We start from the raw sequence: 57,671 nt of genomic DNA on the forward strand, positions 1-57,671 counted from the left end.
TTGTGGCGCCCCAGCTGTATATTGCCTGCGGAATCTCGGGGGCGATCCAGCATTTGGCGGGGATGAAGGACAGCAAGGTGATTGTGGCGATCAACAAAGACCCGGAGGCGCCGATTTTTAGCGTGGCCGACTATGGGTTGGAGGCAGATTTGTTCCAGGCTGTGCCGGAGCTGGTCAAAGCGTTGTAAGCCGTCACAACGGCCAAAAGGGGGCATGATGCCCCCTTTTGTGTTTCAGGTGCAGGAATAATAAGCACGGTGTGATCTTCATCCATCGTTTGTGGTGTTCTTGGCCCAAGCAGTCAAAAGGAGTTAAGCCATGATGGAATGGATGCCGTTTCGTAAACTGGTATGGGGCGCTGCTCTGTGCGCTGCCACTTGGGCGGGGCCAGCCTCTGCTTGGGTGATTGGGCAGGTGGCACCTTTCAGTGGTACCCAAGCCACACAAGCGCGTGCGTATGCCGAAGGAATGCGCCTGCATTTTGATGAACTCAACAAAGTCGGAGGCATTCAGGGTGAAACATTGACCTTGGTGACCGAAAACGACCGTGGTCAGCCAGAAGAAACCGTCAAGCTCACCCGCAAACTGTTGGCCTCCAATCCGGTGCTGTTGGCCGGTTATTTTGGCGACGGTAACTTACGTGCATTAGCCGACAGCCATTTACTGGAGCAGTCTGGGATCAGTCTGGTGGGTTATCGCGGGGTAGATCCCAGTATTTGGAAAATCCCCCAGTTTTTCAATGTTCGGGCCAGTACGGCCGACGAAATGGCCAAGATTGCCAGCCACTTGGCCACTGTGGGCATCACCAAGCTCGGCCTGTTTTATGAGGATGGGCCAGGCTCTGCGGCCATCGTGAATATGGTGGAGGCCTCTATCAAGACATCCGGTGCGAGTCTGGTAGTGCATGCCATGCTAGAGACGAAAGGGCAACGCACAGCCGATGCTGTCAATAGCATCACCAAGGCTAAACCGCAGGCTATCTTGGTGGTTGCCTCCAGCGTGGCTACGGCAGCGTTTATCGAACATTACCGCATGGCCGGTGGTACGGCGCAGATCTATGCCAACTCTGATGCCGATATCGAGCAGTTAATCAAGCGTCTCTCGGTAGAGCATATGAGTGGCATTTCTATCTCTCAGGTGGTGCCCACTCCCTACCGGGTTTCGGGGCGCTTGAATAAAGAATTTCGTGATCTTGTGGCGGCTCGGGGCGATAAGCTGCAAGAGCCGGTCAGCTACGCCATGATGGAAGGCTATATCAATGCCAAGGTGATTGCCGAAGCTCTGCGCCGCCTGCCCAAGGGGGCTTCGTCCGACAAGGTGGCCGCTGCTTTGCGCAGCATTCATTCTCTGGACTTGGGGGGATACTGGATCACCTTCAAGCCTGCTGCGAACCAAGGTTCGCGTTTTGTCGAATTGTCTATTGTGAATTCAGCGGGTCGGATCAGCCATTGATATGGTTGTTGCCAGCGCCCGTTTGTGGATATCCCTTTCTCGTTGCATAGGAAAAATTGAGCCATGAGTTACACCGCCCCCGTCAAAGATATGTTGTTCGCTATGGAGCATCTGGCCCAGCTTGAACAGATTGCCCTGATCCCCGGTTTTGAAGATGCTGGTCTGGACACTGCGCAGGCCGTGTTGGAGGAGTGCGCTAAGTTCAATGAAGGTGTCGTCGCTCCGCTGAATTGGGAAAGCGATAAAAACCCCTCCAGTTGGCAAGAGGGGGCCGTTACCACCTCGCCCGGCTTCAAGGAAGCCTATCGCCAATTCACTGAGGCGGGCTGGCAAGGCTTGCAGCATCCCACAGATTTTGGGGGCCAAGGTTTGCCCAAGGTGATTGGTGCCGCCTGTGCAGAAATGGCCCACAGTGCCAGCATGAGCTTTGCCCTGTGCCCCATGCTCACCGATGGTGCGATCGAAGCCCTGCTCACCGCTGGCTCCGATGCGCTCAAAGCCACCTACCTAGAAAAACTGGTCAGTGGCGAATGGACAGGCACCATGAACCTGACCGAGCCCCAAGCAGGCTCTGATCTGGCTGCCGTACGTACCCGTGCGCAAGCACAGGACGATGGCAGTTACAAGATTTTTGGCACCAAGATCTTTATCACCTATGGCGAACACGACATGGCCGAGAACATCGTCCATTTGGTGCTGGCACGGGTGCAAGGCGCACCCGAGGGCGTCAAAGGCATCAGTTTGTTTGTAGTGCCTAAGTTCTTGGTCAATGCCGATGGCTCTTTGGGCGCGCGCAATGATGTGGAATGCGTCAGCATTGAACATAAACTCGGTATCAAGGCCAGTCCCACAGCAGTATTGCAGTTTGGTGATCATGGTGGTGCTACCGGCTACCTAGTGGGCGAGGAAAACCGGGGCTTAGAGTACATGTTCATCATGATGAACTCGGCCCGCTACGCTGTGGGCGTGCAAGGCATTGCCGTTTCCGAGCGTGCCTACCAGAAGGCCGTACAGTACGCCCGCGACCGTGTGCAAAGTCGTCCTGTAGATGGCAGCATTAAGGCCAGTGCGCCCATTATTCAACACCCTGATGTGCGCCGTATGCTCATGACCATGCGTGCCACTACCGAGGGCTGCCGTGCTTTGGCCATTGTGGCTGCTGCTGCCTATGATGCGGCCCACCACCATCCAGACTTGGCTATTCGCCAACAAAACACCGCCATTTATGAGTTTTTGGTGCCTTTGGTCAAGGGCTACAGCACAGAGGCCAGCATCGAAGTAACTTCGTTGGGTGTGCAGGTGCATGGCGGCATGGGCTATATCGAAGAGACTGGGGCTGCCCAATATTTTCGTGATGCCCGCATCTTGACCATCTATGAGGGCACCACCGCTATCCAAGCCAATGATCTGGTAGGTCGCAAAACTGTGCGCGATGGGGGCCAGACGGCACAGACCATTGCCACCCAGATTGCACAGACCGAAGTGGATTTGCAAGACAATGGCTCACCCGCCGCCTTGGCCGTGGCACAGAGTTTGCAAGCAGCCCGCCAAGCATTTAGCGAGGTGGTGGATTTCATGCTTGCACATGCCAAAGCGCAACCCAATGCTGCGTATGCTGGCAGCGTACCTTATCTGTTGCTGGCCGGTAATTTGGTAGCTGGCTGGCAATTGGCCCGCAGCCTGTTGGTAGCGCAAGAATTGTTGGCCCAAGGTCAAGACGAGGCCTTCATGCGCACCAAGATCACTACGGCCCAGTTCTATGCCGAGCACATCTTGGTCAAGACGACCAGCCTGCGCGACAGCATTGTGCGTGGTGCAGCCAGTGTGACTGCACTGGAGCCAGACGCTTTCTAACAGTGCATGCTACTGGCCGTCAGGTCAGGCTGGAGGAGCGCATGGCGGGTGCGGCCTCCAGCATGCGCGCCACATAGCGTGCAATCAAATCCACTTCCAGATTGACCTGAGCGCCTGCATGCAGATGTTGCAATGCTGTATTTTGCACGGTGTGTGGAATCAGATTGATGCTGATTTCACAGCCATCGGGTTGGTCTGTAGTGCGGTTGACAGTCAAGCTGACGCCATTGACCACAATCGAGCCTTTGTACGCCAGAAAACGTGCCAGTTCGGCGGGTGCCAGCACCCGCAGCTCCCAGCTCTCACCCACCTGTGCAAAAAAGGTGACCATGCCCAACCCGTCTACGTGGCCTGAGACCAAATGCCCACCCAGTCGGTCATTAGCGCGCAAGGCTTTTTCTAGATTGATGGGGCCTTCGGCATCCAACCCCGTGGTCTTGTCCAGCGATTCTGCAGAAATATCAATGGTGAACAACTGCTGCGCCACGTTCAGGGTGGTCACAGTCATACAAGCTCCATTGAGTGCGATACTGTCACCCAGACCCACATCATCCAAATAACCCGCAGGGGTCTGAATGGTGAGGCGCTTGCCATGGGAGGGGGCTTCGCCCAGCGATTGCACGGCGGCGATACGCCCCATGCCAGTGATGATTCCTGTAAACATAACGCAGATTGTGGCTTAAAAATCTGCTCGCCCTGGTGGACGAGCCAGTATCCGTAAATCTGCTCCCAGACGCTCTACTGCACCAAACTCCAACGGCTGTCCCTGTGCCAGCATTTCCAGTGGCCCTAGGTCGGTCATGCCCCGCCCAGTGCCCAGCAGTAGCGGTGCTAGATACAGCAGTAGCTCATCGACCAATCCTGCCCGCAACAGTGCCCCGTTGAGTCGTTGACCAGCTTCTACATGGAGTTCATTGATGCCATGTTCTCCCAAGTGACGCAGCATCTTTGCCAAATCCACCTGACCACCAGGCCCAGGCAAGGCCACCACACTGGCACCACAGGCTTCCAGTGCTGCTTTGCGTTGCAAGAAGGCGGGATCTTCAGACAGGCTGCTATAGATCAAAACCCCTCGTGCTGTTGCAAACAGGCGTGATTCGGGTGGGGTTTGCAAACGGCTGTCCACCACCACGGCTTGCGGTTGGCGTGGTGTGCTCAGTTCGCGCACATCAAGGCGTGGGTTGTCGGCCAGCACTGTGCCACTGCCTGTCAGCACCGCACAGGCCCGCGCCCGCCAAGCGTGCCCATCTGCTCTGGCAATAGATGAAGTAATCCATTGGCTCGCACCATTGTGCAATGCGGTGGTGCCATCCAAAGAGGCGGCTACCTTCAGCCGAACCCAAGGCGTGCCGCGCACCATGCGACTGAAAAAACCGATATTCAATGCCCGCGACTCTTCGGCTCCTGGCCCTATCTCTACGTTCACGCCAGCAGCCCGCAACCGTGCGAAGCCTTTGCCACCCACCAAGGGGTTGGGGTCTTCCAGTGATGCCACGACCCGTCCAATACCCGCAGCAATCAAGGCATCACAACAAGGCCCGGTTCGACCGTGGTGGGCACAAGGTTCCAACGTCACATAAGCAGTGGCTCCGCGTACATCGTGGCCTGCCGCAGTGGCATCACGCAGTGCCATGATTTCGGCATGTGGGCCACCAGCCTGTTGTGTATGGCCTTGTCCTAGGATTTGGCCATCGGCAGTGGTAATCACACAGCCAACGCGGGGGTTGGGATTGGAGAGCATCAGGGCGGAGCGGGCCAGTGCCAAGCACCTCTCCATCGGTTGTAAAGATTCAGGCATAAAACAAAAAAGAGTCTATGGCCTAAGTATCTACCGTTCAGTCGGTCAAGTGCTGCGCTTGTCGCTTCCGTGGTTCCTTATGTGCAACAGAGCTGCTAACCTCGCCTCATGCTGCTGAAAAAACATTTACATGGGTTCACTCTGGTGGAGTCGCTCGTGGTGGTCTCTATTACGGCCATCTTGCTGGCGGTGGGGGTGCCCTCTATGCGCTCTATAGCCGAGCGCAATGCCATCTCCAGCCAAGTCAATAATTTTTTGGGTGTATTGATTTTTGCCCGTTCTGAAGCCATCAAACGGGGGGCCGAAGTGGTGGTTTGTCGCAGTGCCAATGCTGAAAGCTCCGCTACGCCTACTTGTGCTGCCAGTGGTACAGGTTGGGAGACTGGTTGGATTGTTTTTCTCGATCGCAATGGTGATGGACAAAACGCAGCATCACAAGGCGATGTGCTGTTGCGCGTACAAGGCCCAGTGAGTAACAGTGGTGGTGTTGAGCAGATTAGTTTTAGAAAACTTGTTTTTCGCTCTACAGGTTTGTTAAGTAGCGGGGCTTCAAGCTTTACTTTTAACTCCAAATCATTGGATTCTACCCAGCGCCGTAGGGTGTGTCTCAGTTTTACAGGGCGGGCAAGGGCTACTAATAATCCTACAGAAGTATGCCAATAACCATGATAAAAAATAATCATATTTCTGCCGTGGCAAACCTCAAGCAGCAGGGGGCTTCTCTGCTTGAGGTTTTAATCACTATCCTCATCATGTCTTTTGGTTTATTAGCACTTGGTGGGCTTACTACCGCTTCTTTGCAATACAACAAAATGGCACAATTCCAGACCATAGGTTTGCAACTAGCCTCAGAATACGCCGACCGTATGCGCAGTAATGTGACTGCGTTCAATGCCAATAGTTACAATATCACAGCCGCTTACACAGGAGCATCTGCCAGTGTTTCTGTCCCATCTTGTGCCAGTACCATTTGCACAACGGCTGAAATAGCGGCAATTGATATCGCCGAATGGACAAATGCTTTGCGCAGACGTCTGCCTGGTGGAGCCGCTTTCGTACAAAGAAATGGAAACATGGCCGTTGATATTTGGGTCATGTGGGTAGACCCCAGCCTGCTCTACACTTCTACCAGTGGCAATAGCGATGCAGCTGTTGCTGCTGCTGGTAGCAATTGCCCTGCTGCCGCTCTGACCAGTTTACCCACAGGTGTCACAGCTCCCCGTTGCATGTATTTTCGTGTAAGTTTATGACATACCAAACAATAATGCCTAAGCAGGGTGGCCGCACCTTGTTAGAGTTGATGATCAGTATCACCATCGGCCTGGCTGTATTGGCTGCGTTGATGACTGTTTATATTTCTACATCTTCTACCAGCAGGCAGTCTGCCAGCGTTGCTCGAATGAGCGAGGATGCTGCTATTCTCTTCAGTTTGTTAGGGGTTGATTTGCACACAGCAGGCTTTAGTCCCCCTCGTTTGCTGGTGTCTCCAGGGGGGGCCATTGTCAATGGTGTCAAAATGACGACACCAGATCGCAATTTTGTGGGGGCCGCCATACGCGGGTGTGATAAGGGGTTCACCGATGCAACTAAAAAAGGAGCATTTACCGATTTGGCTTGTGCAGATATCTCAGGGACGGGTGCTGCATCCTTTGCCATACGCTTTGAAAGTGATCCCGCCAATGGGCTGGTGAACACCAGTCCAGTCACTGTGTCTGGGGTGGTTTACCCATCCAACTGCTTGAATGAAGGTGTGAAGATAAAGCAAAGCTCTGCGATTGATCCAACAGATGCCGCACGCAATTATTTTCTGGTGGATTCACGTTATTTTGTGGGTGTCAGTGCGAGTAGTAGCACCACAGAAATGTCTTGTGCTGGAATCGTAGATGGTGTGGCAGGCACAGATTTTAACCCTCAGCCTTTAGTCCAATATGTAGAGAACATGATCATCAGCTATGGCGTAGCACAGGACGCTATCAGTACCGATGTGGTTCGTTACATGACAGCCAAGCAAATTGATGATGAGTTGACTGGTGACGTAGATGCCCGCTGGGCCAGAGTGGTTAGTGTAAAGATATGTTTGCTGATGATGGGTTCTGAACCAGATGCGAGTGCAGTCGGCTCTTATATAGATTGTGCAGGAAATACTGTCACCCCGACCGATGGTCGGGCACGGCGTGCGTTTTCTAGTGTGTTTGCCTTGCGCAATCGCAGTGGCTTAGCCACAGGAGGTGGCGCATGAATAACATAGTCGCCAAGCCTCAATGGCAGAAAAAAACAAAAAACCAACAAGGTATTGTGTTAGCTATATCTTTGATACTGTTGGTAATTTTATCAATGGTGGCAATTTATGCTATGCGCAGCAGCGTTTCTGGGGAGCAGGTGGCAAAAAACATCCGATCCAGTGAAATTGCTGCCCAATCGGCAGAATTTGCACTTCGATTTTGTGAAGATCGCGTTCGTTATGGTAATTTGACAGTCAACGGCGTGACTATCAAGGTGCATGAGCAAACCCTCAGTGAGCTGGATTGGAGCAGTGAGTTAGCTGCTGCTCGTAAAGAGTCTAAGCTTCCTATGGTTTGGAATACAAAAACCAATTGGGCTATTTCTAATCCCCCGTCCAGTAGCGATAATGTGTTTAGTATACCGATTGCGATGCTGGCAAATGAGAACATGCCACAAATTACTGAGCAAAAGAAGGCACCTCGTTGCATGGTCGAGTTGTATCGGTTGCGCCGTGCTGAGCCTGATGTCACCCTCAGTGATCCCTACCTGATTACGACAGTAGGCTTTAGCCCAGACTATGAGGAAGACTCTTCTGGGCGGGCTATTGCCGGTAGTCAATATTGGCTTCAATCCATTTTTCGTCCGTGAGGAATAAAATGAAAATCAATCATATTAAGTCAGCCTTGTTGTTGGTGGGTTTTTCCTTTTTTCCTGGCGTAGGTTTTTCTGTCATGATGCAAAAACCTATTCAAACGGGAGGAAGTGTGGTTCCACCCAACTTGATGTTCACCTTGGATGATTCAGGCTCCATGCGTTGGGAGTGTCTGCCTGATTCTTTGTGTTCTGGCAGCAAAGATGTTGGCACTATTCCAGCACAAAGTAGCAGAACCAATAGAGATGGTGTCGCCATCTATGATGATGTGGATGTCACAGCAGATGAAGTAGTTTATGAAAGAGTTTGTGTCCGTTGGCGTTATGGAGAGTGCCGGGACTGGGATGATCAACCAACAGGTGAGATAAGAACCACTGTTTTGCGGGCTGCATCCCCCAATTTATTTGCCAGAAAAATGCGCTCTGGTTGGAATCCGTTGTATTACGATCCTAATACAAGATACCGTCCTTGGCTCAAAGAAGATGGTGTGACAAGATACGCCAATTCAACGCCATCTGCGGCCCCTATTGCTCCAGGAAGTACGGAGACACAAAATTTAGAAGGTGTCAGAAAAATCGAAGAAGTTTGGTGTACCGGAACAGGTAGTAGTGCCTGTTATGGAAGTAGTGGTGTTTATCAAAACGTGAGAATTGCACAGTACTACATTAAAGACCCGAGTCAAGATGGTTCTCAAACGAGTCACTATACTAAATTTACCATTTCTTCTGATCAAACGTTTCCTACCAAAGGCGTCAATAGAACCGATTGTGCTGGAAGTACCTGTACTTACGCAGAAGAAATACAGAATTTTGCCAATTGGTTCACCTACTATCGATCACGGGCATTGGTTGCTATTGCAGGTACCGCAGAGGCATTTGCAGCAGTTCCTGTAAGCTATCGGGTGGGTTATGGACGTATTAATGATAGTACGACCACTTCTATTGATGGTGTAGATGCAAAAACTTTAGCCAAAGGTGTTCGGCCATTCTCTGGAGCTGATAAAACTGCATTTTATAATTGGTTGTTTGCACGGACGGAGCCCAGTGGTAATACGCCCCTTCGGCGAGCTATGGACGATGTAGGTCAGTATTTTTCTCGATCAGACAATAAAGGGCCGTGGGGTGCTGTGCCAGGCACGGAAGACACGACAGCCCATTCTGCTTGCCGTCGCTCTTTTCATATATTAATGACAGATGGTATGTGGAATAGTACGGGCGCTACTGTGGCGACAGGTAATGTAGATAATGCTGCTGGTGAAACGATTACTGGGCCTAATTCGCAATCTTACAGATACAGTCCAGCAAATCCATACTCTGATTCTAATAGTGATACCTTGGCAGATGTGGCCATGTATTACTGGAAAAAAGACTTGCGTTCGGATTTGGCTAATGCAGTGACTCCAGTTGCTAAGGCAGGGTATGAGAATCCTGCATTTTGGCAGCATATGGTCAATTACACCATTGCTTTTGGCCTTGAAGGTTCCTTGCAAAATCCTGAAGATCTTCCTGCCCTCAAGAGTGGAACCAAATCTTGGCCAGACCCAAGTTCCGGTGGTTCAGCAACAATTGATGACCTCTGGCATGCTGCTGTAAATAGTCGGGGCAGGTCATTGAGTGCTAGAAGCAGTGCAGAATATGCGAGCGCACTCACTTCTATTATTGATGAAATTGGTTTTGTTAATGGTAGTGAAGCTGGGGTTGCAGTATCGCAAAAAACCATCTCTACAGCCAGTAGTACAAAGAAATACGAGCCGACCTTCTCCTCTTCTGCTTGGAGTGGCGATGTTCGGGCTATCAATATTAATCAAAATGGAGCCGAAACCGGAGTGGCTTGGTCTGCCGCATCGGCCATGCCAACACCCACCAATAGAAATATATTTACCTATAATGCCAGTGCCACAACCAAGGGCGTAGCCTTTGAGTGGGTTAATTTGAGTGATAGTATGAAAACCAGCCTGTACGGTGCCACCACCGGTGGTGAGGGGCTCGTCAGCTATTTACGTGGCAACGCAGTAGGAGAGGGAACTACCTACCGTTCGCGTAGTAAATCTACAGGTGCTGGGGCACCTTTGGGCGATATTGTCAACTCTACTCCTGTGTTGGTAGGTAGTTTGCTGGATATGCAATACGAATTCTTGGGGAACGCTGCTAGCAGAAGTTACCGGCGGCATTTGGCTGCAAAAAAGCTACGTCAAGCACAGTTGTTTGTTGGGGCCAATGATGGCATGCTCCATGCTTTTGCAGATGACAATGGTCAGGAGACATTCGCTTTTGTTCCAGCTTCGTTGATGGGCAATTTGAAGCAACTCTCCTTGCCAGATTATAGTCATCGTTATTATGTGGATGGCCCCTTTGCAGAGGCTGATGTCTACGATACGACCAATAGTAAATGGCGCAACTTAATTGTGGGTGGTAGTGGTGCAGGGGCAAAAAATCTCTTTGCTATCAATGTTCCAGTACCCTTCTGGGCCAACGACTCTAGTACTCCTCCTGCAGCCCTCACCAAGTCTCAATCTGCACCAGGTGCTACAGATATATTGTGGGAAATTAACAGTAGCAGCACTGGATTTGGTGAGTTAGGTCATGTACTAAACCGGCCTGAGCATGGTTTCATGAAGGTGGCTGACAACGAGACAGCTTGGGTCGTTATTGTTGGGAATGGCTATGAAAGCACCAGTGGCACAGCACGGCTTTTCGTTATTAATGCGCTCACTGGTGCATTAATTCGAGAGATCAATACAGGAGTTGGATCTACTACTTCGCCCAATGGGCTGGGCGGTGTTCGTGTGGTTCGAGATGAAGATATGCGCATTGTTGCTGCCTATGCGGGTGATTTGCAAGGCAATATGTGGAAATTTGATTTCAGCTATGCCAATAAAGCAGATTGGCGAGTTGCTTTCAATGGCAACCCACTGTATCAAGCAGTCAATGCCAGTAGTCAGGTCGAGCCAATTACAGTGGCCCCCACTTTTGTGCGCCACCCATTGGGGGGTGTGATGGTATTGTTTGGTACTGGTCAGTTGCATGCAGACGGCGATGTGGGTAACACCCAAGTGCGTGGTATTTACGGTATTTGGGATAAGGTAAAAGTAGGTAATGTTTCTAGTGTGGCCACAGATCGTGTGACCAGTGCGACTACTATCGTTACCCAAACTTTGGGAACTGCCGCCCTGACGGGTACCACTGGTGGGGAATTCTGGCGATTGACCGTCACGCCGGTTGATTATGCAACTAAGCGTGGATGGCGAATTCCACTACAAATGCAATCTCGCCAGCGTGTCATTGATGACCCTGAGTTGATTTTGGGTAGAATGTTGGTGCAATCGGTTACTCCCACAGAGTCGGTGGATTCTTGCTTGGCTGCAAGTGCTTACCGCTATATGTTCAGCCTAGATCCGTTCATGAGTGGTACAGGTACTCAGCCAACTTTTGACACCAACGGTGATGGCTCCCTGACCGTATCAGACAATCCAAATGCATTGGCGGTAAAACTCGAAGGAGACGGGCCTGCGACAACTGTTCGTGTGCAAGGCAAGGACGATGGTTTGATTCTTGGTACGGGTGATAAGGTAAGAAAATTCAAAGGAGAGCCAAACACTGCACGTCGCTATTGGAATCGTATAGTTGTGGCTCCTCAATAATTAAAAGATCAGTTATGAAAAATAAAAAATCTCTATCCCAGTACCAAGGGTTTACATTGATTGAGTTGATGATTGTGGTGGTTATTGTGGCTATTCTTGCTGCTGTAGCCTACCCCAGTTATCAAAGCTCTCTTCAAAAATCACGACGTGCTGAAGCGCGCGCCCAATTGTTGGAAGTGGCGCAGTTCATGCAACGGTTTTATTCGCAGAATGATCGTTATGACCAAACCAACGCAGCCACTCCACAAGCAGTGGCTATTCCAAGCGTCATGGCGGTGGCCCCTAAAGGAGCTGCATCTGGAACCCAAAACTATAATATTGGATTTCAGGCCAATACTTTAACCCGCTCTGCTTATACTTTGGAGGCCGTGCCACGCAGTGGTGGCTTTATGGCGACTGACAAATGCGGAACCCTGAGAATCAATAGCGTAGGAGCGCGTAGTATTACAGGTACGGGCGCTACTGTTGAGGAGTGTTGGCGTTAAGGGGGCATCCCACTGTCATGTTGCTCATTCAAGTCATGACAGTTTTATTTTGTATAGCCGAGACAGGCACCTGCATTAGGTCTGCCTCGGCATTCGCGCCGTAAGCGTTGATCCCGTTCTCTACGACCTTCTTCGGCTGGATTGCGAATATGGCGTACATAAACATGCTGGCGTTGCAGTGAGGTGTTTTGATGCCGTGTCGTAACGTTGGTGACATCATTTGCACTGCGTCGTGTGGCACTAGCCTCTGTGGGCGTTCCTAAAAAAACGATACAAGCAGCCCACAGCAACATGCCCATCACTGAAGAGACATTGGTGGTGCGAATCCGTATGCCGAAAAGAGATATGCTGCCCAAGTCGAACTCCTAGTGTTAAGTGGTTGACTATGGACACACCATAGCAGTATTTGCTACAATCGCAAAGTTCTACGCGTTGTAGAACGCACGCCGGTGTCCCTTCCAGTGGCCGGCGCAAGTCAACCCGCAACAATTTTCTGCAATGAAATTGTTCGCAATCTAGGAAAATCCCAAATGATCGCATCTTCTATCAAGGCCGAAGTCGTCAAGGCCAATGCACGTTCTGCCAATGACACTGGTAGTCCTGAAGTGCAAGTAGCACTGTTGACGGCTCGTATCAACGAGCTGACTCCCCACTTCAAGACACATGCCAAAGACCACCACGGTCGTCGTGGTCTGTTGCGCATGGTGAGCCGTCGCCGCAAGCTGCTGGATTACCTCAAGGCCAAAGACAGTGATCGCTATGTGGCACTCATCGCCAAGTTGGGTTTGCGCAAGTAAGTTCACGCCCTTGTGATTCACTAAAACGCCTGGGTTAGCGTGCTAGCTCAGGCGTTTTTTACTTTGCTGGTGTGTTCGATCAGAGCGAAGCTGTGTCATTCCACTGAAGATCCGCGGGCGGATTCACTGGAATGGCATCGTGTTCTGGCTCAGCCGCTGGCACTTGCTGACCTTTCGGGGTCAGCTTTTCCTCAGGAGCAGAGATATGAGTATTTTCAATAAAGTGACCAAGACCTTCCAATGGGGTGACAAGACGGTTGTCATGGAAACGGGTGAGATCGCCCGTCAGGCATCTGGGGCTGTATTGGTCAACATTGATGACACTGTGGTGCTGGCTACCGTAGTGGCCTCCAAAACAGCCAAGCCCGGCCAAGATTTTTTCCCCCTGACAGTCGATTACATTGAAAAGACCTATGCTGCGGGCAAAATTCCTGGCAGCTTTTTTAAGCGTGAAGCCAAACCCAGTGAGCTAGAAACACTGACCAGCCGTTTGATTGATCGCCCAATTCGTCCATTGTTTCCAGAAGGCTTTTACAACGAAGTTCATCTGGTCATTCACACGTTGTCGCTCAATCCGGAAGTTGACGCTGACATCGCCGCCATGATTGCTTCCAGTGCTGCCTTGGCTGTCTCTGGTATTCCATTTGCTGGCCCGATTGGTGCTGCGCGCGTGGGTTATATCAATGGTGACTATGTGCTCAATCCTGGTCAGACAGCGCGTAAAAATAGCCAGATGGACTTGGTAGTCGCAGGTACCGAAGCTGCTGTACTGATGGTCGAGTCTGAAGCACAACAACTTCCAGAAGAGGTCATGTTGGGGGCTGTGGTGTTTGGTCATGAGCAAGGCAAGATTGCCATCAATGCCATCCATGAGCTGGTTCGCGATGCTGGCAAGCCAGTGTGGGATTGGAGTGCTCCACACAAAGACGATGCCTTGATCGCGAAAGTAACGCAATTCGCTGAAGAAAAACTTCGGGCGGCCTATCAAATTCGGAACAAGCAGGCGCGTACCCATGCTTGTCGTGAAGCCTATGCAGTGGTCATGGCCGATCTGACCGAAGCGGGTGTCGTGTTCGATAGCGTCAAGGTAGAAAACATCCTGTTTGATATCGAAGCGCGCATCGTTCGTAGCCAAATTCTGGCGGGCGAGCCCCGTATCGATGGTCGTGATACCCGTACGGTGCGTCCAATTGAGATTCGCAACAGCGTCTTACCCCGAACCCATGGCTCCAGCTTATTCACCCGTGGTGAAACACAAGCACTGGTAGTGACGACTTTGGGTACTGAACGTGATGCACAACGCATTGACGCGTTGGCCGGTGAGTTTGAAGATCGCTTCATGCTGCACTACAACATGCCTCCCTTTGCGACGGGTGAAGTGGGTCGTATGGGAAGCACGAAGCGCCGTGAAGTGGGCCATGGTCGCTTGGCTAAGCGTGCCTTGGCGGCTGTGTTGCCGAGCAAGGATGAGTTCCCCTACACCATGCGTGTGGTGTCTGAGATCACAGAGTCCAACGGATCTTCGTCCATGGCCTCAGTCTGCGGTGGTTGCCTCTCCCTTATGGATGCAGGCGTGCCCATGAAGGCCCATGTGGCTGGTATTGCGATGGGTCTGATCAAAGAAGAGAACCGCTTTGCTGTCTTGACCGATATTCTGGGTGATGAGGACCACTTGGGCGATATGGATTTCAAGGTGGCTGGTACTACGACAGGTATCACTGCCTTGCAAATGGATATCAAAATCCAAGGCATTACCAAAGAGATCATGCAGGTTGCCTTGGCGCAAGCCAAGGAGGCGCGTATCCACATATTGGGCAAGATGCAGGAAGCCGTGGGTGAGGCGCGGGCTGAAGTGTCGAGTTTCGCACCCAAGCTCTACACCATGAAGATCAATCCTGAGAAGATTCGGGATGTCATCGGTAAAGGTGGTTCGGTGATTCGCGCCTTGACTGAAGAGACTGGTTGTCAGATCAACATCGACGAAGATGGCACGATCACGATCGCAGCCACGGAGGCCGCCAAGGCCGATGAAGCCAAGCGGCGCATTGAGCAAATCACAGCCGAAGTTGAAATTGGCAAGGTCTATGAAGGGCCAGTGACCAAGATTCTAGACTTTGGTGCCTTGATCAATCTGTTGCCAGGAAAAGATGGCCTGTTGCATATCAGTCAGATCGCCCACGAGCGTGTCGAACGTGTCAGCGACTATCTGCAAGAAGGACAGGTCGTGAAGGTCAAGGTCATGGAAACGGATGAAAAAGGCCGTATCAAGCTGTCTATGAAGGTCTTGGCAGAACGTCCCGCCTATAACGAACGTCCAGAACGTGGTGAGCGCGCAGAACGCAACGAGCGTCGTGAAGCCCCACCGGCGGTAGTTCGTGAACAGGAACCTGCCCCTGCGACCCAGTCGGCAACACCAGATACACAGGTCTGATCCTGTCCGCATTGCGGACTTCTCCTTTGGCATTTTGTTTTCACGTGATAAACATGAACAAGAAACTGATCGCAGGCAACTGGAAGATGAATGGCAGCCTCACTGCCAACGATGTACTGGTGCGGGCTATCCTCACTGGGCTGGCACCAGAGGCCAGCGCGGTGTGTGACGTCGCAGTGGCGGTGCCCGCCCCTTATCTGGCGCAGTTGCAGTCTTTGGCTGTTGGTTCCTCTTTGGCGCTTGCAGCGCAGGATGTATCAACGCATGAGATGGGTGCTTATACGGGAGAAGTTTCCGCAGTGATGCTGCGTGATTTTGGTGTGCGTTATGCCTTGGTAGGGCATTCCGAACGTCGTCAATACCACGGCGAGACTGACCATGTCGTGGCGTTAAAAGCTCAGCGTGCCTTGGCCGCTGGCATCACTCCGATTGTCTGCGTAGGCGAAACCCTTGCCGAACGCGAAAATGGTCAGACGGAAGCGGTGGTCAAGCGTCAGTTGGCTGCAGTAATTCATCTCAATGGTCATTGCATCAGTGAGGTGGTTGTGGCGTATGAGCCGGTGTGGGCCATTGGTACTGGCAAAACTGCTACGCCCGAGCAGGCACAGCAGGTTCATGCTGTGTTACGTGCGCAATTGGCTGCAGCCAGCGACAAGGGCGCACGCATTCGGTTGCTGTATGGTGGCAGTATGAACGCCACCAATGCGGCCCAATTGTTGGCGCAACCTGACATTGATGGTGGATTGATTGGTGGCGCTTCGCTCAAGCCCACCGACTTTTTGCAAATTGTGGCTGCCGCTCAGTCTTGTTGACATGGTTGTAGATCATCAGTGATGAAATTAGGAGTTCATGGTAATGAATGTGTTGGTGAATGTGATTCTTGGTGTGCAGATCTTGGCCGCGTTGGGCATGATTGGCCTGATCTTGATACAGCACGGCAAGGGAGCTGACATGGGTGCTGCCTTTGGCAGTGGTGGGTCTGGCAGTTTGTTTGGCGCCAGCGGAAGTGCTAATTTCCTCTCACGTACCACTGCAGGCTTGGCGGCAGCTTTCTTTGTCTGCACACTGGCATTGGCTTATTTCGGCAATGTTCGTCCTGCCAGTTCGGGAAGTGTTTTGGAGGGTGCTGCTACAGCGATTCCAGGCGCTGCCAATGTGCCAACGCCCGCAGCAGTGCCAGTACCTCCCCCTGAAGGGGCTGCCCAGATTCCTGCAAAATAATTCCTCTCTGGTGCTTTTCAAGCCCAGAAGCAAATTTTTTCAGGTTAGAATTAGGGACTGTCTGAGGCAGCAAACAAAAAGTTCCTCAAGCCACCTCAGACAACACAAAAAAGCCGTCGTGGTGAAATTGGTAGACACGCTATCTTGAGGGGGTAGTGGCGAAAGCTGTGCGAGTTCGAGTCTCGCCGACGGCACCAAACAAAACAAACCTGCCGCCATGTGCTACTTTTGTAGCAATGGCATGCACGGTTCAAGCGGTGAGCGCATCCAGAAGATGAACCTCGATCAATATCTCCCCGTTCTTCTGTTCATCTTGGTAGGCGCAGCGGTTGGTATTATTCCGCTCGCCTTGGGTTACATACTTGGGCCCAACAGACCAGATCCCCAAAAAAATTCCCCTTACGAGTGTGGTTTCGAGGCGTTCGAAGATGCTCGCATGAAGTTTGATGTTCGCTACTATCTGGTGGCTATTCTCTTCATTCTCTTCGATCTTGAAATTGCCTTTTTGATTCCGTGGGCTGCATCGTTACACGATGTAGGTATGACCGGTTTTGTGGCTGTCCTGATCTTTTTGGCGGTTCTGGTGGTGGGGTTCGCCTATGAGTGGAAAAAAGGCGCCCTAGACTGGGAATAAGTCATTTGCACAAGGATAGATGCCATGATTGAAGGTGTAATGAAGGAAGGCTTTGTGACCACGAGTTTTGACTCAGTGGTCAATTGGGCTAAAACCGGATCGTTGTGGCCTATGACTTTTGGTCTGGCCTGCTGTGCTGTCGAGATGATGCATGCAGCAGCAGCTCGTTACGATATCGGTCGTTTTGGTGCTGAAGTGTTTCGCGCTAGTCCGCGCCAATCCGACTTAATGATCGTTGCAGGTACGCTCTGCAACAAGATGGCCCCTGCCTTGCGCAAGGTGTATGACCAAATGTCTGAACCGCGCTGGGTGCTCTCTATGGGCTCCTGTGCCAACGGTGGTGGTTATTATCACTACAGCTATTCTGTGGTGCGCGGATGTGATCGTATCGTGCCAGTGGATGTGTATGTGCCCGGTTGTCCTCCAACTGCAGAAGCGTTGATTTATGGAATCATTCAGCTTCAGCAGAAGATTCGCCGAACCAACACCATTGCACGTGCTTGAAAGGGTGTCATGACTGTTGTTGCTGTTACCCCTGAAAAAATCAAAGACGCTGTTGTCGCTGCTTTAGGTCAAAGAATTCGTCAGATAGAAGTTGCACTGGGTGAAGTCACCGTGGTGGTTGGTGCCGAGGTCTATCTTGAGTCTATGCGTTTGTTGCGTGAGGCTCCCGGATGTAAGTTTGAGCAGTTGATTGATTTGTGTGCTGTTGACTATTCGAGCTATCAAGACCGTGTTTGGGAAGGTCTGCGTTATGCAGTGGTTTCTCATCTTTTGTCCGTCAGCTTGAATCAGCGTTTGCGTGTCAAGGTTTTCTGTCCGGATGATGATTTGCCAGTGGTCGCCTCCTTGACTTCCATGTGGGAAGGTGCTGGCTGGTTTGAGCGCGAGGCGTTCGACTTGTTTGGGGTGTTGTTTGATGGTCATACCGACCTGCGCCGTATTCTGACGGACTATGGGTTTGTGGGTCATCCTTTCCGCAAGGACTTCCCTCTTTCTGGGCATGTTGAAATGCGCTATGACAATGAGCAGCGTCGGGTCATTTATGAGCCAGTCAGTGTTGAGCCGCGCGAAATCACTCCTCGCATCATTCGTGAAGATAAATATGGAGGCCTGCACTGAGGCGCTTTAAGCCTTCTCTGGTGAATCATGGCTGAAATTAAAAACTATTCCCTGAACTTTGGTCCCCAGCATCCTGCTGCACACGGTGTGCTGCGTTTGGTGTTGGAGCTTGATGGTGAAGTTGTGCAGCGCGCCGACCCCCACATTGGGTTGTTGCATCGTGGTACAGAAAAGCTTGCAGAGCACAAAACATTTATCCAATCGTTGCCTTACATGGATCGATTGGATTATGTTTCCATGATGTGTAATGAGCATGCTTACTGTTTGGCAATCGAAAAGTTGCTAGGCATTGAGGTGCCTTTGCGTGCGCAGTACATTCGTGTGATGTTTTCCGAGATCACACGGTTGCTCAATCATTTGATGTGGTTAGGTTCTCACGGCAACGATTGCGGCAGTTCCACCATTTTGATTTATACCTTCCGTGAGCGGGAGGATCTGTTTGACATGTATGAGGCCGTGTCTGGTGCTCGTATGCATGCGGCCTATTTCCGTCCTGGTGGTGTGTATCGCGATTTGCCTGATACGATGCCACAGTACAAAGCCAATAAAATTCAGAATGCTAAGGCTTTGGAGGAGCGCAATCGAAATCGTCATGGCTCTCTGTTGGACTTTATCGATGACTTCACGCAGCGGTTCCCAGCTTGTGTGGACGAATATGAGGTCTTGTTAACCGACAACCGTATCTGGAAGCAGCGTACAGTAGATATTGGTGTCGTTCAACCAGAGCGAGCTATCAATTTGGGCATGACTGGCCCAATGCTGCGAGGTTCTGGAGTTGCTTGGGACTTGCGCAAAAAGCAGCCTTATGATGCTTACGATCGTGTAGATTTTGACATTCCAGTAGGCGTGACAGGTGATTGCTACGACCGTTACTTGGTGCGTGTGCAAGAGATGCGACAGTCGAATCGTATCATCAAGCAGTGTGTTGACTGGTTGCGTGCCAATCCAGGGCCAGTGATTACTGATAATCATAAGGTTGCGCCACCCAGTCGTGAATCCATGAAGTCAAACATGGAGGAGCTGATTCACCATTTCAAGCTTTTTACTGAGGGATTCCATGTTCCCGAAGGGGAGGCTTATGCTGCAGTTGAGCATCCTAAGGGTGAGTTCGGTATTTATTTGATCAGTGATGGTGCAAACAAGCCATACCGATTAAAGATTCGTGCCCCCGGTTTTGTGCATCTGTCTACTTTAGATGAAATGTCACGGGGCCATATGCTGGCTGACGTTGTGGCCATCATTGGTACTATGGATATCGTGTTCGGAGAAATTGACCGATGATTTCTGATGCGACAAAAGCACGCTTTGCGCGTGAAGTGGCTAAGTATCCTGCCGAACAAAAGCAGTCGGCGGTAATGGCCTGTCTGTCCATCGTACAGCAGGAGCAAGGCTACGTCAGTGAAGCCAGTGAGGCTGTAATCGCTGAATATCTGGGTATGCCACAGATTGCGGTGCATGAAGTCACCACTTTCTACAACATGTACAACCAGCAGCCCGTTGGTAAGTACAAACTGGCCGTGTGTACCAACCTGCCCTGTCTGTTGCGTGATGGTGGTAAAGCTTTGGAGCACTTAGAGCACAAGCTGGGTATTTCCATGGGAGAAACCACCAAAGATGGTTTGTTCACACTGCAACAATGTGAGTGTTTAGGTGCTTGTGCAGATGCTCCTGTCATGTTGGTCAATGATCGCAATATGTGCAGTTTCATGGGTGATGACAAGCTAGATCAGCTGGTAGATAACCTGCGTGCCGTGGAGGGCAAGTGATGGCTACGGCTGCAAAAATATTGAGTCAATTTCAAGCAGCAGGCGTAGAAACCTGCTTTCATGATCGCCATATTGATCCACAAATTTATGCAGGGTTGAATGGCGCAAACTGGAGCATAAAAGACTACGAATCTCGTGGTGGCTATCAGGCACTGCGTAAGATTCTAGGCAAAGATGGTTCAGACGGATTAACGCAAGATCAGGTTATTGCAACCGTTAAAGAGTCTGGGTTGCGAGGTCGTGGTGGTGCAGGTTTTCCCACTGGCTTGAAGTGGAGCTTCATGCCACGCCAGTTTCCTGGGCAAAAGTACTTGGTTTGTAATTCCGACGAAGGTGAGCCAGGTACTTGCAAGGATCGTGATATTTTAATGTACAACCCTCATATTGTGATTGAGGGTATGATCATTGCTGCTTATGCAATGGGCATTAGTGCAGGTTACAACTATATTCACGGCGAAATTTTCCAAGTTTACGAGCGATTTGAGGCTGCGTTAGAAGAAGCCCGAGCTGCAGGTTATTTAGGTAGCAATATTCTGGATAGCTCTTTCAGTTTTCAACTTCATGCCCATCACGGTTTTGGAGCCTACATTTGTGGCGAAGAAACTGCTTTGATTGAATCGATTGAAGGAAAAAAAGGCCAGCCTCGCTTTAAGCCACCTTTTCCAGCCAGTTTTGGTCTTTATGGTAAACCAACCACCATTAATAATACCGAAACTTTTGCTGCGGTTCCGTGGATTATTCGCAACGGCGGTGCGGCCTATCTTGCATGCGGTAAACCCAATAATGGTGGAACCAAGATATTTTCCGTGAGTGGTGATGTGCAGCGCCCAGGAAACTATGAGGTTCCGATGGGAACGCCCTTTGCCACTTTGCTTGATTTGGCTGGTGGTATGCGTCCGGGCCGTCAATTGAAGGCGGTGATTCCAGGTGGGTCATCTTCTCCAGTCTTGCCTGCCTCCATTATCATGGAGTGCACTTTGGACTATGACTCGATCTCTAAGGCTGGTTCCATGCTTGGCTCTGGAGCGGTGATTGTCATGGACGATACCCGCTGCATGGTTGAATCTCTCAAGCGGTTGTCATATTTCTACATGCATGAATCGTGTGGTCAATGTACGCCTTGCCGTGAAGGAACGGGTTGGCTTTGGCGCCTGGTAGATCGAATTCATCGTGGAGATGGGCGTCCCCAAGATATGGAGGTACTGGATTCAGTAGCCAGCAGTATCATGGGGCGTACCATCTGTGCTCTGGGTGATGCAGCGGCAATGCCAGTACGTGCCATGATTAAGCATTTCCGCCCAGAGTTTGAGGCGTTGATCCAGAAGAAAAACCCCCAGGCTGTTGCTTCTGCCTGATCGCGAGAAAAGCATATGGTTGAAATTGAACTTGATGGTCAGAAGGTGGAAGTCGCCCCCGGTTGTATGGTGATGCATGCAGCCGAAAAAGTTGGCACTTATATTCCACATTTCTGCTACCACAAAAAGCTCTCCATTGCGGCCAATTGCCGGATGTGTTTGGTAGAGGTGGAAAAAGCACCTAAGCCAATGCCCGCCTGCGCTACTCCTGTAACACAGGGCATGGTGGTTCGTACGAATAGCGAGAAAGCAATCCAAGCACAGAAATCTGTGATGGAATTTTTGCTGATCAATCACCCCTTAGACTGCCCCATCTGTGACCAAGGTGGCGAGTGTCAATTGCAAGACTTGGCTGTGGGTTATGGCGGCACTTCTTCTCGGTATGAAGAAGAAAAGCGCGTTGTATTTCATAAAGATGTAGGGCCTCTCATTTCGATGGAAGAGATGAGTCGCTGCATTCACTGTACCCGTTGTGTTCGGTTCGGCCAGGAAGTGGCTGGAGTCATGGAACTGGGCATGATTCATCGGGGTGAGCATTCCGAAATTACGACTGTGACCGGTAACACAGTGGATTCGGAGTTGTCCGGAAATATGATTGATTTGTGCCCAGTGGGTGCATTGACTAGCAAGCCTTTCCGTTACAGTGCCCGCACTTGGGAGTTATCGCGCCGTAAATCTGTCAGTCCGCATGACTCAACAGGCGCTAATTTGGTGGTGCAGGTTAAAAATCACAAGGTGATGCGCGTTCTTCCCTTCGAAAATGAAGAGGTTAATGAATGCTGGATCGCTGACCGTGATCGATTCTCTTATGAGTCACTCAATAGTGATCAGCGTTTGACGTCACCTATGATCAAGCAAGGTGGTGCTTGGAAAGAGGTAGATTGGCAAACAGCATTAGAGTATGTTGCTAATGGTCTGAAAAATATCAAGGCCCAACATGGTGCCCAAGCAATTGGTGCCCTGGTGAGTCCGCACAGTACAGTTGAAGAGATCTATCTCACCAAAGAATTGGTGCGTGGTTTAGGTAGCAGTAACATTGATTACCGTCTGCGTTCTGCTGATTTCTCAGTTTCTACGGGTACTCGTTGGTTAGGGCGCTCGGTTGCGTCTCTCTCCACATTGCAATCCGTACTGGTGGTTGGTTCTAATTTACGCAAAGATCATCCGTTATTTGCCCAGCGTATCCGTCAGGCCGCACGCAAGGGCTGTGTTGTGACTGCGATTGATTCTGTAGTGCGTGACTGGGCACTGCCAGTGGCTCAGACTTTAATTGCTGCTCCACAGCAGTGGTTTCAAGCTCTTTCTGATGTGGCTGCTGCTGTGGCCCAACAGAAGGGTATTGAGGCTCCTAATGTTCAAGGTCAAGCCGGCGAAGTGGCTACGGCGATAGCGACAGCACTTTTGGCTGGTGAACACAAGGCAGTATTGTTAGGTAATGCAGCTGCACACCATGCTCAAGCGTCTTCTTTATTGGCATTGGCAGGTTGGATTGCTGACCAAACGGGCGCTACTGTTGGTTACTTGACTGAAGCTGCCAACACTGTTGGCGCCCAGTGGATGAAGGCAGTACCTGGTGAAAATGGCCTCAATGCTGCACAAATGTTGGAAGGTCGTCTTAAGGCCGCCTTGCTGTTGCACACAGAACCTGTTTTTGATAGCGCAGCAGGTGTAAAAGCCGCTACAGCATTAGCAGGTGTGGATATGGTCGTCACTCTCAGTCCCTTCAAGGCGAATATGGAGTTCAGTGACGTTTTGTTGCCGATTGCTCCTTTCAGCGAAACTTCAGGTACCTTTGTCAATGCCGAGGGTCGCGTACAAAGTTTCCATGCTGTCGTGCGTCCGTTGGGTGATACCCGTCCAGGTTGGAAAGTGCTCCGTGTATTGGCTAATCTTTTGGACGTAGCTGGTATCAATTTTCAAACCTCGCAAGAAGTATTGGAAAAGGCTACCCATGCTCCCCAAGGTGGTCGGATGGAGTTTGTGCCTGCTGCTGAATTGAGTAATCGCAGTAAAGTTCTTGCGGCGGTGGGTGCTCCCTCGACTACTGATCCGGTGGTTGCATCTATTTACCAGCTGGACGGTATGGTGCGGCGTTCACCCTCTTTGCAGCTAACGATGGATGCACGTCTGGCTTCTACAGGAGTGCAGGCATGATTGATGCAATTTACAACGGTGGTTTGGGGTTGTTGTCTCACACTTGGTGGACGGCGGCTGCTTGGCCTGTGCTTTGGATCTTACTGAAGATTGTGGTCATTCTGGCACCTTTGATGGGGGCGGTGGCATATTTGACCCTGTGGGAGCGTAAATTACTCGGCTTCATGCAAGTTCGCCTCGGCCCAAATCGTGTGGGCCCCATGGGGTTATTGCAACCGATTGCTGATGCGCTCAAACTGCTGACCAAAGAAATTATCCAGCCTTCGGCTTCTAGCAAAGGTTTGTTTATTTTGGGGCCAGTGATGGCCATCATGCCTGCCTTAGCGGCTTGGGTAGTGGTTCCCTTTGGCCCTGAAGTAGCACTCACCAATGTAAACGTTGGTATTTTGCTCATGATGGCTATTACTTCAATTGAAGTGTATGGCGTGATCATTGCGGGCTGGGCATCCAACTCTAAGTATGCCTTCTTGGGTGCCATGCGTGCTTCGGCGCAAATGGTGAGCTATGAAATCGCCATGGGGTTTTGTTTCCTAGTGGTCATCATGGTCTCTGGTAGTATGAATCTGACGGCTGTAGTGACAAGCCAAGCATCTGGTGTGGCAGCTTCTTATGGCCTGAATTTCCTATCTTGGAACTGGTTACCTCTTCTGCCTATTTTTATTGTTTACCTAATTTCTGGTGTGGCTGAAGTCAATCGCCATCCCTTTGACGTGGTAGAAGGCGAAGCAGAGATCGTTGCTGGTCACATGGTTGAATATTCTGGTATGGGTTTTGCCATCTTCTTCTTGGCAGAATATGCCAGCATGTGGTTGGTTTCCATCTTGGCTGTGCTGATGTTTTTGGGTGGTTGGTTGTCTCCAATTGCGGCACTGGACTTCATTCCTGGTTGGATCTGGCTTGGTTTAAAGACCTTTGTGGTTGTGTCGATGTTCATCTGGATTCGCGCTACCTTCCCACGCTTCCGCTATGACCAAATTATGCGTCTGGGCTGGAAGATTTTCATTCCTGTCACTTTGGTGTGGCTGGTGATTGTTGGCGGTTGGTTGCTCTCGCCTTGGAATATCTGGAAATGAACGGGGATACACGAATGTCTGCCGCTACTGCATCCTTTTCCTTCAAGGATTTTTTTAAAAGCTTTATGTTGGTGGAGTTGGTCAAGGGAATGTCCTTGACTGGCCGTTACACCTTCAAACGTAAGGTGACGGTGCAATTTCCAGAAGAAAAAACGCCTCTGTCACCACGCTTTCGTGGGTTGCATGCCTTGCGCCGTTATGACAATGGTGAAGAACGTTGCATTGCTTGCAAGTTGTGCGAAGCAGTTTGTCCGGCAACAGCTATCACGATTGAGTCTGATGTGCGTGCTGACGGGTCGCGTCGTACCACACGTTATGACATCGATCTGACCAAGTGCATTTTTTGCGGTTTCTGTGAGGAAAGTTGTCCAGTCGATTCGATCGTGGAAACCCAGATTCTTGAGTACCATGGTGAAAAGCGTGGTGATTTGTATTTCACCAAAGACATGCTTTTGGCTGTGGGTGATCGATATGAGGCTGAAATCGCTGCTGCCAAAGCAGCAGATGCCAAGTACCGCTAAGTCACATTAACATCCGCCAGACCTCTAAAAAGACTGATTCATGGACGCCAAGACTGGTTTCTTCTATCTGTTCTCGGTTGTGCTGCTTTATTCAGCCTTCCGGGTCATTACAGCCCGCAATCCGGTACATGCCGTTTTGCATTTGATTTTGGCTTTTTCTCAAGCTGCTGGTGTGTGGCTTTTATTGAAGGCTGAATTTTTGGCGATTGTGCTGATCCTAGTTTATCTAGGCGCTGTCATGGTGCTGTTTATGTTTGTCGTGATGATGCTTGACATTCGCGTCGATGCTTTACGACAAGGATTCTGGAAAAATTTTCCAGTGGCTGCGGGTATGGGGGCCTTGATTGCCCTAGAAATGGCTGCTGTGTTGATGGGAGGTTTTGGTAGCGTCGATGAACCCAAGGCTATGGTAGCTGCTGTGGATGCTGCGGGTAATGCGGTTCCATACTTCAATGCCAGAGAATTGGGACGGTTGATGTACACCCAGTATCTCTACCCAGTAGAAATCGCTGCTGTTATTCTCTTGTTGGCAATGGTGGCTGCAATCGCGTTGACGTTGCGTCGACGTAAAGACAGTAAGTTTGTTGATCCTGCAACACAGGTTCGTGTGCGTGCTGAGGATCGGGTACGTCTGGTTCAGTTGGCACCAACGCAGCAAGCAACTCCTGAATCAGTCATCGTCAGTGAGGAGAAAAAAGCATGATACTCACTTTGGGGCATTTCCTTTCTCTGGGGGCTATGCTGTTTGCCTTGGCGGTCGTTGGTATTTTCCTCAATCGGAAAAATCTCATCGTATTGTTGATGGCAATTGAGCTCATGCTCTTGGCAGTGAACATGAATTTTGTTGCCTTCTCTCACTATTTGGGGGACATGCACGGACAAGTGTTCGTTTTCTTCATCTTGACAGTCGCTGCAGCTGAGTCGGCCATCGGTCTGGCTATTTTGGTGTTACTGTTCCGCAATAAGTCTAATATTGATGCGGAAGCACTCGACACTCTTCGCGGTTGATATGCCGGATATGCAAGGTTCTCCACAATGAGTCAAACCCTTTCTGCTTCAACGCTGTTAGCCGTTCCGCTAGCCCCGCTGGTGGGTGCTGCGCTCGCCGGCATTTTTGGTACCACTTTTGGTGGTAACTGGATTGGTCGTCGTGCATCGCACATGCTGACTATTGCAGGTGTCTTTGTTGCTTTCGTATTGTCAGCAATGACCTTGCAAAGTGTCCTCGTTGATGGTGCTCGATTTAATGAGACCATTTATACGTGGATGGTTGTTGGTGGTCTCAAGATGGAAGTGGGCTTCCTGATTGATTCACTAACTGCAATGATGATGTGTGTAGTGACTTTCGTCTCTCTGATGGTACATATCTATACCATTGGATATATGGAAGAAGATGACGGTTATAACCGATTCTTTGCTTACATCTCTCTTTTTACATTCTCTATGCTCATGCTGGTCATGAGCAACAACCTGTTGCAGCTTTTCTTTGGATGGGAAGCAGTAGGGTTGGTATCTTATTTGCTGATTGGTTTTTGGTTTAATAAGCCTTCGGCAATCTTCGCCAACATGAAGGCGTTCTTAGTTAACCGGGTTGGTGACTTTGGTTTCATTTTGGGTATCGGTTTGATTGCAGCCTTTACTGGTACGCTGAATTACAGCGAAATCTTTAGCAAAGCTGCACACTTGGGCGCCCTGTCATTCCCCGGTACGGACTGGATGTTGGTGACAGTAGTTTGTATTTGCCTCTTTATCGGTGCAATGGGTAAATCGGCACAATTTCCCTTGCATGTCTGGTTGCCTGATTCGATGGAGGGTCCCACTCCAATCTCTGCACTGATCCATGCAGCGACAATGGTGACTGCTGGTATTTTTATGGTGGCACGTATGTCGCCATTGTTTGAGCTGAGTGACACGGCATTGAATTTCATCTTGGTCATTGGTTCGATTACAGCGTTGTTCATGGGTTTTCTGGGGATCATTCAGAACGATATTAAGCGGGTTGTGGCCTATTCAACGCTGTCTCAGTTGGGTTACATGACGGTAGCTTTGGGTGCATCTGCCTACTCAGTGGCTGTTTTTCATCTGATGACCCACGCTTTCTTTAAGGCACTGTTGTTCCTAGGCGCGGGTTCAGTCATCATGGGTATGCACCATAACCAAGATATCCGCTGGATGGGTGGGGTACGTAAGTACATGCCTATTACTTGGATTACCTCTTTGTTAGGTTCTCTGGCTTTGATTGGTACACCTTTGTTTTCTGGTTTTTATTCCAAAGACAGTATTATTGAAGCAGTGCACTTTAGTCATCTTCCTGCTGCTGGTTTTGCTCATTTTGCGGTTTTGGCTGGTGTGTTTGTCACAGCGTTTTATTCTTTCCGTATGTACTTCTTGGTATTCCATGGAAAAGAACGCTACGATCAGAACCCAGATGCCCACCATGACGATCACCATGACCATCATCATGGTGATGGCAAGCCACATGAATCTCCTTGGGTAGTGACGTTGCCGTTGGTGCTGCTCGCTATTCCTTCTGTGATCATCGGTTTTATGTCCATCCAGCCGATGTTGTTCGGCGACTTTTTCAAGGATGTGATTTTTGTCGATGCTGTGAAGCATCCCGCCATGGCTAAGTTAGCAGAAATCTTTCATGGTCCTGTAGCCATGGCTGTGCACGGCTTGCAAACAGCACCTTTCTGGTTAGCGTTGGCTGGTGTAGCACTTTCTTACTACATGTACATGGTTAACCCGGCCGTACCTACAGCAATTAAGAAGGCGTGTATGCCTATCTTTAACTTGCTGGAAAACAAGTATTATCTTGATTGGATCAATGAGAATATCTTGGCACGTGGTGCTCGTGCATTGGGTGTAGGCTTGTGGAAGGGTGGCGACCAGGTATTGATTGATGGTGTAGTTGTCAATGGTTCTTGGAAGCTGGTCGGATGGATTGCAGGGCTGGTTCGCCGGGTGCAGACAGGGTATGTCTACCACTATGCATTGGTCATGCTGTTGGGCATTTTTGCTCTCATGACTTGGTTTGTCTGGCTCAACAAGTAGGAGAAAAACAAAAATGGGTTTGTTGAGTCTTGCTATCTGGACGCCTATCGCGTTTGGTGCGTTGTTGCTGGCCTTTGGCCGTGAAGAGCAAGTGCGTGCTGTACGTTGGTTGGCTTTAATTGGCGCACTGATCAGTTTTCTGGTCACGTTGCCTCTCTACAGCGGTTTTCAGACGGGTACTGCTGCTATGCAGTTCGTCGAAAAAACACCATGGATTGAAACTTTCAACATTTTCTATCATCTTGGAGTTGATGGGATTTCGTTCTGGTTCGTTCCATTGACAGCATTCATTACTGTCATTGTGGTGATCGCTTCATGGGAATCTATTACTGAGCGTGTGAATCAGTACATGGGTGCCTTCCTGATCTTGTCAGGATTGATGATTGGTGTTTTTGCCGCGCTTGACGGCATGCTGTTCTATGTTTTCTTCGAAGCTACTTTGATTCCAATGTATTTGATCATTGGTATTTGGGGTGGGCCACGTAAGATCTATGCGGCATTCAAGTTTTTTCTGTATACGTTGTTGGGTTCTTTGCTCACTCTGATTGCACTGATTTATCTCTACCATCAGTCAGGCGGTAGCTTCGATATTGTGAGCTGGCACAAGTTGCCTTTGAGTGCCAGCGCACAAACGCTGTTGTTCTTTGCCTTCTTTGCTGCATTTGCTGTAAAAGTGCCGATGTGGCCAGTGCATACTTGGTTGCCAGATGTTCACGTGGAAGCGCCAACAGGTGGTTCTGCAGTGTTGGCTGCTATTATGTTGAAGCTTGGAGCCTACGGTTTTCTGCGTTTTTCAATGCCGATTGCCCCTGATGCATCCCGTGAATGGGCTTGGTTGATGATTGCATTGTCTTTGCTGGCAGTGTTGTACGTTGGCTTGGTGGCAATGGTGCAAAAAGACATGAAGAAGTTGGTCGCCTACTCTTCTGTCGCACACATGGGTTTTGTGACGTTGGGTTTCTTCTTGTTCAACGACTTAGGTGTATCGGGCGGCCTTGTGCAGATGATTTCTCACGGGTTTGTTTCGGGTGCCATGTTCTTGTCGATTGGTGTGCTGTATGACCGTATGCATTCACGTGAAATCGCTGATTACGGTGGTGTAGTCAATACCATGCCTAAGTTTGCAGCATTTGCACTGCTTTTCACGATGGCCAATTCTGGACTTCCAGGTACAGCAGGGTTCGTGGGTGAATGGATGGTAATTTTGGGTGCTGTGAAGTCCAATTTTTGGGTAGGTATGGGTGCGGCCACTGCGTTGATCTGGGGCGCTGCCTACAGTCTGTGGATGTTCAAGCGTGTCTACTTGGGACCAGTCGCCAATGACCATGTGAAAGCCCTCCAAGATATTGGTGGTCGTGAATTCTTTATCATGGCTGTTTTGGCTGTGGCAGTGTTGTATATGGGCCTATACCCTCGTCCTTTTACCGATGTGATGGATGCTTCTGTGGCTGAGCTACTCAAGCATGTGGCCTTGTCCAAGCTGAACTGAGCATACTGAACTGAGAGACCCGAGATGATTGACAACATCAGTTGGCTTGCGATTTACCCAGAGATACTGCTGCTGGTCATGACCTGCGTGATCGCTTTGGCCGATCTGGGTGTGAACAGCCCCCGCCGTACCGGAACCTACATTCTCACCATCCTTACTCTGGTGGTGTTGGCAGTGCTGCAAGGGGTATATGCTAGTAGCGGCAATACCTTCTATGGTTTTGGAAATATGGTGGTCAGCGACCCAATGGGGAACTGGCTTAAGTGTTTTGCTTCAGTCGCTATGATTGTCACCTTGATCTATGGTCGCCCTTATGCGGCTGATCGTGACATGTTGCGTGGAGGTGAATTCTTCACTTTGGGCTTGCTGTCATTGCTGGGCATGTTTGTCATGATCGGCGGTAATAATTTCTTGCTTATTTATTTGGGCTTGGAGTTGTTGACGTTGTCTGGTTATGCTTTGGTGGCTTTGCGTCGTGATCACACGACAGCAACTGAAGCTGCAATGAAATATTTTATTCTGGGGGCAATGGCCAGTGGTTTCTTGCTTTATGGCCTCTCCATGATCTATGGCGCTACAGGCTCCCTAGATATTGGTGAAGTTTTCAAGGCAGTCAACTCTGGCCAGATTCGCCATCAGGTGTTGGTCTTTGGTGTGGTGTTTGTGGTGGCTGGTTTGGCATTCAAGTTGGGTGCAGCACCATTCCACATGTGGGTTCCTGATGTGTATCAAGGTGCCCCTACAGCTATTACTTTGATGATTGGTGGTGCTCCAAAATTGGCGGCCTTTGCCATCGTCATGCGTTTGTTGGTAGATGGTTTGTTGCCCTTGGCAATTGATTGGCAACAAATGTTGGGCGTTCTGGCTATTGCCTCCCTGTTGGTGGGTAATTTGGCTGCGATTGCGCAGACTAACCTCAAGCGGATGTTGGCTTACTCGACTATTTCCCAAATGGGTTTTGTCTTGTTGGGCTTGATGTCTGGTGTGGTGAATGGAAATGTTGATGCTGCAACTATTCAGAGCGCCTATAGTTCTGCCATGTTCTATGTTGTTACCTATGTGTTGACAACGTTGGCAGCATTTGGGGTTATTTTGCTATTGGCCCGTGAAGGGTTCGAAAGTGAAGAAATTGCCGATATGGCTGGGTTAAATCAGCGTAGTCCTCTATATGCAGGCGTTTTGGCTATTTGCTTGTTCTCGATGGCAGGTATTCCTCCGTTGGTTGGCTTCTATGCTAAGTTGGCAGTGTTGCAATCTTTGATGGCTTCTGGTCAAGGGGTATACATTGCACTGGCAGTTTTTGCGGTAATGATGTCGCTGATTGGTGCGTTCTATTACCTGCGTGTGGTGAAGGTGATGTATTTCGATGCACCTTTGACGGCCACTCGCGTTTCGGCTCCTTTAGAAGTGCGCGTTGTTTTAACCATTAATGGTGCATTGGTACTGATTTTGGGGATTTTGCCCAGTGGTCTGATGTCGTTGTGTACTGATGCGATTGTGCGTTCTTTGGCTACTTAACGTGGTACGCGTCATACATCGGGGTGTGTTCTAAAGGTATTTATGACCCAAGCCAGTGCAGTTTGGTTGGTGGTGTTGGTCGCTTTTTTAGCAGCTAACTTGCCATTTTTTCACCAGCGTATTTTGTTGTTAGGGCCACTGCCCCAACAACAAAAGAGCTTGTGGTGGCGCCTGCTGGAGCTAGTCTGCTGGTATTTTCTGGTGGGACTGTTGGCCTTGGGCTTGGAGTGGCGTGCTGGTCAGGTGGTTTCACAAGGTTGGGAGTTTTACGCAATTACCGCGGCCTTGTTTCTGACACTGGCATTTCCAGGTTTTGTATTTCGCTATTTGATGCACCATCGTCAACCAGTGATCTCGCCTAGTTTAGAGTCTCTCTAATCTGCTGCTTATCACATCAAAAAAAGCCTGCCCGGACATCAATTCCGGGCAGGCTTTTGTCTTGTCAGGCTGTATAGCGCAGTGCTCAGGCCTGTGTTTTCTCGTAGTTGGCGATGCCGTCTGTGATTTCTTTGTGAGCGGCTTCTACACCTTCCCAACCCAGAACCTTGACCCACTTGCCTTCTTCCAAGTCTTTGTAGTGCTCGAAGAAGTGGCTAATGGCTTTGAGGCGCATAGGATTGACATCGCCAATGTCTTTCCACTGCGAGTACATGGCTAGCACTTTGTTGGTGGGTACAGCCAAAACTTTGCCATCCACGCCTGCCTCATCTTCCATTTTCAAGATACCGAGGGCACGGCAAGGTACCACAACACCAGGAAGCAGGGGGTAGGGGGTGATCACCAGCACGTCCACTGGATCACCATCACCGCTCAGCGTTTGGGGAACATAGCCATAGTTGGAGGGATAGTACATGGCCGTGGTCATGAAACGATCCACGAAAATGGCACCTGATTCCTTGTCCACTTCGTATTTGATCGGGTCAGAATCCATTGGGATTTCAATGACCACGTTGAAAGCTTCTGGAACGTTCTTGCCGGGAGTAACTTTGTTCAGGGACATGGTTGTCGATCAGGTTGTTGAGAGATGCCGGGTATCCACATATTGTGACAGGCCGTTGATTTTACTGGCTGAGCCCTTTCAGCCGCCTTGCACCATAGTGGTTTCAGTGTGGAGTCGGGGGGGCTGATGGGTGTGGAGCTGGTTTTTGGCACCAAAAAAGGAGCCGAAGCTCCTTGAATGGTTGGTGCAGTGGGGATGGGGTGTCTCCGCAGACTCAGAGTACGCCTTGACCAAGCATGGCATCGGCCACTTTGACAAAGCCTGCGATGTTGGCGCCGTCAATGTAGCTGACGCTTCCGTCAGCACGCTGACCGTATTGGAGACAGGCCGCATGAATGCCTTGCATGATACCCAGCAGGCGTGCATCCACTTCTTCGCGTGTCCAGTTGAGGCGCAGGGCATTCTGGCTCATCTCTAGGCCCGAGGTGGCCACACCCCCAGCGTTGGAGGCTTTGCCTGGCGCATACAGTACGCCTGCTGCTTCGAATGCTTTGGCTGCCTCGATAGTAGATGGCATATTGGCACCTTCAGCGACACAAATCACGCCGTTGGCGATCAGTGTTTTGGCATCGTTCTCATCCAGTTCATTCTGGGTGGCACAGGGCAGGGCCACATCGACCTTAATACCCCAAGGACGCACACCAGGCAGGAAGTCGGCACCTACTTGTTGAGCGTAATCGCTGACACGGCCATATTGCTTGTTCTTGATGTCCATGAGCAGGGCCAGTTTTTCGGGAGTGAAGCCTGTTTGATCCACCACCGTGCCACTGGAATCCGACACAGTGATGACCTTGGCACCCAGTTGCATGGCTTTTTCTACAGCGTATTGCGCCACATTGCCAGAGCCAGATACAGAGACGGTCAAGCCAGTAAAGGACTTGCCACGGGCCTTGAGCATTTCGTTGGCAAAGTAGACGGTGCCGTAGCCGGTGGCTTCGGGGCGAATCAGTGAGCCACCAAAACTTAGACCCTTGCCCGTGAACACACAGTCTGCACGGTTGCTGAGTTTTTTGTACATGCCAGCGATAAAACCAACTTCACGGCCACCTACCCCAATGTCACCTGCCGGTACATCGGTATCAGCTCCGACATGGCGGAACAGTTCGGAGGCAAATGATTGGCAGAAGCGCATGATTTCGCCTTGGCTTTTACCCTTGGGGTCGAAGTCAGAGCCGCCTTTACCGCCACCCATCGGCAGGGTGGTCAGTGCATTTTTAAAGGTTTGTTCAAAAGCCAAGAATTTGAGTACTGACAGATTGACCGAGGGGTGAAAGCGCAAGCCTCCCTTGTAGGGGCCAATTGCCATGTTGTGTTGGATGCGGTAACCCTTGTTGACTTGGACTTGGCCTTGATCATCCATCCAACTGACGCGGAACATGATCACACGTTCTGGTTCGACCAAACGCTCCAACAGGCCAAACTCGGCATATTTGGGGTTCTTTTCGATGAAGGGCCAGAGGCTTTCCATGACCTCGGTCACGGCTTGCAGGAATTCAGGCTGACCAGGATTGCGCTGGGCGATTTGTTCAAGGAATTGGCCTACGGACTGGTACTTCATGTCAAAAACTTTCTTGCAAAAAAGGGTGTTGCATCATTGGAGTGCAACATTATGTCAAAAAGTCATGTTGCCATACCCATATTGGTGCAACATTGGGCAGTTGATAGAAAAAATCCCCTTTTTGGTTATTTGCCGCGCAAAAATAGTGCGTTCAGTTCCCGTAGGGTGAGTTGGTGCCACGTGGGGCGCCCATGATTGCATTGGTCAGAACGTTCGGTGCTTTCCATCTGACGCAGCAGGGCATTCATTTCGTCCAAGCTGAGTATGCGGTTTGCTCGTACCGCACCATGACAGGCCATCGTGGCCAGAATATCGTTGCGCGCGCGCTCTATGGTGGTGCTGACCTCTTGGGAGGCCAATTCGGCCAGAACGCTGCGGGCCAGTTCGATGACATCGCCTTGTGCCAAAGGCGCTGGTACTGCTCTGACAGCCAGTGTTTTGGGGGAGAAAGGCGTGATCTCTAGGCCCAACAAGGCCAATGCCTTGGCTTGCTCTTCGGCTGTAGCCACTTCTTCAGGGGTCGCTGCAAAAGTGGCTGGAATCAGCAACGGTTGGCTGGCCATTTGGTGACCGTGAGCAGTTTGTGCTTTGAGGCGTTCATAAACAATACGCTCGTGAGCGGCATGCATGTCTACCAGCACCAAGCCTTGGGCGTTTTGGGCCAAGATGTAGATGCCATGTAGCTGTGCCAAAGCTTGGCCCAGAGGCCAGGATGTGATGGGGTGGGGCGCTGTGGGTGGGAGTGCAACAGTAAGAGCTTCTTCAGAAGAGGATGTGGCTTGTTGGTTGACAGCAGTAGTGGGGCTCCAGCCATCTGGGTTGCTGCGCTCTGCCACTTGATGGGTTGCTGCACTACCAGAGGGGGCTTCCCACAGCAGTTTTACATCGTGAACACGGTGGCCAGCCCGTTCTTCCAAGGCGATAGCGGCCTGCTTGCGTAGCGGTGCTGGGCTGCGTGTTGCCCCGTCAGGGGCAGGGCGGTGCGTGGTGGTGGGTGGGGCTAGAGCGGGAGCGGGTGTGGCCGCTGGCATCACTCCGGCACGCGGAAGGGCTAAGGCATTCTCTATGGCATGGCGTACGGCCTGATGCACTTCTCGACTGTCACGGAAGCGTACTTCAATCTTTGTGGGGTGTACATTCACATCCACACGGGCCGGATCTATATCGATATAGAGCACATAGACGGGTTGGCGTTGCCCGTGCAGCACGTCTTCGTAGGCGCTGCGCACAGCATGGGTGATGATCTTATCTCGTATAAAACGTCCGTTGACATAAACAAATTGTTGGTCGGGGCGTGTGCGGGCTGCCTCGGGTAGCCCTACCCGTCCTGTGACAGTGACCAGCCCTTGCGTATATTGCACAGCCGTTGACTGTGCCACCCAATCTTGCTTGAGCACATCGCCAAGGCGGCGAGCAAGTGCGTCTTTGCCTTCTTGACCTGGTACCAATGTGGCCCGCCATTGTTCTACAAGCTTGCCTTCATGCCAGATGGCAAAGCCTACATCGGGCCTGGCCAGTGCCTGACGGCGCACAGCTTCGATACAGTGGGCCAGTTCTGTGGCATCAGATTTGAGAAATTTACGCCGTGCGGGTGTTGAGTAGAACAGTTCTTTGACTTCTACGGTGGTGCCTTGGCTGCGTGCCACAGGGCGTACTTCACCACTGCGTGCATCGAGCAAAAAGGCACTGTCTTGCTCTGGGGGCCGTGAGAGCAAGGCGGTTTCTGACACGGCACAGATGGCGGCAAGGGCTTCACCCCGAAAGCCCATTGTGGCTACGGTTTCCAACTCGTGCAGACTGCTGATTTTGCTGGTGGCATGGCGCCGCAAGGCCAGTGCTAGTTCGGTGTGCGGTATGCCGCAACCGTTGTCTTCTACTGCAATCAGGCGCACGCCACCGGCTAATAGCCGTACTGTGATGTGTGTCGCTCCTGCATCGAGGGCATTGTCTAGCAGTTCGCGAACTACGGAGGCTGGACGTTCGACGACTTCGCCTGCTGCAATTTGGCTGATGAGTTCGTCAGGCAAGTCCCGAATGGGGCGGGACATAAGAGGGGAGGGGGCTGTAGGGGCATTCACCACAGGGATTGTAGGCAGGCATGGCGATAATTGCCGCCTGTTGCTGGAACACCCCATCATGGAAGCTATCTCTTTTCTGCTCGATTTTATTCTGCATGTGGACAAGCACATTGAAGCCTTTGTGCTGGCCTATGGTGTCTGGGTCTATGCCCTGCTGTTTCTGATCGTGTTTGTGGAGACAGGTGTTGTGGTGATGCCGTTCCTGCCGGGGGATTCGCTGCTGTTTATTGTGGGGGCGTTGTGTGGTGCGGGGTTGATCGAATTTGCTCCGGCCTGTGCGGTGCTGTTGGCTGCGGCTATTCTGGGTGATCAATGCAATTACACGATAGGTCGTTATTTCGGGCCGAAGGTGTTTCAGTGGGAAGATTCACGCTGGTTCAACCGCCGTGCCTTTGACCAAGCCCATGCGTTTTATGAGCGTTATGGTGGCATCACGATTGTGTTGGCCCGTTTCATACCTTTTATCCGTACCTTTGCTCCATTTGTGGCGGGGGTGGCTGCAATGGGGCGTAGCAAATTTACCGCCTTCAATGTCGTGGGGGCTTTGATTTGGGTGCTGGGCATTTGTACGGCCGGTTACTTTTTTGGCAATTTGCCTTGGGTGCAAGAAAATTTAGACAAGATCATCTGGGGGCTGATTCTGGTGCCAGGTGTGATCGCCCTTCTGGGGGCCTGGCGTGGAGCCCGCAACAGTGCTGTTGAGGGAGGTGCTTTGTGAATGTGGCGGGGGGGCAGCCATGTCTTGTGGTGTTGGGTACGGGGGGGACTATTGCAGGCACGGCCGTCTGCTCTAGTGACAATCTGGGGTATAGCGCAGCACAACGCAGTGTGCAGGTTTTGTTAGATGGCGTGGGCACTGTGCCGGTTGGTATAGACCTAGTGTCAGAGCAGGTGGCACAGGTAGATAGCAAGGACATGGATGCAGCTATTTGGCAGGCGCTGGCTGCTCGTTGCCAACACTATCTGCGTGACCCACAGGTGTGCGGCATGGTCATTACCCACGGCACAGATACGTTGGAAGAGACGGCATGGTTTTTACACAGTGTGTTGCCAGCGAGCAAACCGGTGGTGTTGACTTGTGCGATGCGTCCCGCTACGGCTTTGTTTGCTGATGGCCCACAGAATTTGCGCGATGCGGTGGTGGTGGCTACACAACCTGGTGCCCAAGGTGTGACAGTGGTTTGTGCCGGGCAGATTCATGCGGCCCAACGTGTGCAGAAGGTACACCCCTATCGCTTGAATGCCTTTGACTCAGGTGATGGTGGGGTGCTGGGCTGGGTAGAAGAGGGGCGGGTGCGCATGGCACAGCCGTGGGTGACTGTAGCCCTTGAAGCCGATGTGGAGAAAGCTGTGTTGCCTTCTGCCGCCTGTTGGCCTCGGGTTGAGATTGTCGTGAGCCATGCTGGAGCCAGTGCCGCCACTGTAGACGCTTTGGTGGCCAGTGGTGTACAGGGGCTGGTAGTGGCAGCCACAGGTAATGGCACCATTCATCAGGCCTTGATCCCAGCCTTGGAGCGGGCAGAAGCCATGGGGGTTGCTGTGTTGGTGAGTACCCGTTGTGTGCAGGGGGCGTTGGTTTCGACGCCAAACAGGCCTCCCCGTTGGCCTTGGGCACCGGGTTTAAGCCCGGTGAAGGCACGGATTACGTTGTTGCTGCAGTTGCTCCACCAATAGGCCCAGCAATTGCGCTGAAATACACATAAAAACGCCCCGTGGTTGACGGGGCGTTACAGGTGCTGGCGCAGCACCGGACAGCACGGACAGATGATCAGCTGGCCAATGCTGTAAAAGCGCGGGCAGTGATGTCTTCTACGGTGCCCGTGCCACTGATGGCGCGGTATTTGGGCGCTGCTTCTGGCTCTTGGGTAGCCCACTGGCTATAGTAGTCTACCAACGGACGGGTTTGGGCGCTGTAGACGTCTAAGCGTTTCTTGACGGTTTCTTCTTTGTCGTCATCGCGTTGTACCAGTGGCTCCCCGGTGACGTCATCTTGGCCTTCCACCTTGGGTGGGTTGAACTTGACGTGGTAAGTGCGGCCCGATGCGGGGTGCGAGCGGCGGCCACCCATGCGCTCAATGATGGCGTCAAAGGGCACGTCAATTTCGAGTACATAGTCGAGCTTGACGCCGGCAGCCTTCATGGCATCGGCTTGAGGAATGGTGCGTGGAAAGCCATCGAACAGGAAGCCGTTGGCACAGTCGGGCTGGGTGATACGCTCTTTGACCAAGTTGATGATCAAGTCGTCACTGACCAAGCCGCCAGCATCCATCACGGCCTTGGCTTGAATACCCAGTGGCGTACCTGCCTTGACAGCGGCACGCAACATGTCGCCAGTAGAGATTTGTGGAATGCCATATTTCTGGCAAATGAAAGTGGCTTGCGTGCCTTTTCCAGCGCCGGGTGCGCCGAGCAGAATCAGTCTCATGGAAAGTCCTCTGGATGTGGAAATGGATGGCCGCCGCTGACCGGAAATGTTCTGGGCGCAGCGTTCTTGTCAGCGGGCAAGGATAGCATGCACTGCCTGTGGTCGGGCTTACGCCAGCAAGGCCCGTACCCGCTCTAAGTCTTCGGGGGTGTCTACACCAGGGCCGGGAGCAGTGGCCGTGACATGGACTGCAATGCGGTGTCCATGCCAGAGGGTGCGCAATTGTTCTAGAGCCTCAAGGGCTTCGGTGGGGGCGGGTGCCAGTTGTGGAAACTGGCGCAGAAAGCCTGCCCGATAGCTGTAGAGGCCAATATGGCGCAGTGGTGCAAAGCCTGTCAGGGCGGCGATGTTGGTGTGGCTCTGGGCGGCCCGGCCATCCCACCACGCAGTGCCTGCCAGATCGCGGGCATGGGGAATGGGGGCACGGCTGAAGTACTGTGCCATATGGTGAGCATCTAACACCACCTTGACGATATTGGGGTTGGTGTAGTCGGCCAAGGTGCTAATGGGGTGGGCAGCGGTGCCCATGCTGGCGCTGGGGTGCTGGTGCAGTAGTGCTGCCACGGCAGCAATCAGCAGGGGATCTATTAATGGTTCATCGCCCTGCACATTGACCACCACATCATTTCCGGACAGCTCCAGTAGTGCGCAGGCCTCGGCCAAGCGGTCGCTGCCATTGGCATGATGGGGCTGCGTGAGGATAGATTCGATGCCGTGGTTGGCACAGGCTTGCTGGATGCGGACATCGTCGGTTGCCACCACGGTACGCAGAGCGCCACTTTGTGCTGCACGTTGGGCTACCCGCACGACCATCGGTAGGCCTGCAATATCTGCCAGTGGTTTATTGGGCAGGCGGCTGGAGGCCATCCGTGCCGGAATCAGCACGGTGAAGTCAGTAGTGCCGGACGTCATGCCAAAGATGCCCAGTGTTCTAGTTCGTCATCACTCAGGGGGCGCGACTCGTCTTCCAGCAAGACTGGAATGCCATCGCGTACCGGGTAAGCCAACCGGGCACTGCGCGAGATCAGTTCTTGGTATTCACGGTCGTAGATGAGCGGGCCTTTGGTGACGGGGCAAACCAGCAGTTCAAGCAGTTTCGGGTCCATGGTGGTGCAAGGCTCAATGGCAAGGGGAAGGGCGTGATGATAGTGTGCGGGCCAGATGGGCGTCGAGTGCCATAAAAAATTCGGGGGCTATCTCTACTTGTAATGGCACAGCCAGTGCCTCTGGGTGGTGGCGCCAGAGCTTGATGGCATCTTTTTCTGTACACAGCAGGGGTTGATTAGCCGGAGTGGGACATTGCCAACCCTCGAAGTTGAAATGGTCGGGCAGGGCCACAGTGCGGTTTAGCTGTAGCCCTTGGGTTGCCAGCATGGCAAAAAAATGTTCGGGTCGGGCAATGGCTGCTACTGCTACCAATGGTTGGTCTTGCAACGTGCACAAGGGCACTCGGGTGCCATCAACACGTATGGCCCAAGGAGCCAGTTGGCGTTTCAGGGCAAAGGTGGGGGCATTACTGACGGGAGGAGGCCCAGCATGTACCACCAAATCGACGGCACGGGGCCAAGGTTCGCGCAGGGGGCCAGCTGGGAGCAACCAAGCATTGCCGATTCCGTCTTCGTTGAAAACACAGATCTCGACATCACGCGCTAAAGCCCAGTGTTGTAGCCCGTCATCACAAACGATGATGTTGATCTCGGGGTGATGTGCTCGCAAATGGCGGGCAGCATCTATGCGTTGCGGGGCAACGGCCACTGGCACGTTGCAGGTTTGTGCCAACAGCAGAGGCTCGTCACCCACATCGTCTGGGTGGCTATCAGCTTGGACGCTACGACAGTCATGGCTATGACGGCCATAGCCGCGTGAGACTACACCAGGATGCCAGCCTTGGTTTTGCAGATGGCGGACAACGGCCATGACCACTGGCGTTTTGCCCGCACCCCCAGCAATCACATTACCCACCACAATGACGGGCACCCCCGGATGTTGTGTGGGTAGCCAACGCCAGTGGTAGAGGATTTGTCGCCCACGCGCCAGCAGCCCATAAAGCAGGGACAAGGGCCATAAGAGCCTGGCACCCCAGTGGCGATGGTGCCATAGGCGGCGCAATGCAGCTTCAGACATGATTGAAGGAAGCCTGCCTTTGGGTGTACGTCAGGGATTGGCCGCCCCTGTACTGGCTGACGATTGGGTGGCAAAGGTGATTTGCGTTAGCCCAGCACGGCGTGCTGCCTCCATCACGGTGATGACGGCTTGGTGAGGGGCTGTGGCATCGGCACTGATGACGATAATGCTGCCCGACTGCCCTTTGGCAGCATCGCGCAAGGCGCTAGCCATAGGGTCTACGCCTTTGCCAGTCACGGCCATTTTATTGACAGCATAGCGACCATCAGCGGCTACGGCGACGATGATTTCTTTGGGCCGATCACGCATTTGTTCGGTGTCAGCCACAGGCAGCGTTAGTTGCATCTCGGTGAACTTGCTGTAGGTGGTGGTCAGCATCAGGAAGATGAGAATCACCAGCAGTACGTCGATGAACGGGATCAGGTTGATCTCCGGTTCTTCTTTCTGGCGCGGGCGGAAGTTCATTTGCGCAATTGCATTAGGTGGCGCACAAACTGATCTGCCGACAACTCGAGCGTGAGCAGATAGGCATCCACACGGGCGCGAAAATAGCGCCAGAAAATCAGTGCAGGAATGGCCACGATCAACCCGAAGGCTGTGTTGTACAGAGCCACAGAGATACCATGTGCCAACCGGGCTGGGTTGCCGCTGCTGATGGTTTGTCCGAGTCCGCCTGCATCGACTTGTGAGCCGAAAATTTCGATCATGCCAATGACGGTGCCCAACAGACCCAGCAAGGGAGCTGCTGAGGCAATAGTGGCTAGCGCACTGAGGTATTTTTCTAATCGGTGAGCCACTGCACGGCCGGTGCCTTCCATGGTGGCGCGCAGATCGGTTTCAGTGCAACGAGGATTGGTGTTGATGGCTTGTAGCCCACTGGCCAGCACTTCGCCCAGTGCAGAGTTCTGTGCCAATTGGGCCACCACGTCTGGGCTAGGAACACCGCTGCTAGAGACCGTCATGGCTTCTTGGAGCAATTGTGGGGGGGTGATGCGCGCTGTGCGTAAGGTGACAAAACGCTCAATAATCAGCGCCAGCGCCAGAACGGAACAGGCAATCAAAGGCCAGATGGGCCAGCCTGCGGCTTGTATGATCGACAACAATGTTCTCTCTCCGCTCGGGTAAGGAAACGGCGATTATCTCCTAGCTTGCCTTCATTCTGGCGTGGCCCGTCTGCTGCACTGGGTCATCCACATTCTCTGTGGACAAGGTTGTGGAAAACCTTTACCTGCCACCTTGCTAGCCCGCATCACTGCGTGAAAGTGACAGGTTGATGAAAAAATAGGCAGTTCAATAAAGATCGCTGTCTGCCAGAGTAAAGGGGTAGTCGTTGTCAAAATCCAGTGGCGTGTAGCAGCGGTACACGGGTTGCACAGGCAGTGGCGGGGCCACGGGTGTAAAGCCAAGCAAGGGCAACCATGGGTGTGCGGGGCAGGCTTGTCCGATAAAGGTGTCTAGGTGGGAGATGCCACGGTCTCGTAGCCAGCGGGTTATTTGGAGCCAAGCATCACGCACAGCCTGGGGCGCTTGAGGGAGCACCAGATCCACGAGGATGGCCCGTCCTGGTTCGGTGGGGGTCAGAACCACAAAGCCTACAGGCGCAGCAGAGGTGATAGACCACAATGCAAAACGCCAATAAGGTTGTCCTTGGCGATCATCGAAACGCCAAGCCAAGAATTCACGATCACGTACCAGTGAGATGCGTAGACCCTGACGGTATTGTGCCCACAGAGTGTTCCAGGTCGGTTCGGCAAATTGTGTGGGTAGAACCTGGATGGCATAGCCATGTTCTTGTGGGGATGGAGTTGGTAGAGATTGGCGCCACCAATGGCCCTTGTGGTATGGGGTGCAAACATTCAGTAACGTGCTCAGGCGTGCCCGTCGATCGAGTCCTATCCCCATACACAGGAGTGCCTCTTGAGCACCAGCGGCATGAAACGCCTGTTCTGTGGAAACAAACAGCCCTTGTCGGCTAGCTCCGGAGTGGTGGCGCCATAACGGGTGACTGTAATTGTCGCGTGCTATCAGTAAGGGCTGCTCTTGCCCTTGTATCCAGCAACGATGCACCGTGGCGCCGAAAAAGGCAGCCACGGTGCCATCGGGTGCTTGACTGATCCAGCCCCGCCAGCCTGCCTGATGTGGTTGGTGCCACTGATAACGCCAAGCCCAGACTTGGGGGGGGCGGTGTGTCACAAAGCTGTGCATGAACCCCGCCTGTACCGCAGGCCAGTCGGACTCGGTCATGGCGCGCACTGTGCAACGGGCCAGCGGAGATTTAGTCATGGTTCATCGCAATGATGTGGGTTCCGGCATAGCGCATTTGGTAGTGCAGACGGTAGGTCTCTTGCAAGAAGTCTTTCCATTTATCCCGCAAAAGTTGGGATTCTTGCTGGAGTTGTGTGCGCTGGGCATCGGTGTTCATGACGCCACGGGTGCGTGATTCACGGTGAATGCAGGTGACATCGCTGGCCTGCACCACCCGCCAACCGAGTTGGCGGACATGCAGGTTGAAGTCCACATCGTTGAAAGATACGGCAAATCGTTCATCAAATCCGCCACAGGCATCAAAAACGGTGCGCCGGGTGAGTAGGCAGGCACCCGTGACCGCAGAGACATTGCGCGGAATATTCAGGCCTTTGCCATCGCGTTCATCCACGATATTGCGTGCGCCCCAGCCAACGTCGGTGGCGATGCCATCGTGTTGTAGGCCGCCGCCGTCTTGTGGGTCATATTCCAAACGGGCACCAACAATACCGATGCCTGTGTCTAGGGTTAGATAACGGGCCAGTTGGGTCAGGGTGGTGGGCGCTTTGAGTTCTACATCGTCGTTGAGGAACAGTAGCCAAGGCGTGATGGCATGGCGGGCTGCTGTGTTGTTGAGTGCAGCCCAGTTGAAGGGGCGGTTGTCGTACAGAACGCGCCATCCGGTTTGGTGCTGTGCTAACGCCACCAGTTGTGCGGTGGCGTGGTCATCTGCTGAAACGTTGTTGCATACCAGTAGCACTTGCAGCGAGGGGTAATCTTGCTGCTGTAGCGAAGTCAATAGTCGTGCCAAGTCCTCTGGGTTGTGGTGGGTCAGGATCACGACCGTGAGGGGTTCTAGTGGAGCTTCCCATTGGTGACGCAAGCCCGCACCTTGTTTGGCGGGCTGGCTGTGGACGTGTTGTAAGCCTTGGTTTTGTAGATGGAGCGAAACGCTGCGGCAGGCCGCTTCTAGCACATAGGGTTTGGCCGATACTGCATAGGCTACCGAGGTCTCAGTGGCCCGCCAGTCGTACAGTGGCAGGGCGATGTGTCTGACTTGCAACTGGGGCCGTGCTGCCAGACGCAACCACAAATCCCAGTCCTGACTGCCATCCAAGCCTTCGCGTAGCCCACCTACCTGTGTGAGCACGTCATGGCGTACAGCGGTCAAATGATTGATGTAATTGAGGTGCAGCAGGGTTTCTGGTGCCCAGTCTGGCTTGTGGTAGGTGTGCAGCAATGCGCCGTTGCGGTCGATCATTCTGCTGTCGGTATAAAGGCATTCAAGATCTGGATGGCTGCGGATACAGCCCGCCATTTCCAATAAGGCATCGGGATCGAGCCGGTCGTCGTGATCCAGAAAGGCCACCCAGTCGGCCTGTGCCAAGGCGATGGCTGTTTGCGAGGCCGCCACAATACCCCCCCGTTGGGGACGGTGCTGGATGCGCAGACGTGGATCTTGCGCGGCCAAGTTCTTGAGTTGCTCCAGTAGCGCCAGCACCGGGGGGTGGGTGCTGGCGTCATCAGCGATACAGAGTTGCCAGTGCGGGTACGTTTGTTGCAGTACCGAGTGCACAGCCTCGGTCAAAAATTCGGGGGCCGGATCACAAACTGGCAGGATGATGGCAAAGGTCGGGCCCGCTTGAAAGGCTTGGCCCACCAGACGGCTGAGGCTAGAGCTGGCGATAGACCCAGGCGCTAACAAATCAGCCCAACGGTGCAACTGCGTGAGGGTATTTTGCCCATGCTGCAGTGCTTGCTGGCTGCGCTGGGCTTGGGTGGCGTGCTCTTGGGCGCGTTTTTGGGCAGTGTTTCGTTCTGACTCCAAGGCATCCACCAGATTGACGAGGCGTTCGAGGCTTGCCAATGAGAGACGTTCCACAATTTTGCGCAACACAGCTTGGCGCCAAACCAGATAGCCTTTGCGTTCATGTTGGGTTTGCAGATCTGCTTTTTCACCCGGCTTGGGATATTGGCGGTATTCGCACACCAGCTCCGGAACCCGCCTGAAGGTGCAACCTTCGAGTTCGGCACGAACCAAGAAGTCCCAATCTTCATAGGCCTCTAGTGCTTCATCGAACCTGAGGCGTTGTGCCAGTCGTGTGCGGCAGACATAGCTGTGCAGGGGGATGTGGTTGCCTGCCAGTAGACGGCCTGCCCGCCAATCTTGGCCTAGCGGCTCTCCTGTATCGAGTACTTGCACCTTGCCTTTTTGGTAGTCGCAAGTGGCCAGACGGTAGTCGCCATAGGCCAGATCCAGCAGCGGGGCAGCCTCTAGTTCGGTCACTAGCAGTGCCAGATGGTCTGGGAGCCAGACATCGTCTTGATCGAGAAAGGCGAGATATTCGCCTTGTGCTGCCGCTATGCCTGCATTGAGGTTGGCCGCACGCGGCCCTGGCCCTTGCACCACACGTATCGGTACAGTGGTTGGCCCCTCTGTGGGCCAAGTGCTCCCATGCCAAACCACCACCACTTCTAATTGGTCGTAACTCTGTTCGGCCAGACTGAGCAGGGCTACCGCTAATAGAGCGGGATCATCGGCCCGTACCACGACTGAGACCAAGGGGCGATTTTCAAAAAAATTTTGTTCGCTACCGTCCCACATATAACGGACATAGGCTTCACCATGTGGCGCTGCAATCGCCGCACCACGCAAGGTCGCCAGACCCTGCGTATGGGCTTGGTAGTCATACTGTGCCTGTTGGGAAGCGTGGCAGGCCAGCGCCTGGAGTTTGCGTTCGAGCAGTAAGGGCTCGATGTGGTTGGGGTACGGTAGCGGGCTGGTGGTTTCATAAAACCACAATTCACCCGACCAGTGCTGGGTCAGGGCAGCCACCACCCCTCGTGTCAGGCGACGGTGGTCTGGATGGGATTCACTCGGTGCCGGTAGTGCAATATCGGTGGGGTGATAGGCACTGACCAAGGCGCGGTAACGTTCCTGTATGGCCTGATTCAGGGGTAAGGCACCATCTTGGTGCTCCCAGCATTGCGCTGGGGGGGCTTGCAGTACGGCCAGTCCGGCTTGTAATTCTTGTTGCCGTATTTGCGGATCACCCCCCAACCCGCCATTGGTAATAACGACTACCTTGACCACACCCCCCTGATTGAGGGTGTTCATGATCAGGGCTGCACACCCCAACAACTCGTCATCGGGGTGGGGAGCCAGCACCAGCAAGCGCATACGCAGGTCTCTGTTAGGGGGAGGATCGCAAGGGGGCTAAACGTTGCAGTCGCGATTGGGCCAAACTGCCCAGCCATTCTGGTCGAAGCAGGGCATAACGCCATAAATCAGTGCGTTGGCCATTGGCCGTGCGCAATTCTTCTCGCAACACGGCTTCTCGCGCAATGCCTAGGCCTGCCAGAAACTGGATGGCAGAGCGGTTGCCAGGGTGTACGCAAAACACCAGTTTGTGAAACGGCAAGTCGGTGAAGGCGGTGTGGAGCAGCCAATGCACGGCCTCTAACGCAGGACGGCTGCCTTGACCACGAAAAAACGCCACCGATGCTTCCGCTTTGGCGTTGTAGAGGTCTACTGCACTGAACGCTAGAAAGCCCAGCGGGGTATGGGTGCGCCGATGCAACACCAGTGCTTCGCGCTCTACCGGAGGATCTAGCTGGGCCAACCACTGCAGGCGCTGCACCCAGTCTTGCAGGGGATGTTCTTGGTGTTGGTATGACGGACGGTAAGCGGCCAAGGCCGCCGCCACTTCGGGCCGTGGATAAAGTTGCAGTATGTCTGCTCCTTCCAGTGCCCGCACCAAGCAGGACACACCTTGATAGTGGAACAGGTGGTCTGCTGCGGGGGTAGAAGGAGTTCGCAAGACAGAATCAGTAGGTGGGGCCGCCGTAGGTGCTGGCACAGGTATTGACGCTGATCTGATCAAGTTCGGAGACGCGGGCATTGGCCCACACTGGGAAACCATTTTCATAGCTGCCTTCAGGCAGGACAATGGTTTGCAGATAGAAGGAGTTGCCTCGTGTCAGGGAGTATCCCAAGGCACCCAAATCCAGTGGAATTGTCAGGGCGACCGTACCGTTGGCAGGCGCGGTTACGCCGGTGGCAACAGGCACCTTCAAACCGGCCAGACCCACCTTGATTTTGGCGTTGAGAATTTCATTGCCGCCAGTGTTGGTGGAAGTGACGACATACAGCACATCTTTGTCTTTCAGGCCCGTTACGACCAGAGACAGTGCGTTGGGCACACCTGTATCGTCGCACAGGGTGGCTGCGCCGTGGTAGGTGCTGTTGCCCAAGCTGTCAAGCCGCACTTTGTTCAGGATGGGCAACTCCACCTGCGTGACTTGGGTCGTGACGATATCGGTATAGGTGGGCGTTAGTGCATGGGCCTGTTGCATCAGAAAGGGCAGCGTGGCGGCCTTGCCAGTGAGCAGGAGGGTAGAAAACTTTTTCAGCATGGTGCAGCGATTCCTAAGGGGCAGGAAAAAAAGAGCCACCCAACCGTCTGAGTAAGCCCATAGATTTTGTGCCACTCTAGCATGCTCTCGGCTTGAATAGAGATTCCTTCCTACAATGTGCCGTTGCTGTTGTAGTCCGCACAGGACTGTGCGGCATTGTTTGAACCACCCACGAAGGAAAACCCCATGGAACACACCCTGCCTCCACTGCCTTATGCAATTGATGCCTTGGCTCCCCACTACAGCCAGGAAACCTTGGAGTTCCACCACGGCAAGCACCATAACGCCTATGTGGTCAACCTGAACAATTTGCAAAAGGGCACGGAGTTCGAGAGCCTGACGCTGGAAGAGATCGTCAAGAAGTCTTCAGGAGGTATTTACAACAACGCAGCCCAAATTTGGAACCACACTTTCTTCTGGAACTGCATGGCCCCCAATGGTGGTGGTGAGCCCACCGGCGCGCTGGCCCAAGCCATCCATGCCAAGTGGGGTAGCTATGCTGCCTTCAAGGAAGCCTTTGTGAAATCGGCGGTGGGCAACTTTGGTTCGGGTTGGACGTGGCTGGTGAAGAAAGCCGATGGTTCTGTCGATATCGTCAATACTGGCGCCGCAGGCACTCCCCTGACCACTGAAGACAAAGCCCTGCTGACAGTGGATGTGTGGGAACATGCCTACTACATTGATTACCGCAATCTGCGCCCCAAGTTTGTCGAAACATTCTTGGACAAGTTGGTGAACTGGAAGTTTGCTGAAGCCAATTTTGCGTAACAGCACATTGCACAGAGCATGAAAAAACGGCCTGCGGGCCGTTTTTTCATGGAGTTTCAGTCCGATAGTGCTTGAATGAGTTCGGTCTCAATGGCAATTTGGCGGGCGCTGTGTTGGAGTTCGGGGCCTTCAACCAGAAAGGTGTCTTCTACCCGTTCTCCCAAGGTGCTGACTTTGGCGAGTTGCACATTCAGTTGGTGCCGTGCCAGTACGCGGGCCACCAGATAGAGCAGACCGGCCCTGTCGCTGGCCGAGATGGCCAACAACCAGCGTTGTGCTTTTTCATCAGGGTGCAGCGTAACGCGGGGGGCAATCGGGAAACTTTTGGCGCGGCGTGACAGGCGTCTGCGACCGGGCTCGGGCAGAGGGCCACTGGCCTCCAGGGTGTGGGTCAGGTCGTTTTCTACCATGTGGGTCAACTCCCGGTAGTGACCCGGTAGCGAGGCCGTGACCACTTGGAAGGTGTCGAGTGCGTAGCCATTGCGGGCAGTGTGTACCCGTGCGTCCAGAATGCTAAAACCTGCCCGGTCAAAATAACCGCAAATACGGGCGAACAGGTCGGGCTGGTCTGGTGCATAGACTGCCACTTGCAGCCCCTCACCTGCCAAGGATTGGCGTGCCCGTACTACCGGATGGGCCGTGCCAACGTGGCGTGAGAGGTGTCGGGTATGCCAGGCAATGTCAGAGGCTTCGTGGCGCATGAAGTAGCTCACGTCCAATGTTTCCCAGAGTTTTTTGTGCGATTCAAACGGTTGGGCGACCAAGGCCAGCATGACCAGTGCTTCGCGTTTGCGTGCCTCAATTTCGGCTGCGGCATCGGGTGCCCGTCCACCCAAGGTGCGCAAAGTGGCGCGGTACAAGTCCTCCAGTAGTTTGCCTTTCCAAGCATTCCAGACTTTGGGGCTGGTGCCCCGAATATCTGCCACCGTGAGCAGGTACAGTGCTGTAAGGTAGCGTTCGTTGCCTACGCGCCGCGCAAATGCGGCAATGATGTCGGGGTCGCTCAGATCTTGTTTTTGTGCCACTTGACTCATGGTCAGGTGTTCGCGCACTAAAAACTCAATCAGTTGGGCATCTTCGCGGGCCACGCCGTGTTGGCGGCAAAAGCGCCGTGCTACTACGGCACCAATCTGGGAGTGGTCTCCTCCGCGACCTTTGCCAATGTCATGAAACAATGCCGCCACATAGAGTGTCCAGGGTTTGTCCCAGCCAGCCGCCAATTGTGAACAAAACGGGTATTCGTGGGCATGGTCGGCCATGAAGAAGCGCCGTACATTGCGCAACACCATCAGGATATGCTGGTCTACGGTATAGACATGGAACAGGTCGTGCTGCATTTGCCCAACGATGCGTCGGAACGACCAGAGATAGCGCCCAAGCACGGAGGTTTGGTTCATCAGGCGCATGGCATGGGTGATGCCCTCAGGCTGTTGCAGGATACGCAAAAAAGCCGCCCGGTTGACTGGGTCTCGGCGGAAAGCGCCATCCATGACGCTGCGCGCCCGGTATAGCGCCCGCAAGGTGCGGGCCGACAGGTGCTGCAAACCGGCAGAGGTTTGGTAGAGCAAGAAGGTTTCGAGGATGGCGTGCGGGTCGTGTTGGTACAGGTCGTCGCTGACCACCTCAATCATCCCAGCTTTGTCCAGAAAGCGGTTGTTGATGGGGCGTGGGGCGTGGTCAGAGGGGTTGAGACGTTCTTCGATGTTGAGCAGCAAGATTTGGCACAACTGCGTGACAGCCTTGGCTGCCCAGTAGTAGCGGCGCATCAGGGTTTCGCTGGCGCGCAGTGGCAGGCCACTGCCATCGGGCGCTTCAGAGCGGTAGCCAAACGATTCGGCTACAGCGGTTTGCAGATCAAACACCAGCCGATCTTCGCGCCGCCCAGCAATGGTATGCAGACGTGCTCGCACTAGCGATAGCAGGGCTTCGTTACGCACCAATTGGCGCAGCTCAAATGGCGTTGCCAGCCCGCTACGGGCCAGTTCTTGCCAGCTGTGGCCTAGCCCTGCAGCACGCGCTACCCAGAGCACCGTTTGCAGATCACGCAGGCTGCCGGGCGATTCTTTGCAATTGGGCTCCAGCGCGTACGGTGTGTTGTCGTATTTGTTGTGGCGCTGGCGCATCTCCAGCGTTTTGGCAATCAGAAAGGCTTTGGGGTCGAGGTGGGCGCGGTATTGCTGCTCAAACTCGGTAAACAGTGCCACGTTGCCACACAGTAGCCTGGCCTCCAATAAGGAGGTTTGTACGGTCACATCTTGCGCCGCCTCGGTGGTGCATTCGGCCACCGTGCGCACGCTGGAGCCAATTTCTAGCCCTACATCCCAGCAGCTGCTGATAAAACCTTCAATGGCTTGGCGCTGGGCTATGGCGGTGTGGCTGTCGGGCAGTAACAACAGCACATCCACATCCGAATGCGGAAACAATTCGCCTCTGCCAAAGCCACCCACAGCTATCAAAGCCATGCTTTCGGGCAGGGCGGCCCGTTGCCACAACTGTGAGAGCAAATTGCCTGCAATGCGCGCCAAGGTACGCAGGTGGGCATGGATGCCGCGCGTGGAGGCTTGTGAGGCTGTCAGGGAGGCCAGCAGCTCGGCTTTCTGACGGCGGTAAGTGTCGCGCAGGGCTTGCAGTTCGGTCATGGCAAGTATTCGGGAAGAAACAACAAGGGCCAGACCATGCAAGAACTGTGCGAGGAGGCACTCAGGTGGCCGTGGCCTGAACGAAATGGGGCAGGGCCGGATAGCCTGCGGACAGCGTCAGCACTTCGTAGCCAGTGGGGGTGACGAGCACGGTATGCTCCCATTGTGCCGACAAGCTGCGGTCTTTGGTGATGATCGTCCAGCCATCATTGCCCAGTTCTTTGATGTCACGCTTGCCCGCGTTGAGCATCGGCTCAATGGTGAAAATCATGCCAGGCTTGAGTTCTTCTAGGGTGCCAGGGCGGCCATAGTGCAGCACCTGGGGTTCTTCGTGAAATTTTTGCCCAATGCCGTGGCCGCAAAACTCACGCACTACCGACAGGCCGTGGCTTTCGGCAAATTTCTGGATGGCATGGCCAATGTCGCCCAAACGGGCGCCGGGCTTGACCTGCAAAATGCCCAACCACATGGCCTCGTAGGTCAGGGCGCACAGGCGCTTGGCAGCAATCGAACAATCGCCAATCAGGTACATGCGGCTGCTGTCACCATACCAACCATCATCGGTAATCACGGTCACGTCCACATTCACGATGTCGCCCTTTTTCAGGGGTTTGTCGTTGGGGATACCGTGGCAGACTACATGGTTGACCGAAGTGCACAGCGACGCTGGATAGGCAGGGTAGCCTGGCGGTTGGTAGCCAATGGTGGCTGAGCGCGTGCCTTGGCGGGCCATGCACTCGGCGCCTAGGCGGTCGATTTCAAGTGTGGTGATACCGGGCTGGATATGGGGGGCAATGTAGTCCAGCACTTCGGAGGCCAGACGGCAAGCCCGGCGCATAGCGTCGATTTCCGGGGCCGTTTTAATGGTGATACTCATAGGCCGGTGATTATCCCATTGCCTTTTGCCATTGGTCACAGCGGGGGCTTGGATGGGGGCAGGCCGGTAAAATGGCCCCTTCTGCTGGCGCTGTCCAGCCTCTTTTGCCTCTTATTTTTATCAACTAGGCCGCCAACGTGACCTTGCACATCACCACGCTTGCGGGCGCTAATGCCCTCAGCCCCTTCCGCGCCCAGCAACTTTTGCCTGCGCTCCAAGCCATCCACCCCAAGATTGCCTCGATTGCGGCACGCTTTGTCCATCTGGTGGCCACCGATGTTGCACCAGCGCCAGACACCCTAGAGCGTCTGGCGGCCTTGCTCACCTATGGTGAGCCTTATGCTGGCCCCGCCGAGGGCGCTGCGCTGATTGTCACGCCCCGTTTGGGCACCGTATCGCCTTGGGCCTCTAAAGCCACCGACATTGCCCACAATTGCAGCTTGGCCGTGCGCCGCATTGAGCGCGTGACCGAATACCACCTCACTTTGCAGTCGGGCCTGCTCAGCAAGCCAAGCCTGAATGCCGAGCAGCTGCAGCAAGTGGCGGCCCTGCTGCACGACCGCATGACCGAATCGGTGGTGACGGATTTGAGCGGCGCACAAGCCCTGTTTACCGAGCTGCCCGCCCAGCCAATGGAGCATGTGGATGTGTTGGGCGGTGGCCGGGCTGCACTCATTGCCGCTAACAAGCAATGGGGGCTGGCGCTGGCCGAGGACGAAATCGACTATCTGGTCACTGCCTTCCAAGGTTTGCAGCGCAACCCTACCGATGTCGAGCTGATGATGTTCGCGCAGGCCAACAGCGAACACTGTCGCCACAAAATTTTCAATGCCCAGTTCACCATTGACGGGCGAACCCAAGACAAGAGCCTGTTTGCGATGATTCGCAACACGCACCAATTGGCCCCCCAGCACACGGTGGTGGCCTACGCTGACAACGCTTCCATCATGGAAGGCAGTGTGGTGGAGCGTTTTGTGGCCCGTATGCAAGGTGATGCCAACAGCTACCAAAAAGAACAGGCCACACACCATGTGCTGATGAAGGTAGAAACGCACAACCACCCCACGGCGATTTCGCCCTTCCCCGGTGCTTCTACGGGTGCGGGCGGTGAAATCCGTGACGAGGGCGCTACCGGGCGCGGCTCCAAGCCCAAGGCGGGCCTGACGGGCTTTACCGTGTCCAAACTCTGGGACGGCGCGTCCGACCAAGCTGGCGGCAAACCCGGCCATATCGCTAGCCCGCTGCAAATCATGATTGAAGGCCCGTTGGGCGGCGCGGCCTTTAACAATGAGTTTGGCCGTCCCAACTTGGCTGGTTATTTCCGCGAATACGAGCAAACCGTGGCCGGTGTGCAGCGTGGCTACCACAAACCCATCATGATTGCCGGTGGCTTGGGCGTGATCGATGCGGAGCAAACGAAAAAAATCGAATTTCCCGCCGGTTCGTTGTTGATTCAACTGGGTGGCCCCGGTATGCGCATTGGCATGGGCGGCAGTGCCGCCAGCTCGATGGCCACGGGTACGAATGCCGCTGAACTGGATTTTGACTCGGTGCAACGCGGCAACCCCGAAATTGAACGCCGCGCCCAAGAAGTCATTAACCACTGCTGGGCGCAGGGCGAGAAGAACCCGATTTTGGCGATTCACGATGTGGGTGCGGGTGGCTTGTCCAACGCCTTCCCTGAGCTGACCAACGATGCGGGACGCGGTGCGCGTTTTGACCTGCGTGCGGTGCAGTTGGAAGAGTCGGGCCTGTCGCCCAAAGAAATTTGGAGCAACGAAAGCCAAGAACGCTACGTGCTGGCGATTGCGCCCGAGTCGCTGGAGCAGTTCCGTGCCTTTTGTGAGCGCGAGCGTTGCCCGTTTGCCGTGATTGGCACGGCCACCGAACAACGCCAACTGGTGCTGGAAGACACCGCCGCTACGGCAGCAGACCAGAAATTCCCGGTCGATATGCCCATGTCGGTATTGTTGGGCAAGCCGCCCAAGATGCACCGCGATGTCCAAACCGTGCAGCGTGCCTTCCAGCCGATGGAACTGACCGGTGTCGATTTGCAAAAAGCCATCATTGATGTGCTGAGTCACCCCACCGTGGCTTCCAAGCGTTTCCTCATCACCATTGGCGACCGCGCTGTGGGCGGCCTGACACACCGCGACCAAATGGTCGGGCCGTGGCAGATTCCGGTGGCCGATGTGGCCGTGACGCTGGCCGATTTCAAGGGCTTTGCCGGTGAAGCGATGGCGATGGGTGAGCGCACCCCATTGGCTGCCTTGGATGCCCCGGCTTCGGGCCGCATGGCGATTGCCGAGGCCATTACCAACCTGCTGGCTGCGCCGGTGGAGTTGTCGCGCGTCAAACTGTCGGCCAACTGGATGGCTGCTTGTGGCGAGCCGGGCGAAGATGCCGCCCTGTACGAAACGGTAAAAGCCGTGGGTATGGAGCTGTGCCCAGCCTTGGGTATCTCAATTCCGGTGGGCAAAGACTCGCTGTCCATGCGTACCCAATGGCAGCACGCTGGCGAAAGCCATAAAGTGGTGTCGCCCGTCAGCCTCATCATCACCGCCTTTGCCACCTTGGATGATGTGCGTGGCACGCTCACTCCGCAACTGAACGCCCAAGAAGAAGACACCACGCTGCTGTTGGTCGATTTGGGCAAGGGCCAGCACCGCATGGGCGGCAGCATTCTGGGCCAAGTGCTGAACCAATCGGGCGATGTAGTGCCCGATTTGGACGATGCCCAAGACCTGATGCAATTGGTCAAGGCCATCAACACCTTGCGTGCCCAAGGACAAATTCTGGCCTACCACGACCGCAGCGATGGCGGCTTGCTGGCCGCCGTGGCCGAAATGGCCTTTGCGGGCCATGTGGGTGTGGCCTTGAATGTTGACATGTTGGTCACAGAAGGCGACGGCATCAGCGATAGCCGCATGGACACCGGCGATTCCAAGAACTGGGCACAGCAAGTGAGCGCCCGCCGCGAAGAGCTGACGCTCAAGGCCCTGTTCAGCGAAGAACTGGGCGTGGTGCTGCAAGTACGCACTGCCGAGCGCAACGCCGTGATGCAAACCTTGCGCGAGCATGGCTTGTCCAAGTTCAGCCACTTTGTCGGCAAGACCCGTCCGCTCAGTTCCAGCATCGATGCAGGCAAGGGCCAATTGTCCATCTGGCGCGATGCCAAAGAAGTGTTCAGCGCCCCATTGGCTGACTTGCACCAAGTCTGGGACAGCGTGAGCTGGAAAATCTGCCAGCAGCGCGATAACCCCGCCTGCGCCGATGCCGAACACGCTGCCGCCGGTGACCCCCAAGACCCCGGTATGCACGTCCATCTGACGTTTGACCCGGCAGAGAATGTGGCTGCGCCGTTCCTGAACCTCTCGCGCCCCAAAGTGGCCGTGTTGCGCGAGCAGGGGGTCAATTCGCATGTGGAAATGGCCTATGCCTTTACCGAAGCCGGTTTTGAGGCCGTAGATGTCCACATGACCGACCTGCAAACCGGCCGGGTGCGTTTGCAAGACGTACAAGGCGTGGTGGCCTGCGGTGGCTTCAGCTACGGCGACACCTTGGGCGCAGGCATTGGCTGGGCGCGTTCCATCACTTTCAACCCGGTGCTGGCCGAGCAATTCCAAGGCTTCTTTGCCCGCCCAGACACCTTTGGTTTGGGCGTGTGCAATGGTTGCCAAATGTTTGCCGAATTGGCCGACATCATCCCTGGCGCACAAGATTGGCCGCGCTTCACTACCAACCAAAGCGAACGCTTTGAAGCCCGCCTGAGCATGGTCGAAGTGTTGGAGTCGCCCAGCATCTTCTTGCAGGGCATGGCCGGTAGCCGTTTGCCGATTGCCGTGGCCCACGGCGAGGGCTATGCCAACTTCAAGCACCGGGGCAATGCCGCCCAAGTGCTGGCGGCCATGCGCTTTGTCGATAACACTGGCGCAGCCACGGAGCGTTACCCGTTCAACCCCAACGGCAGCGCGGGTGGCCTGACCGGCGTAACCACCGCTGATGGTCGCTTTACTGCCATGATGCCGCACCCCGAGCGCGTGTTCCGCAACGTGCAAATGAGCTGGACGGACATGGCCGCCAGTGGTGGTGCTAGTGCTGCCAGCCCGTGGTTGCGCCTGTGGCGCAATGCGCGCCGTTGGGTCGCTTGACCGGCACCTGTCGATCAGATCTAGGCCGTATCACAATGCAGCTTTCAGCTTCCGTCATCATCGGGCTGAAAGCTGTTTTTTTATTCTCCCTAAGGAGCTGCTATGGCCGGAGCCAGTTTGTTAACCCTGTTGGATGACATCGCCACCATCCTTGACGATGTGGCTTTGATGACCAAAGTAGCCGCAAAAAAGAGCGTGGCTATGGCCGACGATGTCTCGGTGATGACCAAGGTGGCAGCACAAAAGACGGCTGGAGTGCTGGGGGATGATTTGGCGCTCAATGCGCAACAGGTGGCCGGGGTGCGGGCTGAGCGTGAAATCCCGGTGGTTTGGGCCGTGGCCAAGGGATCACTGCTTAACAAGGCAATTTTGGTGCCTTTGGCGCTGCTGATCAGTGCCTTAGCCCCTTGGGCGGTGACACCCCTGCTGATGGTGGGGGGGGCTTTCCTGTGCTTTGAGGGTTGTGAAAAGCTGGCCCACCATTTTATGCATGGCGCTACCGATGAGGCCGATGGGCACGACAACACCGCTATATTGGCTGGGAGCGAGCCAACCACCGATATGGCAGCGTTCGAGCGAGACAAGGTGAAAGGTGCTGTGCGCACAGACTTTATTCTCTCGGCCGAAATTATTGCCATTACCTTGGGCACGGTAGCGGCCGCGCCTTTTATTCAACAGGTGACGGTGCTGTCTGGCATTGCCGTCCTGATGACGGTGGGGGTCTATGGGTTGGTCGCTGGCATCGTCAAACTCGATGATCTGGGCCTGTGGCTGACCCGCCAAAGCAGCACTTTGGTGCAAGGGCTGGGGCGGGGTATCGTGGGGGCAGCACCTTGGCTCATGAAGGGGCTGTCGGTGGCAGGCACTGCGGCCATGTTTTTGGTCGGTGGAGGTATTTTGGCGCATGGTGTGCCGTGGTTACACCACCATATCGAGGCGGCAGGCACAGCGGCATTGCAATGGCCTGTTGGTGCGTTGTGGCAGGTACTCCTACCCAATGTGCTCAATGCCGTATTGGGGGTATTGGCGGGTGCTGTGGTGTTGGTCGTGGTGCTGTGGGGGCAACGGTTGCGCAGCACAGACCATAGAGGCACCAAGGCGTGAGCAGCCCTCGTTTGCTATGGGCTCCTTCAGGCTGTGGCCTAATGGAGGACTTTTCTTTTTATTTTCACTTTTAACGGAGGCCATTCATGGGCAACAAAATCGTTACGGAAGCAGATCGCAAGCGCACCCCCCGTCCCCAGACTCCCAATGGCGTGACCTTGCCCACCCCTGGCCGTGGTCAGCGCGTGAGCTTGGAGCGCGGCGTGGCAACACGCAGCAAGAAGAACCCCGGCAAACGCTCGAAGAAGGGCGGCTGATTCCGCTGCTACAGAGCGTGCTTTGCTGCGCTCTGCATAAAAAAAGCCCTCTTGACGAGGGCTTTTTTGTGTCTGTATGCCCCAGGGGGGCAGCAACACAACTTATACCTGCTCTAGCGCCTGGGCCAGGTCGGCGCGCAGATCGTCAATGTGCTCAATGCCTACAGACAAGCGCACCATGCCTTCGCTGACGCCTGCTTTGGCCAGTTCTGTGGGGTTGAGCTGGCGGTGGGTTGTGGAGGCGGGATGGGTAGCCAGCGACTTGGCATCGCCGATATTGACCAAACGGGTAAACAATTGCAGTGCGTCCAAGAAGCGCGCTCCAGCAGCGCGCGGGTCGGCCTCTTGGCCCTTGAGGCTGAACGACAAAATCCCCGAAGCCTTGCCACCGAGCTGGCGCTGGACGAGCGCATGGTCGGGGTGGTCAGGCAGACCAGCATAGCGCACCCATTCCACCTTGGGGTGTTGCTGCAGGTATTGGGCCAGAGCTTGGGCGTTATCGCAGATGCGATCCATCCGCAAGGCCAGGGTTTCAATGCCTTGAAGAATCAGGAAAGCATTGAGCGGTGCCAGGGCCGCACCCATATTGCGCAGCGGCACCACACGGGCACGGCCAATAAAGGCTGCAGCACCCAGTGCCTCGGTGTACACCACGCCGTGGTAGCTCACATCGGGCTCGTTCAGGCGTTTAAAACGCTCTTTGTGCTCGGCCCAAGGAAATTTGCCACTATCGACAATCGCACCACCCACGCTGTTGCCGTGGCCACCCAGGTACTTGGTGAGTGAGTGCA

The 57,671-nt window shown here is 53.5% G+C and carries 52 protein-coding genes and 1 tRNA gene (1 of these 53 running past the window's edge); 35 read left to right on the top strand and 18 right to left on the bottom strand.

The annotated features are described in order from the left end of the window. From ACFO6X_RS02655 to ACFO6X_RS02665, 3 genes are all read left to right on the top strand, one after another. Window positions 1–188, top strand: a 188-nt coding sequence (locus tag ACFO6X_RS02655; protein WP_382429801.1) for an electron transfer flavoprotein subunit alpha/FixB family protein, incomplete at its 5' end; no start/stop codon positions are given. Between the two features lie 130 nt (window positions 189–318). Then, window positions 319–1,452 carry an ABC transporter substrate-binding protein gene (locus ACFO6X_RS02660; protein WP_382429803.1) on the top strand — a complete coding sequence of 378 codons (1,134 nt, stop codon included), beginning with the start codon at window positions 319–321 and terminating at the stop codon, window positions 1,450–1,452. A gap of 63 nt (window positions 1,453–1,515) precedes the next feature. After that, the gene (locus ACFO6X_RS02665; RefSeq protein ID WP_382429806.1) at window positions 1,516–3,306 is read left to right on the top strand and encodes an acyl-CoA dehydrogenase; all 1,791 of its coding nucleotides are present in this window, start codon (window positions 1,516–1,518) and stop codon (window positions 3,304–3,306) included. A gap of 19 nt (window positions 3,307–3,325) precedes the next feature. On the opposite strand, the gene ACFO6X_RS02670 is transcribed toward ACFO6X_RS02665, so the two are convergent. Both ACFO6X_RS02670 and ribD read right to left on the bottom strand, forming a co-directional pair. Further along, on the bottom strand, window positions 3,326–3,970 hold the full coding sequence (locus ACFO6X_RS02670) for a riboflavin synthase (protein ID WP_382429808.1): 645 nt from the start codon (window positions 3,968–3,970) through the stop codon (window positions 3,326–3,328). A 15-nt stretch (window positions 3,971–3,985) separates the two neighbouring features. Next, window positions 3,986–5,104: a bifunctional diaminohydroxyphosphoribosylaminopyrimidine deaminase/5-amino-6-(5-phosphoribosylamino)uracil reductase RibD gene (gene ribD / locus ACFO6X_RS02675; RefSeq protein ID WP_382429810.1), complete on the bottom strand. Its 1,119-nt coding sequence runs from the start codon at window positions 5,102–5,104 to the stop codon at window positions 3,986–3,988. A 108-nt stretch (window positions 5,105–5,212) separates the two neighbouring features. Between ribD and ACFO6X_RS02680 the strand changes: the two genes are divergently transcribed. The 26 genes from ACFO6X_RS02680 to ACFO6X_RS02805 all read left to right on the top strand — a co-directional run bounded on the left by ACFO6X_RS02680 (window position 5,213) and on the right by ACFO6X_RS02805 (window position 31,617). Next, complete coding sequence (locus ACFO6X_RS02680; RefSeq protein WP_382429812.1) at window positions 5,213–5,767, top strand: GspH/FimT family pseudopilin; 555 nt, start codon at window positions 5,213–5,215, stop codon at window positions 5,765–5,767. Further along, window positions 5,758–6,354 (top strand): type IV pilus modification protein PilV, encoded by a 597-nt coding sequence (pilV, locus tag ACFO6X_RS02685; protein WP_382429814.1) that lies wholly within the window; start codon window positions 5,758–5,760, stop codon window positions 6,352–6,354. Before ACFO6X_RS02680 ends, pilV begins: the two co-directional genes overlap by 10 nt. A 50-nt stretch (window positions 6,355–6,404) precedes the next feature. Continuing rightward, entirely contained in the window at window positions 6,405–7,343 is a 939-nt protein-coding gene (locus ACFO6X_RS02690; RefSeq protein WP_382429816.1) for a PilW family protein, read from the top strand. After that, window positions 7,340–7,975, top strand: coding sequence for a pilus assembly PilX family protein (locus ACFO6X_RS02695; RefSeq protein WP_382429818.1), 636 nt, complete (start codon window positions 7,340–7,342; stop codon window positions 7,973–7,975). The genes ACFO6X_RS02690 and ACFO6X_RS02695 overlap by 4 nt, the downstream gene beginning before the upstream one ends. A gap of 8 nt (window positions 7,976–7,983) precedes the next feature. Then, window positions 7,984–11,619 (top strand): pilus assembly protein, encoded by a 3,636-nt coding sequence (locus tag ACFO6X_RS02700; protein WP_382429820.1) that lies wholly within the window; start codon window positions 7,984–7,986, stop codon window positions 11,617–11,619. 14 nt (window positions 11,620–11,633) lie between these two features. After that, window positions 11,634–12,104 carry a type IV pilin protein gene (locus tag ACFO6X_RS02705; protein ID WP_382429822.1) on the top strand — a complete coding sequence of 157 codons (471 nt, stop codon included), beginning with the start codon at window positions 11,634–11,636 and terminating at the stop codon, window positions 12,102–12,104. A gap of 530 nt (window positions 12,105–12,634) precedes the next feature. Further along, a complete protein-coding gene (rpsO, locus tag ACFO6X_RS02710; RefSeq protein ID WP_382429824.1) occupies window positions 12,635–12,901 on the top strand; it encodes a 30S ribosomal protein S15 in 267 nt (88 codons plus the stop codon). A 205-nt stretch (window positions 12,902–13,106) separates the two neighbouring features. Next, window positions 13,107–15,332, top strand: coding sequence for a polyribonucleotide nucleotidyltransferase (gene pnp / locus ACFO6X_RS02715; protein WP_382429826.1), 2,226 nt, complete (start codon window positions 13,107–13,109; stop codon window positions 15,330–15,332). A gap of 53 nt (window positions 15,333–15,385) precedes the next feature. Beyond that, entirely contained in the window at window positions 15,386–16,144 is a 759-nt protein-coding gene (gene tpiA / locus ACFO6X_RS02720; protein WP_382429828.1) for a triose-phosphate isomerase, read from the top strand. Between the two features lie 43 nt (window positions 16,145–16,187). Further along, the gene (gene secG, locus ACFO6X_RS02725) at window positions 16,188–16,553 is read left to right on the top strand and encodes a preprotein translocase subunit SecG (RefSeq protein ID WP_382429830.1); all 366 of its coding nucleotides are present in this window, start codon (window positions 16,188–16,190) and stop codon (window positions 16,551–16,553) included. A 112-nt stretch (window positions 16,554–16,665) separates the two neighbouring features. Beyond that, window positions 16,666–16,750 (top strand) — tRNA-Leu (locus tag ACFO6X_RS02730). Between the two features lie 77 nt (window positions 16,751–16,827). Then, window positions 16,828–17,187, top strand: coding sequence for an NADH-quinone oxidoreductase subunit A (locus tag ACFO6X_RS02735; RefSeq protein ID WP_382429832.1), 360 nt, complete (start codon window positions 16,828–16,830; stop codon window positions 17,185–17,187). A gap of 24 nt (window positions 17,188–17,211) precedes the next feature. After that, window positions 17,212–17,691 (top strand): NuoB/complex I 20 kDa subunit family protein, encoded by a 480-nt coding sequence (locus tag ACFO6X_RS02740; RefSeq protein WP_300075343.1) that lies wholly within the window; start codon window positions 17,212–17,214, stop codon window positions 17,689–17,691. Between the two features lie 9 nt (window positions 17,692–17,700). Continuing rightward, on the top strand, window positions 17,701–18,309 hold the full coding sequence (locus ACFO6X_RS02745) for an NADH-quinone oxidoreductase subunit C (RefSeq protein ID WP_382429835.1): 609 nt from the start codon (window positions 17,701–17,703) through the stop codon (window positions 18,307–18,309). A gap of 27 nt (window positions 18,310–18,336) precedes the next feature. Continuing rightward, window positions 18,337–19,590: an NADH-quinone oxidoreductase subunit D gene (locus ACFO6X_RS02750; protein WP_382429837.1), complete on the top strand. Its 1,254-nt coding sequence runs from the start codon at window positions 18,337–18,339 to the stop codon at window positions 19,588–19,590. Then, window positions 19,587–20,075 carry an NADH-quinone oxidoreductase subunit NuoE gene (gene nuoE, locus ACFO6X_RS02755; protein WP_382429839.1) on the top strand — a complete coding sequence of 163 codons (489 nt, stop codon included), beginning with the start codon at window positions 19,587–19,589 and terminating at the stop codon, window positions 20,073–20,075. Before ACFO6X_RS02750 ends, nuoE begins: the two co-directional genes overlap by 4 nt. After that, the gene (gene nuoF / locus ACFO6X_RS02760; RefSeq protein WP_382429841.1) at window positions 20,075–21,430 is read left to right on the top strand and encodes an NADH-quinone oxidoreductase subunit NuoF; all 1,356 of its coding nucleotides are present in this window, start codon (window positions 20,075–20,077) and stop codon (window positions 21,428–21,430) included. Before nuoE ends, nuoF begins: the two co-directional genes overlap by 1 nt. Window positions 21,431–21,445: 15 nt before the next feature. Beyond that, the gene (gene nuoG, locus ACFO6X_RS02765) at window positions 21,446–23,584 is read left to right on the top strand and encodes an NADH-quinone oxidoreductase subunit NuoG (protein WP_382429843.1); all 2,139 of its coding nucleotides are present in this window, start codon (window positions 21,446–21,448) and stop codon (window positions 23,582–23,584) included. Further along, a complete protein-coding gene (gene nuoH / locus ACFO6X_RS02770; RefSeq protein ID WP_382429845.1) occupies window positions 23,581–24,657 on the top strand; it encodes an NADH-quinone oxidoreductase subunit NuoH in 1,077 nt (358 codons plus the stop codon). Before nuoG ends, nuoH begins: the two co-directional genes overlap by 4 nt. 14 nt (window positions 24,658–24,671) lie before the next feature. Further along, entirely contained in the window at window positions 24,672–25,178 is a 507-nt protein-coding gene (gene nuoI / locus ACFO6X_RS02775) for an NADH-quinone oxidoreductase subunit NuoI (RefSeq protein ID WP_382429847.1), read from the top strand. A 40-nt stretch (window positions 25,179–25,218) separates the two neighbouring features. Then, window positions 25,219–25,881 carry an NADH-quinone oxidoreductase subunit J gene (locus ACFO6X_RS02780; RefSeq protein ID WP_382429849.1) on the top strand — a complete coding sequence of 221 codons (663 nt, stop codon included), beginning with the start codon at window positions 25,219–25,221 and terminating at the stop codon, window positions 25,879–25,881. Continuing rightward, the gene (nuoK, locus tag ACFO6X_RS02785) at window positions 25,878–26,186 is read left to right on the top strand and encodes an NADH-quinone oxidoreductase subunit NuoK (RefSeq protein WP_382429851.1); all 309 of its coding nucleotides are present in this window, start codon (window positions 25,878–25,880) and stop codon (window positions 26,184–26,186) included. Before ACFO6X_RS02780 ends, nuoK begins: the two co-directional genes overlap by 4 nt. A 27-nt stretch (window positions 26,187–26,213) precedes the next feature. Beyond that, on the top strand, window positions 26,214–28,232 hold the full coding sequence (gene nuoL, locus ACFO6X_RS02790) for an NADH-quinone oxidoreductase subunit L (protein WP_382429853.1): 2,019 nt from the start codon (window positions 26,214–26,216) through the stop codon (window positions 28,230–28,232). 13 nt (window positions 28,233–28,245) lie between these two features. Next, window positions 28,246–29,721 carry an NADH-quinone oxidoreductase subunit M gene (locus ACFO6X_RS02795; RefSeq protein ID WP_382429855.1) on the top strand — a complete coding sequence of 492 codons (1,476 nt, stop codon included), beginning with the start codon at window positions 28,246–28,248 and terminating at the stop codon, window positions 29,719–29,721. Window positions 29,722–29,745: 24 nt separating this feature from the next. Then, entirely contained in the window at window positions 29,746–31,239 is a 1,494-nt protein-coding gene (gene nuoN, locus ACFO6X_RS02800; protein ID WP_382429857.1) for an NADH-quinone oxidoreductase subunit NuoN, read from the top strand. Window positions 31,240–31,281: 42 nt separating this feature from the next. Continuing rightward, complete coding sequence (locus tag ACFO6X_RS02805) at window positions 31,282–31,617, top strand: DUF2818 family protein (RefSeq protein WP_382429859.1); 336 nt, start codon at window positions 31,282–31,284, stop codon at window positions 31,615–31,617. Between the two features lie 85 nt (window positions 31,618–31,702). On the opposite strand, the gene ppa is transcribed toward ACFO6X_RS02805, so the two are convergent. The 3 genes from ppa to mutL all read right to left on the bottom strand — a co-directional run bounded on the left by ppa (window position 31,703) and on the right by mutL (window position 35,845). Beyond that, the gene (gene ppa / locus ACFO6X_RS02810) at window positions 31,703–32,239 is read right to left on the bottom strand and encodes an inorganic diphosphatase (protein WP_382429860.1); all 537 of its coding nucleotides are present in this window, start codon (window positions 32,237–32,239) and stop codon (window positions 31,703–31,705) included. 214 nt (window positions 32,240–32,453) lie between these two features. Next, window positions 32,454–33,797, bottom strand: a complete 1,344-nt coding sequence (gene gdhA, locus ACFO6X_RS02815; protein WP_382429862.1) for an NADP-specific glutamate dehydrogenase — start codon at window positions 33,795–33,797, stop codon at window positions 32,454–32,456. A 125-nt stretch (window positions 33,798–33,922) separates the two neighbouring features. Further along, window positions 33,923–35,845, bottom strand: a complete 1,923-nt coding sequence (gene mutL, locus ACFO6X_RS02820) for a DNA mismatch repair endonuclease MutL (protein ID WP_382429864.1) — start codon at window positions 35,843–35,845, stop codon at window positions 33,923–33,925. Between the two features lie 88 nt (window positions 35,846–35,933). Here mutL and ACFO6X_RS02825 point away from each other — a divergent pair, with 88 nt between their 5' ends. Both ACFO6X_RS02825 and ACFO6X_RS02830 read left to right on the top strand, forming a co-directional pair. Continuing rightward, window positions 35,934–36,593 carry a DedA family protein gene (locus ACFO6X_RS02825; RefSeq protein WP_382429866.1) on the top strand — a complete coding sequence of 220 codons (660 nt, stop codon included), beginning with the start codon at window positions 35,934–35,936 and terminating at the stop codon, window positions 36,591–36,593. After that, window positions 36,590–37,549, top strand: coding sequence for an asparaginase (locus tag ACFO6X_RS02830; RefSeq protein ID WP_382429868.1), 960 nt, complete (start codon window positions 36,590–36,592; stop codon window positions 37,547–37,549). The genes ACFO6X_RS02825 and ACFO6X_RS02830 overlap by 4 nt, the downstream gene beginning before the upstream one ends. A 94-nt stretch (window positions 37,550–37,643) precedes the next feature. Here the strand turns inward: ACFO6X_RS02830 and adk are convergent, their stop codons facing one another. The 10 genes from adk to ACFO6X_RS02880 all read right to left on the bottom strand — a co-directional run bounded on the left by adk (window position 37,644) and on the right by ACFO6X_RS02880 (window position 47,084). Then, on the bottom strand, window positions 37,644–38,300 hold the full coding sequence (adk, locus tag ACFO6X_RS02835) for an adenylate kinase (RefSeq protein WP_382429870.1): 657 nt from the start codon (window positions 38,298–38,300) through the stop codon (window positions 37,644–37,646). Window positions 38,301–38,408: 108 nt separating this feature from the next. Next, entirely contained in the window at window positions 38,409–39,212 is an 804-nt protein-coding gene (gene kdsB, locus ACFO6X_RS02840; RefSeq protein ID WP_382429872.1) for a 3-deoxy-manno-octulosonate cytidylyltransferase, read from the bottom strand. Further along, complete coding sequence (locus ACFO6X_RS02845; protein WP_382429874.1) at window positions 39,209–39,406, bottom strand: Trm112 family protein; 198 nt, start codon at window positions 39,404–39,406, stop codon at window positions 39,209–39,211. Before ACFO6X_RS02845 ends, kdsB begins: the two co-directional genes overlap by 4 nt. Window positions 39,407–39,419: 13 nt before the next feature. Next, window positions 39,420–40,424 carry a tetraacyldisaccharide 4'-kinase gene (gene lpxK / locus ACFO6X_RS02850; RefSeq protein ID WP_382429876.1) on the bottom strand — a complete coding sequence of 335 codons (1,005 nt, stop codon included), beginning with the start codon at window positions 40,422–40,424 and terminating at the stop codon, window positions 39,420–39,422. Window positions 40,425–40,454: 30 nt separating this feature from the next. After that, the gene (locus ACFO6X_RS02855; RefSeq protein ID WP_382429878.1) at window positions 40,455–40,889 is read right to left on the bottom strand and encodes an ExbD/TolR family protein; all 435 of its coding nucleotides are present in this window, start codon (window positions 40,887–40,889) and stop codon (window positions 40,455–40,457) included. Further along, complete coding sequence (locus ACFO6X_RS02860; RefSeq protein WP_382429880.1) at window positions 40,886–41,527, bottom strand: MotA/TolQ/ExbB proton channel family protein; 642 nt, start codon at window positions 41,525–41,527, stop codon at window positions 40,886–40,888. Before ACFO6X_RS02860 ends, ACFO6X_RS02855 begins: the two co-directional genes overlap by 4 nt. A gap of 187 nt (window positions 41,528–41,714) precedes the next feature. Next, the gene (locus ACFO6X_RS02865) at window positions 41,715–42,707 is read right to left on the bottom strand and encodes a hypothetical protein (RefSeq protein WP_382429882.1); all 993 of its coding nucleotides are present in this window, start codon (window positions 42,705–42,707) and stop codon (window positions 41,715–41,717) included. Continuing rightward, window positions 42,700–45,849: a glycosyltransferase gene (locus ACFO6X_RS02870; protein ID WP_382429884.1), complete on the bottom strand. Its 3,150-nt coding sequence runs from the start codon at window positions 45,847–45,849 to the stop codon at window positions 42,700–42,702. The genes ACFO6X_RS02865 and ACFO6X_RS02870 overlap by 8 nt, the downstream gene beginning before the upstream one ends. Before the next feature lie 13 nt (window positions 45,850–45,862). After that, window positions 45,863–46,489, bottom strand: a complete 627-nt coding sequence (locus tag ACFO6X_RS02875) for a GNAT family N-acetyltransferase (protein ID WP_382429886.1) — start codon at window positions 46,487–46,489, stop codon at window positions 45,863–45,865. Between the two features lie 7 nt (window positions 46,490–46,496). Further along, window positions 46,497–47,084, bottom strand: coding sequence for a hypothetical protein (locus tag ACFO6X_RS02880; protein ID WP_382429888.1), 588 nt, complete (start codon window positions 47,082–47,084; stop codon window positions 46,497–46,499). A 186-nt stretch (window positions 47,085–47,270) separates the two neighbouring features. Between ACFO6X_RS02880 and ACFO6X_RS02885 the strand changes: the two genes are divergently transcribed. Then, complete coding sequence (locus tag ACFO6X_RS02885; RefSeq protein WP_382429890.1) at window positions 47,271–47,852, top strand: Fe-Mn family superoxide dismutase; 582 nt, start codon at window positions 47,271–47,273, stop codon at window positions 47,850–47,852. A 56-nt stretch (window positions 47,853–47,908) separates the two neighbouring features. Here ACFO6X_RS02885 and ACFO6X_RS02890 read toward each other — a convergent pair whose 3' ends face one another. Then, window positions 47,909–50,491: a [protein-PII] uridylyltransferase gene (locus ACFO6X_RS02890; RefSeq protein WP_382429892.1), complete on the bottom strand. Its 2,583-nt coding sequence runs from the start codon at window positions 50,489–50,491 to the stop codon at window positions 47,909–47,911. Window positions 50,492–50,552: 61 nt separating this feature from the next. Continuing rightward, the gene (gene map, locus ACFO6X_RS02895) at window positions 50,553–51,368 is read right to left on the bottom strand and encodes a type I methionyl aminopeptidase (protein WP_382429894.1); all 816 of its coding nucleotides are present in this window, start codon (window positions 51,366–51,368) and stop codon (window positions 50,553–50,555) included. A gap of 137 nt (window positions 51,369–51,505) precedes the next feature. On the opposite strand from map, the gene purL reads away from it, so the two are divergent. The 3 genes from purL (at window position 51,506) to ACFO6X_RS02910 (ending at window position 56,880) form a co-directional block, all read left to right on the top strand. After that, window positions 51,506–55,519, top strand: coding sequence for a phosphoribosylformylglycinamidine synthase (purL, locus tag ACFO6X_RS02900; RefSeq protein ID WP_382429896.1), 4,014 nt, complete (start codon window positions 51,506–51,508; stop codon window positions 55,517–55,519). A 102-nt stretch (window positions 55,520–55,621) separates the two neighbouring features. Beyond that, on the top strand, window positions 55,622–56,623 hold the full coding sequence (locus ACFO6X_RS02905) for a DUF808 domain-containing protein (RefSeq protein WP_382429898.1): 1,002 nt from the start codon (window positions 55,622–55,624) through the stop codon (window positions 56,621–56,623). Window positions 56,624–56,709: 86 nt separating this feature from the next. Then, window positions 56,710–56,880, top strand: coding sequence for a hypothetical protein (locus tag ACFO6X_RS02910; RefSeq protein ID WP_382429900.1), 171 nt, complete (start codon window positions 56,710–56,712; stop codon window positions 56,878–56,880). A 102-nt stretch (window positions 56,881–56,982) separates the two neighbouring features. Here the strand turns inward: ACFO6X_RS02910 and ACFO6X_RS02915 are convergent, their stop codons facing one another. Next, a protein-coding gene (locus ACFO6X_RS02915; RefSeq protein WP_382429902.1) for an O-acetylhomoserine aminocarboxypropyltransferase/cysteine synthase family protein crosses the window boundary here: on the bottom strand, window positions 56,983–57,671 show its 3' portion. 595 nt of this gene lie beyond the right edge of the window; only the last 689 of its 1,284 coding nucleotides appear in the window; its start codon lies beyond the right edge, outside the window; it ends in the stop codon at window positions 56,983–56,985.

It is taken from the genome of Giesbergeria sinuosa, assembly GCF_042652905.1.
Lineage (GTDB): Bacteria > Pseudomonadota > Gammaproteobacteria > Burkholderiales > Burkholderiaceae_C > Simplicispira > Simplicispira sinuosa.

Coding starts and splice junctions, on each gene's coding strand:
- ACFO6X_RS02745 (WP_382429835.1), top strand. CDS start 17,701: ATGACTGTTGTTGCTGTTACCCCTGAAAAAATCAAAGACGCTGTTGTC.
- tpiA (WP_382429828.1), top strand. CDS start 15,386: ATGAACAAGAAACTGATCGCAGGCAACTGGAAGATGAATGGCAGCCTC.
- ACFO6X_RS02890 (WP_382429892.1), bottom strand. CDS start 50,491: ATGACCGAACTGCAAGCCCTGCGCGACACTTACCGCCGTCAGAAAGCC.
- ribD (WP_382429810.1), bottom strand. CDS start 5,104: ATGCCTGAATCTTTACAACCGATGGAGAGGTGCTTGGCACTGGCCCGC.
- nuoN (WP_382429857.1), top strand. CDS start 29,746: ATGATTGACAACATCAGTTGGCTTGCGATTTACCCAGAGATACTGCTG.
- ACFO6X_RS02865 (WP_382429882.1), bottom strand. CDS start 42,707: ATGACTAAATCTCCGCTGGCCCGTTGCACAGTGCGCGCCATGACCGAG.
- ACFO6X_RS02870 (WP_382429884.1), bottom strand. CDS start 45,849: ATGCGCTTGCTGGTGCTGGCTCCCCACCCCGATGACGAGTTGTTGGGG.
- ACFO6X_RS02670 (WP_382429808.1), bottom strand. CDS start 3,970: ATGTTTACAGGAATCATCACTGGCATGGGGCGTATCGCCGCCGTGCAA.
- map (WP_382429894.1), bottom strand. CDS start 51,368: ATGAGTATCACCATTAAAACGGCCCCGGAAATCGACGCTATGCGCCGG.
- ACFO6X_RS02910 (WP_382429900.1), top strand. CDS start 56,710: ATGGGCAACAAAATCGTTACGGAAGCAGATCGCAAGCGCACCCCCCGT.
- nuoE (WP_382429839.1), top strand. CDS start 19,587: ATGATTTCTGATGCGACAAAAGCACGCTTTGCGCGTGAAGTGGCTAAG.
- adk (WP_382429870.1), bottom strand. CDS start 38,300: ATGAGACTGATTCTGCTCGGCGCACCCGGCGCTGGAAAAGGCACGCAA.
- kdsB (WP_382429872.1), bottom strand. CDS start 39,212: ATGACGTCCGGCACTACTGACTTCACCGTGCTGATTCCGGCACGGATG.
- secG (WP_382429830.1), top strand. CDS start 16,188: ATGAATGTGTTGGTGAATGTGATTCTTGGTGTGCAGATCTTGGCCGCG.
- ACFO6X_RS02805 (WP_382429859.1), top strand. CDS start 31,282: ATGACCCAAGCCAGTGCAGTTTGGTTGGTGGTGTTGGTCGCTTTTTTA.
- ACFO6X_RS02825 (WP_382429866.1), top strand. CDS start 35,934: ATGGAAGCTATCTCTTTTCTGCTCGATTTTATTCTGCATGTGGACAAG.
- pilV (WP_382429814.1), top strand. CDS start 5,758: ATGCCAATAACCATGATAAAAAATAATCATATTTCTGCCGTGGCAAAC.
- ACFO6X_RS02905 (WP_382429898.1), top strand. CDS start 55,622: ATGGCCGGAGCCAGTTTGTTAACCCTGTTGGATGACATCGCCACCATC.
- gdhA (WP_382429862.1), bottom strand. CDS start 33,797: ATGAAGTACCAGTCCGTAGGCCAATTCCTTGAACAAATCGCCCAGCGC.
- ACFO6X_RS02855 (WP_382429878.1), bottom strand. CDS start 40,889: ATGAACTTCCGCCCGCGCCAGAAAGAAGAACCGGAGATCAACCTGATC.
- ACFO6X_RS02695 (WP_382429818.1), top strand. CDS start 7,340: ATGAATAACATAGTCGCCAAGCCTCAATGGCAGAAAAAAACAAAAAAC.
- nuoI (WP_382429847.1), top strand. CDS start 24,672: ATGTCTGCCGCTACTGCATCCTTTTCCTTCAAGGATTTTTTTAAAAGC.
- ACFO6X_RS02700 (WP_382429820.1), top strand. CDS start 7,984: ATGAAAATCAATCATATTAAGTCAGCCTTGTTGTTGGTGGGTTTTTCC.
- ACFO6X_RS02705 (WP_382429822.1), top strand. CDS start 11,634: ATGAAAAATAAAAAATCTCTATCCCAGTACCAAGGGTTTACATTGATT.
- nuoK (WP_382429851.1), top strand. CDS start 25,878: ATGATACTCACTTTGGGGCATTTCCTTTCTCTGGGGGCTATGCTGTTT.
- lpxK (WP_382429876.1), bottom strand. CDS start 40,424: ATGTCTGAAGCTGCATTGCGCCGCCTATGGCACCATCGCCACTGGGGT.
- mutL (WP_382429864.1), bottom strand. CDS start 35,845: ATGTCCCGCCCCATTCGGGACTTGCCTGACGAACTCATCAGCCAAATT.
- ACFO6X_RS02845 (WP_382429874.1), bottom strand. CDS start 39,406: ATGGACCCGAAACTGCTTGAACTGCTGGTTTGCCCCGTCACCAAAGGC.
- nuoF (WP_382429841.1), top strand. CDS start 20,075: ATGGCTACGGCTGCAAAAATATTGAGTCAATTTCAAGCAGCAGGCGTA.
- pnp (WP_382429826.1), top strand. CDS start 13,107: ATGAGTATTTTCAATAAAGTGACCAAGACCTTCCAATGGGGTGACAAG.
- ACFO6X_RS02660 (WP_382429803.1), top strand. CDS start 319: ATGATGGAATGGATGCCGTTTCGTAAACTGGTATGGGGCGCTGCTCTG.
- ACFO6X_RS02780 (WP_382429849.1), top strand. CDS start 25,219: ATGGACGCCAAGACTGGTTTCTTCTATCTGTTCTCGGTTGTGCTGCTT.
- nuoG (WP_382429843.1), top strand. CDS start 21,446: ATGGTTGAAATTGAACTTGATGGTCAGAAGGTGGAAGTCGCCCCCGGT.
- ACFO6X_RS02690 (WP_382429816.1), top strand. CDS start 6,405: ATGATCAGTATCACCATCGGCCTGGCTGTATTGGCTGCGTTGATGACT.
- ACFO6X_RS02880 (WP_382429888.1), bottom strand. CDS start 47,084: ATGCTGAAAAAGTTTTCTACCCTCCTGCTCACTGGCAAGGCCGCCACG.
- ppa (WP_382429860.1), bottom strand. CDS start 32,239: ATGTCCCTGAACAAAGTTACTCCCGGCAAGAACGTTCCAGAAGCTTTC.
- nuoH (WP_382429845.1), top strand. CDS start 23,581: ATGATTGATGCAATTTACAACGGTGGTTTGGGGTTGTTGTCTCACACT.
- ACFO6X_RS02795 (WP_382429855.1), top strand. CDS start 28,246: ATGGGTTTGTTGAGTCTTGCTATCTGGACGCCTATCGCGTTTGGTGCG.
- ACFO6X_RS02665 (WP_382429806.1), top strand. CDS start 1,516: ATGAGTTACACCGCCCCCGTCAAAGATATGTTGTTCGCTATGGAGCAT.
- ACFO6X_RS02750 (WP_382429837.1), top strand. CDS start 18,337: ATGGCTGAAATTAAAAACTATTCCCTGAACTTTGGTCCCCAGCATCCT.
- ACFO6X_RS02885 (WP_382429890.1), top strand. CDS start 47,271: ATGGAACACACCCTGCCTCCACTGCCTTATGCAATTGATGCCTTGGCT.
- ACFO6X_RS02740 (WP_300075343.1), top strand. CDS start 17,212: ATGATTGAAGGTGTAATGAAGGAAGGCTTTGTGACCACGAGTTTTGAC.
- rpsO (WP_382429824.1), top strand. CDS start 12,635: ATGATCGCATCTTCTATCAAGGCCGAAGTCGTCAAGGCCAATGCACGT.
- ACFO6X_RS02735 (WP_382429832.1), top strand. CDS start 16,828: ATGAACCTCGATCAATATCTCCCCGTTCTTCTGTTCATCTTGGTAGGC.
- nuoL (WP_382429853.1), top strand. CDS start 26,214: ATGAGTCAAACCCTTTCTGCTTCAACGCTGTTAGCCGTTCCGCTAGCC.
- ACFO6X_RS02680 (WP_382429812.1), top strand. CDS start 5,213: ATGCTGCTGAAAAAACATTTACATGGGTTCACTCTGGTGGAGTCGCTC.